Raw genomic sequence first — 47,609 nt, forward strand, 5'->3', positions numbered from 1 at the left:
CGCGGCGCAGCGGGCGGGCGGGGGAGCGGGTGCTGAGGGCGTACCCCCGAAGCGGGGACGGCGCCGGACGGCGCCGGAACCGGTGCCCGCACCGGTCCTGGACGACGCGGAGCTGCGCGGCGCCCTCGAGGCGATCCTGCTCGTGGTGGATCAGCCGGTCAGCGAGCTGGTCCTGGCCGAGATCCTCGAACAGGCCCCCGAGCGGGTCGGCGCGATGCTCGACGAGATCGCCGCCGGATACACCGCCGCAGGGCACGGGTTCGACCTGCGCCGGGCCGCAGGTGGCTGGCGTCTCTACACCCGGCCGGAATACGCGACGTACGTGGAACGGTTCGTACTGGACGGGCAGTCCGTGCGGCTGACCCAGGCCGCGCTGGAGACCCTCGCCGTGGTCGCCTACCGGCAGCCGGTGACCCGCTCGCGCATCTCGGCCATCCGGGGTGTCAACTGCGACGGGGTGCTCCGTACCCTGGTGGGTCGCGGCCTGGTCGAGGAGTGCGGCACCGAAGCGGACAGCGGTGCCTACCTCTACCGGACCACCACCATGTTCCTGGAGAAGCTGGGGCTGAACTCGGTGGACGACCTGCCGCCGCTCGCCCCGTTCCTTCCCGACGACGTAGAAGAGCTTGCCGATGCGACGCGATGACCGTGCCCCGAAGCCCGATGCCCCCGTGTACGAGGGCGCCGAGCGCCTCCAGAAGGTGCTCGCCGCCGCGGGGGTGGGTTCCCGGCGCGCCTGCGAAGACCTGATCTTCCGGCGCCGGGTCACCGTGAACGGACGGGTGGCGCAGCTCGGCGACAAGGCCGACCCGGCCCGCGACGTGATCGTCGTCGACGGGGAGCGGCTGCAGGCCGACGTCCGCCTGGTCTACGTGGCGATGAACAAGCCGCGCGGGGTGGTCACCACCATGGCTGACGAGAAGGGCCGCACCGAGCTCGCCGACTTCATCGGCGCGCGGCTCGAGCAGCGGGTCTACCACGTCGGGCGACTGGACGCCGACAGCGAGGGCCTGCTCCTGCTCACCAACGACGGCACCCTCGCCCACAAGCTCATGCACCCGTCGTACGAGGTACTCAAGACCTACCTCGCCGAGGTGGCCGGGCCGATCCCGCGCAACCTCAGCAAGCGGCTGACCTCCGGCGTCGAGCTGGAGGACGGGCCGGTGAAGGTCGACGGGTTCAAGCTGGTCGACACGCTGGGCAAAACCGCCCAGGTGGAGCTGACCCTGCACGAGGGGCGCAAGCACATCGTCCGGCGCCTGATGGCCGAGGTGGGACACCCGGTGTCCCGTCTGATCCGTACCTCGATCGGTCCGATCAAGCTCGGCGACCTGCGCACCGGGCGGATGCGACGGCTCACAAACGCGGAGGTCGCCGCCCTGTTCAAGGCCGTGGGTGACTGACCCCGACGATCGGGGTACGGCTCCCGGTAGGCTTCGACGCGGTCCGCGGGCCGGCACACGCCGGCCCGGCGGGACGCCCGCGCGGCGCGGGCATGATTCAAGACGGAACATCCGCTCAACGGCGCCCGGCACACCGGGCGACCCGCGAGGTACGGGCTGAGGAGGACAACGGTGGAGGAAAACGTACCGGCCGGGCGATGCGTGGTCGCTGTGGACGGGCCGTCCGGTTCGGGGAAGTCCACCGTGTCGCGGCGACTGGCCACGGGCCTCGGCGCCCGCTACCTCGACACCGGCGCCATGTACCGGGCGCTGACCTGGGCGGTCCTGCGCTCCGGCGTGGAACTCACCGACACCGAGTCGGTGGCCAAGGTCGCCGCCGAGGCCGACCTCCGCATCGGCACCGACCCCCAGGGGTACGCCGTGACCGTCGACGGCACCGACGTGTCCACCGCCATCCGCGGCGCCGAGGTGACCAAGGCGGTGTCCGCTGTGTCCGCCGTCGCCGCCGTACGCGAGCTGCTGGTGGACCGGCAGCGGCGGGTGATCGCCGACGCGGGCCGGATCGTGGTCGAAGGCCGGGACATCGGCTCGGTGGTCGCGCCGGACGCGGAGCTGAAGGTGTACCTGACCGCCTCCGAGGCGGCGCGCGCGAAGCGACGCAGCGCCGAGGACGCGGCCGACGTCGCGGCGACAGCCGCCGACCTGGCCCGCCGGGACCGGCTCGACTCGACCCGCAAGGTCAACCCGCTCCAGCAGGCCCCCGACGCGGTGGTGCTGGACACCACCGAGCTGGGCATCGACGAGGTCGTGGCCCGCCTGCGGGACATGCTCACCGAGCGGGGCGTGGCATGAGTGACAATGATTTCGGTGGCTGGGTGGAACTGCGCGAGCCGGAGGCCGACTCCGGTGAGCCGACCGGCCCGCAGCCCGTCGTAGCAGTGGTCGGCCGACCCAACGTCGGCAAGTCCACGCTGGTCAACCGCATCATCGGCCGCCGTCAGGCGGTCGTGGAGGACATCCCCGGCGTGACCCGGGACCGCGTGCCCTACGACGCGCAGTGGAACGGCCGGTCGTTCACCGTCGTGGACACCGGCGGCTGGGAACCCGACGCCAAGGACCGGGCCGCCGCCATCGCCGCCCAGGCCGAGATCGCGGTGGGCACCGCCGACGTGGTGCTGTTCGTGGTGGACGCCATGGTCGGCTCGACCGACGTGGACGAGGCCGCGGTGAAGATGCTGCGCCGCAGCGCCAAGCCGGTGATCCTGGTCGCGAACAAGGCCGACAACACCACCATCGAGATGGAGGCGACCGCGCTGTGGTCGCTCGGCCTCGGTGAACCGTTCCCGGTGTCGGCGCTGCACGGCCGAGGCTCCGGCGACCTGCTCGACGCCATCCTGCACGCGCTGCCCGAGGCGCCGAAGATCGTGGAGAACCGGCCGCGCGGCCCGCGCCGGGTCGCGCTGGTCGGTCGCCCCAACGTCGGCAAGTCCAGCCTGCTCAACCGCTTCTCCGGCGAGGAGCGGGCGGTCGTCGACTCGGTCGCCGGCACCACGGTCGACCCGGTCGACAGCCTGGTCGAGATCGGCGGCGAGACATGGCAGCTGGTCGACACCGCCGGCCTGCGCAAGCGGGTCGGCAAGGCCAGCGGCACCGAGTACTACGCCAGCCTGCGTACCGCCTCGGCGATCGAGGCGGCCGAGGTCGCCGTGGTGCTGATCGACTCCAGCGAGGTGATCAGCGAGCAGGACCAGCGGATCCTCACCATGGTCGTCGAGTCCGGCCGGGCGCTGGTCATCGCGTTCAACAAGTGGGACCTGGTCGACGGCGACCGCCGCTACTACCTGGACAAGGAGATCGACCGGGAGCTGCGGCGCATCCCCTGGGCGATCCGGCTGAACCTGTCCGCGAAGACCGGCCGCGCCGTCGACAAGCTCGCGCCCGCGCTGCGCAAGGCGCTGGCCAGCTGGGAGACGCGCATCCCGACCGCGCAGCTCAACCAGTGGCTCACCGCGCTGGTGCAGGCCACCCCGCACCCGGTACGCGGCGGGCGCGCGCCACGCATCCTGTTCGCCACCCAGGCCGGGGCGGCGCCGCCGCGGTTCGTGCTGTTCACCACCGGGCCGCTCGACGCCGGCTACCAGCGCTTCGTCGAGCGCAAGCTCCGCGAGGAGTTCGGCTACGAGGGCAGCCCGATCGAGATCTCGGTACGCCCGCGCAAGAAGCTGGGCCCCGGCGGCCGGGGCAAGGCCCACGGCTGACCCTCTGCTTGTCGCTCGGTCTTGCCGCGCCCACCCTCCTAGGATGCTCTAGGGGGTGTGGCGCGCGGCGCGGGAGGGGCCTCTGCGCACGGTGCGAAGATCCTGCGCTAAGCTGTACCGGCTGCCGCGGGGGAGACCTGGCGGGGGCATCGGGACGTGGCGCAGCTTGGTAGCGCACTTGACTGGGGGTCAAGGGGTCGTCGGTTCGAATCCGGCCGTCCCGACGCAGGTAGAAGGGCATTTCTCGCGATCATGCGATGCCCCGCTGGGGACCATTTGGGGACCTCAGGCCGGTGAGATGCGAAGACAGCGCCTCACCGGCGGCCCGGATCGACTGCCGATCCGGATGCAGATACCGCTGAGTCGTCATCAGCGAGCCATGACCGGCGATCTTCCGTAGGACGTGCACCGGCACGCCGGCATCCGCCATCCAGGTCAGCCCGGTGTGTCGCAGGTCGTGCCGCCGCAGGTACTCGAAGCCCAGCGAGCCGACCACCTCGTCCCAATGCGTCGCGTCGCGCAGCACCGCCGTGCTGATCCGGCCGCCCCGAGGACCGACGAACAGCCGGCCGTCATCCTCGGCGATCCGATCGAGCTTCGCGGCCACCATCGGCCGCAGCTCCTCGATGATGGGCACCTGCCGCGCCCGCTTGCCCTTGGTGCCCTTGTCGACCAAGCCGCCGGGGCCGGTGGTGGTCTGCCGGCGCACCGTCCACAGCCAGGTGTCACAGTCGATGTCGCCCTTGCGCACGCCGGACACCTCACCGATGCGGGCCGCCGTGCCGGCCGCGAACATCACCACCTCGCCCCAGCCCGGGTAGCGGCCGTGCGAGCGCTCGACCAGCGCCGCCGCCAGGGTGGCGAGGGCGGTCCAGTCCGGCAGCGCCAAGGAACGCGGGTTGTCCAACTCGTCCTCGGCACGCTGGTACTCCCGCTGCCACCCGGTCAGCCGCGCCGGATTCCGGTCGATCAGACCGTCCCGCACCGCCTGCTCCAGGACCCGCACCAGGACGGCAAGGCTGTTCTTCACCGTCGACCGCCCGCAGCCCTCGGCGATCCAGCCGTGCGCGGCCCGATCCACCGCACCATTGGTGATCAGCCGGACCGGCAGGTGGCCGAGCGTCGGCACCACCCGCCTACGCCACCCCGACAGGTACGGGTCGAGCGTCTTGCCCTCCAGGCCGCGCAGCGCCAGGCGCATCACGCTCTCGCCGTACTGCGCCAGCCGCATCGACGCCGCGTCGGGGTCGACGCCGCCCCTCGCCGCGCGCTGCATCGTGTCGAGCCAGGCTTGCGCCTGCTCGGCATCCGCGAACGCCTGCGACTTGGAGCGACGCCGGCCCGACGACGGGTCGACCCACCGGACCCGGGCACGGTACGGGTTCGGCCGGCCGAGACGGTGCTCCACGTCCGTGGAAACGGCCACGCCGATCGGGAGCAGGGGAGTGGTCACCGAGCCGATTCCTCAGGATCGGTGCGGTGCCGCCCCAGCCACGCCCGGACGTCCTCCGGGTCGTACTTCACGACCCGGGCGGACAGCCGGATGAACGCCGGCCCCTGGACAGGGTTGGCAGTGCGCCACCGCCGGACGGTGGACGGGTCGACCTTCACGAGCCGGGCAAGCTCCTCAGTGGTCAGCAGCGCTCCCGACGCTGCCGGTACGTCGATACTCATCGGTTCCCCAATGCTGTTGGTTCTGCTGTCAAGGTGGGCTTGACGCTGGATCGTGCGTCAGGCGACGAGGGTCTGTAGGTACTCGCGCGCGGAGTCCTGGTGCTCTCGGGCCATCGCGGCGGACGCGTTGGCGAGGAGCGCGTCGGCGGTGGTGTGCCAGCCGGCGCCCACGAATTGCAGGAAGTTGACCACCAGCGTGGTCGGCTCAGTCCCGGCCGCGGCTTGCTCCGGCCCGCTGCTCTGGGCGCGGCGGAACACCACGCGTTGGTTGCGCAACAGGGCGAAGGTGACCGAGTAGCGGCGGGACTTGGTGAGGAAGTGGCCGCCGAAGCCGAGCATGTGCGCCCAGCGTCGCAGCCGCCGCCAGTCGCGGGGGATGCCGAGCATCCAGCATGCGTCGATCAGGCGTTCGGTGTGGGTGCCGGCCGGGTCGGCGTAGATGTCGATGCTGTCGGCGGTGAGCCGGTTGGAGGCGTGCCCGGTGACCTCGGTGGACTTGGTGGCGTACTTGGCCAGGTACGCGGCGACCTGGGCGTCGGTCACCTCACCCCGCCCGGCCACGGTGATCACCTTGGTCAGCACCTGCTCGCCCCAGGTGATGCGCCAGCCGCCGGGGTGGGCGGGGTGGTCGGCGGTGGTGAAGCCGACGGTGGCGGCGGCGTGGTCGACGGCGGCGACCAGGTCGGCCGCGTCGAGCTGCGGCGGTGCCGGCACGATGGCGTCCGGGTCGTCGGCGTCGTGGCCGTCGAGCCGGATGATGGCGTGGAAGTGCACGACGCCGCGCCGTTGCATCTCGGCGGCCTTGCCGAACGACAGCCGCACCGGGGACACCCACCGGGTCTTACCGGTGCGCGGCGAGGTCACGGGGATGTCGGGGATGCCACGTGCGGTGGCCAGGCGGTGCATGTAGCGGTTGATCGCGATGGTGGTGCGTCGCCACAGCTCCCCGGCCGACAGGTTCCAGACAGCTTGCGCGTCGTGGTCGTAGCAGTCCAGGCACAGCGGCGTGCCCAACCGGGCGTCGCTGTCCTCGTGGCGGGCGAAGCAGACCAGCCGCACCCCGTGCGGGCACACGGCCGCCTCCCGGCGGGCGTGGCACGGCTCTGGCCGGCAGTCACACGAGCTGCGGCGAGTGCAGGTGTGCCGTTTGACGTAGCGGGTGTGCACCTCGCCGAAGGACGGGGCGGTGAAGGTCGGGAACACCGCCGGGTGGTGGGCGACCTGCTCGGGCACGCCCTTGCCGCCGACGAGGCCGGCGCGGACGACCTGGTAGGCGTCGCGCTGGTAGAGCTTGGAGCAGGTCGGGCACACGGCGGCGCGGCGGTTGCCGCACGGCTTGTAGATGACGCCATCGGGCATGTCGGCCGTCGACCGCTCCGCGAGCAGGCGACCGGTCGCGGCCTCCACGGTGGCGATGGTGCCGAACAGGCGGATCGGGCGGGTGCAGCCGGCGGCCGGGCGGACGTGGCGCAGCCACTCGGGCAGGTCAGGTGACGTGAGGCGGGCGGCGGCCTGGCGGCGGAGGTCGGCGGAGGTCGCGTACCAGGGCGGGGCGGTCGGCTCGGCGCACGGGGCCGTACCCGAAGCAGAAGCTTCGGGTACGACGGTCAGCGTCGAGACGGTCAACGGGTCGCCTTCACAGGGTTGCCGTTGGCGGGTCGGACGGGTCGGTTGCTGGCGTTGGGGTCGAGGTCCAGGACCGCGAGGGCTTGCGTGGCCTCGTCGGAGGTCACCTTGAGGCGGACGGCCAGTTGTCCCGGGGTGATCGGCGTGCCGTGCTCGATGCGGTACTGCTTCGCGACGCGGGTCGCTCGGGCGAGCAGGTCCGGGGCCACGATCGGCAGCGGAAGTTGGGCAGCGTCAGACGCGGTGACAGGAATGTCGGTGGTGGACGGTGCCAACGTCGGTGCCGGGGTGACATCAGGCTTGCTCGGACGGGGACGGGCGGTGCGGGCAGTCGCATCGGGCGCGGACGTCGCCGGCTCCAGGGTCGGGGCCGGTCGCGGTGTGGTGATCCGAGTGGCGAGCTGGGCCGGGGTCGGGATCTCGGGCCGGGCCGGCGTCGGTGCCGGTTCGGCCGTGTCGGTGGTCGGGATGATGGGCAGCTCGGGCCGGCCGGGTGTCGGTGCCGGGACGGCGGGAATGGTCATGGTCGGGGTTGGCGTCTCGGCGGGTGCCGAGAACGTCGGTGCGATGCCGGTGGCGGCGGTCGAGGTTCGGCCGCTTTCCCGGCGGATCAGGGCGCGCATGTGCACAGCCAGGCCGGCGACAGCCGGCGGCAGTGCGCCGACGATCGCGGCCATGGCCACGCGCCAGGTTTCATCGGTGTTGGCGTTGGTCTGGAGCAGGTGGTACGCCGACTGGGCAGCGATGCCGATGCCGGCCGCACCGTAGGTGTTCTTCTTGGCGAACGCGGCGACCCGTGCGGGCACGGGTGCCATCCACAGCACCAGGGCGACGACCACGTAGCCGTCGACCGCGATGGGCATCAGCCAGGCCAGGGCGAGGCTGACCGAGGTGCCGGGGATCGAAATTCGAGCGGTGAAGCCGGCGAGTTCGGCCAGCGCGATCCAGGTGGAGGCGGACAGGCCGAACGACGCGGCCAGCACCGCCCACGAGGCGATCGACGCCAATCGGGGTTCCCCGGCGTTGACAGGTGCATTGTTGGTGCGGGTCACCGGCGTGCCCCCGTTCCGGAGATCAGAACGAGACGCGGCCGACCACCCGGCTGCCCGGGTCGGGCTGCGGGGGCGTCCTCGGCGGCGCAGGCCGCACAGTGACGCTCCTTCAGTCTCACCGTCACGCCGGTCATCAAGCCGGTCACCGTGACACCGCAGATGTGCGGATACGGCTCATCGGTGCTGACCGGCCGCCCGAGGGCGTAGCTCGCACCGATCCACTGACCAGTGCCGGGCGGGTTGGATGCGATGTTCACGCCGTTGCCCTCCCGTCGCTGAGGCCGAGCAGGGTCGGCTCCGGACGAGACGCCGGGGGTGTGGGTTGAGCCGCCCTGCGGGTGGCCGTCCGGTTGGTCCGGGCAGCCTTCGGGTTGTGCAGGTCGGCGAGCTGGTCAGGCGTCAGCACGGTGAGCGCCTGCTTGTCCTCGCCACGTCGCCGGTACAGCAGCGGGCGAACCGTGGCGTTGGTCGGGCAGTCCGTCACCCCGTCGGGGTAACGGAAGCCGCAGCCCGGGCACACCGAAGCGGCCGGGCTACCGGGGTGGTGATCGGCGAACACCTGCGCGAGGGTCGCCACCGTGACGCCGAGGCCGGCGCGGATGAGCCGCTCGTCTAGGGCGACGCGGTCGGCACGGTCGCCGTAGCGCATCTGCACCGCCTGCCGGGACACGCCCAGCCGGTCGGCGATCTCCGACCAGGAGTAGCGGTACGGAGCCTGGCGCAGGCCGGTGACAGCGAGCCGGGTCATGGCGTCCACGTCGGTAGACAGCACCGCGAGCGACCGCAGCGCCTCGATGTCGCCGGCAGCGACCCGACGGGCGTACGCTCGCAGGATGCGGCGTACGAACGCGTCGAACTCGGTGGTTTCCACCGACCGCTTGGCGCGCTTGGTACGGGTGCGCGTCAAGCCGGGCTTGACGGTGTTCTTGTTCATGCCGCACCACCGTTGGTGCGGTCCCAGCCGTCAGCCGCCGCGTTCAGCGCGGCGATGACGTCATCGCAGGTACGGCCCGGCGTGTCGTTGAAGCTGTACACGCCGATGTCGCACGGGTGGATCTCGCGCAGGTAGACGTCGAGAAGGGTCAGCGCCGCGTCGAAGTCAACGAACTCCGGGGCGTCGAACATCTGCGCCGGGGCGTCGGCAGGTCCGCCGTAGCAGACCATGCCGATCGCGCCGACCACGCAGGCCGGGGGAGTGAACGACCCCGACGTGGCGTCGTAGTAGGCGCCCTGCGTCCAGCCGTGGCGGGACAGGTACAGGGCGGCGTCCCGCAGCGTGCGGGCCGGGGTGGTCACCTGCTCGGCGACCGTGTTTTGGGTAGCGTGCATGACGGCAGCTCCTTCCGGGCTGTTGATGGGGCGGGTCGGCGGCCTCGGGGTGCTTTCTCAGGGGCGAATCCCGTTGCTGCCGGCCCGTTTCTATGGGGTTCGGCGCTGAGGGCGGACCATCCGCCGCAGGGCCGCGTCGAACTCGGTGACGATCCGCATCAGGTGCGCCCGAGCGCTGATATCGCCGGGAGCGAGGCTGATGCGGGTGCGGATCTCGGCGTGCTGGCTGCCGTCGGCGGCCAGCACCCGGGTCAGGACCACCACACCCCGGCCGGGAACCCGCAGGGTCACCGGCTGTGCCCGGTGCTCGCCCAGGCCGCAGGCGTGCCCCCGGGCGCACCAGTCCGGGTGCGACAGGTGGTCGTCGGTGCCCGGCCAGGTCGGTGACGTGGCCGGCCTGGGTCGGATACGGATGCTCATGCCGCACGCTCCTTGCGGTCAGCCCGCAGGCGGGCGGCGTGAATGGCGATACGGGCGCAGGCCGCGTCATCCAGGTACGCGGCTTTGATCAGTTGAGGGGTGCCACCCTCGGCGATGAGCAGGCCCACGCCGGGGTTGGTTGGGCTGATCGTGTTGGCCGACCAGCCACGGTCCGCCCACCCGTGCCCAAGGACGATGTCGGAGGACACGTTGGTGGTGCACCGGAACGCGCACCGCCAGGCGAACAGGTCCCGCAGACTCGTCGGGATGATGTCCGACGAGGGTCGTTGCGTCGCCGCGACGACGATGATGCCGACCGCCCGCCCTCGGGCCACCAGGTCACGCAGCAGACCCGCGAAGTCGTCTCGGGTCTTCTTGTCCCCGACGGTGGCCGAGAAGTAGGCGATCTCATCGACGGCGACGAGGATCGGGCTGAACACGTCATCGCGTTGGGTCTTCCGGCGGCCGGCCACTTCCAGGTAGGCGTACCGGTTGTCCATCACGATCTGCATCCGCCGCAACGTGGCCAGGGCATGTGTGATGTCCGGGCCGACGAACACGTCAGCGCAGCTCTTCCACTGGCCCAACTCGACCTGCTTACCGTCGAGCAGGCACAGCCGGCAGTCCAGCGACAAGGCGGCGTGAGCGACGATCAGGTTCAGCAGGGTCGACTTGCCGCCGCCCGGTTCCCCACCGATCAACAAGTTGCGGTAGATCAGCGGGACCCGCACCGGGTGGCCGAACTCGTCCACCCCGACGTGCACCGGGTCGAAGATCGACACGGGCGGGTCGGCAGGCATGCCACCCGGCACGGCGGGAACGGTCAGCGTCGACATCAGCGCACCTCCGCTCAGGCCACCGACGCCGGCGCAGCGGTCGACCACTGGTCATCCGCCGGCATCTCCGGAGTGAACCCGTCCCCATTGCGGGACCGGGCGATCTTCTTCACCGCCGCCGTGGCGAACCGCAGCGACGGGCCGACCTCGTCCACGTCCAGGCCGTAGGCGGAGCGCTTCTCGCCCTGCTCGTTCTCCCACCGCGACAGCCGCAGCCGCCCGGCCACCACCACCCGAGTGCCCTTGGCGAGGGACTCGGCGATGTGCTCGGCCAGGTCCCGCCACGCGGTGCACGTCAGGAACAGCGGGTCACCGTCGCGGTACTCACCCGACGCCCGGTCGAACACCCGAGGCGTGGACGCCACGGTGAACTTCACCAGCGCCACCCCGGCCGGGGTGAACCGCAGTTCCGGGTCGGCAGTCAGGTTGCCGACCACCGTCACGGTCGTGTCGTTTGCCATTACGATCTCCTTCGAGATTTGTTGGAGGTGAACCGCCCTGCTGGGGCTCACCGCACACATCCCGGTCAGGACATGTGAGTCTTGATTTCAGCGGCGCGGGTTGCGCTGCTCCGGTGCCGGCTCCGGCACGTCCAGCAGGTCCAAGCCCAGCGGCGGCATGGCGGGGGACACCGGGGCGTCCTCGTCGCGCAGCCACGTCACCAGCGCCGACAGCGGCGACGCCACCAAGCCGGTAAGCGGGTCACGACGGGTGATGTCCACCCGCACCAACGCGGCGTGCCGAGCCGACGCGCGGACCATCCGCGCCTCACCCGCCCAGCAGGCCACCGCGAGCTTGTCCGCCTTGCCGTCCAAGTCCGTCAAGTCCAGGCCCGGCCGTAGCCACACCCACACCCGCTCCCCGGCCGGTGTCGGCCGCGCCCACAGGATCAGCGGCAGACGACCCGGGTGCAGCCGCGACGCGGACCGGATGAACTCCGCGAAGCACAACCGCAGCCGGTGCCGCACCACCACGCACCACACCCACGCCGACACCCGCCGACGGACCCGGCCGACGCCGAACACCACACCCAGCACCAGGACCAGGAGGACCAGCGGCACCGCCGGATGCGTCGCCCGGGACAGGTACGCCATGCCCACGAAGAGCGTGACCGCAGCGACGATCTCGAACGCCCACCACCACAGCACCCGCAGCGCCGGCCACACCCGAACTACGGCGGCAACCACCAGGCCACACACCGCGCCGGACAACAGCCCGATCACCACCGCGAGCACCAGCGGCACCATCACTGACGCGGTCGCGGCCACCACCAGGGCGACGGACGCCGCCACGACGAGGAACGCCACCCGAGCCTTCTGCGCGTACGACCGCGACACCGGAGTCTCCACCAGCGTCACCGCGCCCACCGGGCGCTCACCGAACATTCTTCCGGTCATGCTTCGACTCCCCTCGGTGCCCAATTACTAACCGAGTTAGTATTTCGGACGCTACGACACCGCGCCGATGATCGCCAGCCCCATCGAGCAAGTGATCTTCGAGCAACGGAACTTGTAGATATGACGATCGCCCGGCCGGGCACCGAACGACAGGTGTCACTGCGGTGTCAGGCCGCTGTCCCCTTCCCTGTCACCCCCCGTAACGGGGCCATACTGGGCTCATGGGAGACACGGGCAGCGCAGGCGAGAGCCGGCCTCTGTGGGCTCGGCGCATCCGAAACGAGCGGGCCGCCCGAGGGTGGTCGCAGGCCGAGGCGGTCGAAGCCCTCCGGGCGCACGCCTCGTCAGAGCTGCCGTCGCCCGGCAGCCTGCTCCGCAACTGGAAGCGCTGGGAGGCGGGCGACGCCGAGCCGGACGACTTCTACAAGTCCCTCATCGCCGCCACGTTCGGCACCGTCACCGCCGCCTTCTTCCCCCGCCGTGGCCGCGACGAGATCGACAAGGCCCTGATGGCCGGCGCCGGCCTGGACACCCTCGAAATCGTTACCCGCATGCGCGCGTCGGACGTATCCCAAGCGACCCTTGAAGGGCTACGGATCACCGCCGACAGACTATGCAGCGAGTACCCCTACGCCGACTCGGCAGACCTGCGGGTCGAGGGACACGCATGGCTGCGGCGCATGACGGCACTCCTCGATGCCCGTCTGACCCTCGCCCAGCACCGGGAACTCCTGACCCTGGCGGGAACGGTCGCCCTCCTGGTCGGTTGCGTCGAGTACGACATGGGTCGGCACACCGAAGCGGAGGCGACCCGCAAGGCCGCGTTGCAGCTCGGAGAAGAGTCCGGGGACGTGAGCGTCGTCGGCTGGGCGCAGGAGATGCGTGCCTGGTACGCGCTCACCGCAGGCGATTTCCGTGGCGTCATTGCCGCCGCCGAAGCGGGCGAAGCAGCCGCACCACGTCAAAGCGTGGCGGTTCAGCTAGCCGCCCAGCGGGCCAAGGCGTGGGCACGCATGGGGGACAGGCGTCAAGTTGAGCTTGCCCTAGACCACGGCCGCCGCATCCTCGAAGGGCTGCCGTACCCGGAGAACCTTGACCACCACTTCGTGGTCGACCCGGCCAAGTTCGACTTCTACGCGATGGACTGCTACCGGATCGTCGGCGAGAACAGCCTTGCCGAGGTCTACGCCGACGAGGTGATCCGCTCATCCACCGACAGCACCGGCATCGTGCGTAAGCCGATGAGAGTTGCGGAAGCGCGGATCACCCTCGGAGTCGTGGCCGCTCGGTCGGGCGACTTGGATCGCGCTGTCGAACTCGGTCGCCAGGCGCTCAGCGGGAACCGACGCTCGTTGCCATCGCTCGCGATGGTGGCCACGGACCTGTCGACGGTGTTGGCGAAGCAGTATCCGGACGCGCCGGAGACGCGCGAGTTCGCAGACGAGCTACGGGCGGTCAAAGCGGGTCCGAGCGCCTAGCGCTCGGTGTCATCGCCCGACAGTGGTTGAACGTCGGCCCGCGCCCTGCCGCCGACACCGGGCCGCGGTCGCGCCTCATGCCAGCTGACGATGTGCGCCGGCCGCCACACGTGAGTACGCCCGAGAGTCAGATCAGGCGCAGGCATCTGCCCCCGCTTCCGGTACGTCGCCACCGTGCCTACCCGCACCCCGAGGTAGGCGGCGACGTCCGAGGTCGTCCACCACTCGGCGCCGGGGTCAGGGCTCGTCACGTCCGCCATTCTGCCTGCGTTGGGCAATCAACGCATCTACGAACCAGGTTAGCCCGTTGGGCGCTTGCCGCCGGCCGTACTGCGTGGGATGATCCACCCCGAACGAGACTCAGTCGCCCACCCCCGGCTACCTTTCCACCCACACTCCCGCCCTAGGAGCACCGGCATCCTCGGCGTTCCTTGCTCGCACGCGCCCCGCCAGGGGTTACGCCATGCGCAGGGACTGTGACAAGATGTGCGCATCGCGTGTGAGGTGGGGGGAAGAATTGGTCACCAAAATTGCCCTTTTCAACAATAAGGGCGGCGTTAGCAAGACGACCACGTGCTTCAATCTCGGCTGGATGCTTGCCGAACGTGGTCATCGAGTAATAATGGTGGACGCGGATCCTCAATGCAACCTTACTGGAATGGTCCTCGACCTAAGCGGAGAGGATGCGCTAGAAGCCTTCTACAAAGAGGATCCTGGACGAAATTTAAAAGAGGCCTTGGAGCCAGCTTTCAAATCACGGCCACGACCGCTCCAGCCGATCAACTGTGTTCCGGTTAACGAGCGCGACGGTTTGTATCTTGTTCCGGGCCACGTGGCACTGGCGGAAGACGAGACTTCTCTCGGCATCGCTCAGCAACTTTCCGAGTCGCTGCAAGGATTGCGAAACCTCCCGGGCAGCTTCAGTCACATCTTCCAGCTGACGGCCGAGCAATATGGTGCCGACTTCGTACTTATCGATCTGAGCCCAGGCCTCGGTGCAATCAATCAGAATCTTGTGGCTACGGCCGACAGCTTTATAGTTCCTTGCAGCCCGGATGTTTTCTCGGTCATGGCGATTGACTCGCTCTCGCGAGTGATTCCCCGATGGATCGAGTGGGCTAGGCGAGCGTCTCAACTAGAGGTCTTGGCGACAGCCGACTATCCGTTTATTGCACCGGATCTAAAGTTTCTAGGTGTGGTCGTCCAGCGCTTCCGTCTTCGTAGTGGGAAGCCAACGAAGGCCTTCGCCGCATACTTCGAGAAGTTGAGTGCAGCGATTAATGGAGCGCTGGTGCCGGCTCTGAGTAAGAACGGTGTAATGTTGAAGGACGAATCCTACGGCGCTGCCGGAATGTCGGACTACATACTGTCGGAGATATCAGATTTCAATACGCTTATTGCCATCTCTCAACAGCAACGCAAACCGGTCTTTACCCTCACGCAGGAGGACGTAGGCCGATCAGGAAAGCTGTGGAGCACGCAGCAAGCGAGTATCGCCACTTTCCGGCAGACTTTCGAGGAATTGGCCGCTCGCGTTGAGCTTTTGGCTTCTGCGGATCGGTAGATAGTGCTTCAGCAGAGGCTGCAACAGTTCGAATTCAACTTAGGTCGAGCGACAGAACTGGTGGGACTAGGCGAATCCGTCGCAAGCTTGACCGCTGGCGCCCTCGACGCTACAGACATGTACAGATCTGCCCTCGTGCAGGCGGTGGCCGCACTCGACACCTACATTCATGGAGTCCTGCTCGACTACAGCGTCGACATACTATGCGGGAGCCGTCCCGGCACTTCTGCGGCTCGAATTGGCTTGCCGTTTAATGTAGTAGCAGAGCTAATCGGCGCAAAAGACAAAACCACCCTACACTTGACTGCCATTTCCTATGTGGCGCAGCGGCTTGCCAAGGAAACGTTTCAGAGGCCGGACAGTATAGCTCAAGGCCTGTCGGCTGTTGGCGTAGAGCGGGTGTGGTCCAAGGCGTTCGGTTCTGGAGCAGGTAAGATTACAGAGGCGTTAGGGCTTATTGTCTATCGCCGCAACCAAATCGTTCACGCCTGTGACGTAGACCCGACAAGCCCATTCACGCTTCTTCCGCTGACTTCAGGCGATGCCATCGCGGCGGCCAAAACGGTAGACGCAGTAGTTCGTGGCATTCATGGAATCCTGTAGGCGGATTGTCGCAAAGCGCTGTCCGCTCGACCTTCGCCGTTCCATCTACTGCGGATTCCGCGTTGTGGCGCATGTCTGCCCCCAGCGGGGCTCTGTCTAGATTTTGTCTGTCTAGATTTTTGCCGGTGAGAACTTTCTGTACGTCTTCAAGGCGGGCCGCAAGCGGCCCGCTGCGCGCCGCTCGGGGCACGCCGCGCCTTCGGGCCTGCGGCCACGGCGCGGCGACCCCGGCAGCGCGCGACCTCCGGCGGGCATGACGAAGCCCGGCACCCGCCGAGGTACAGCAGATGCCGGGCTTTGGCCGAAGCGTCGATTCCTACGGTGGCGCGTCACTCAGCCGGGTAGGCCGGCCACGAGGTACCCGCACAGTTCCCCGCCGGCTCTGCCGGGTGGCGTCGGCCAGGCCGTGCCGCTCCCGCCGGTTGCCGCCGCGCCGGTTGGTCGTCGCAAGCCCCGCGCCTCCGGCGGGCAGGGCCTCCGGCCCTACGACTCGGGGGTGGCCTCCGGCGGCCAGGGCTACCCGCCCTGGACCGGGGCGCTCCGGGAAGGCCCGGCACCGTCTGACGGTCACCCGGCGACGCACCACAGGCAGCCAGACCGGGGCTGCCCGGTCCAGCTCGTACGTCCAGTGGGGCGCTCCAACTGGACCGGTCAGCCCCGGCCCGGCAGGGCGAAGCCTGCGCCACCGGGAAGGCCCGTCGAAGTCACACAGCAAGGTCAAAAACCAAGGCTGTCGGAGGTAACGCTTACCGTCTATGTAAGCGACCCACGGAGATCCGGCATGGACGAGAAGGCGAAACGCGCCCGACTGGTGAATGCCACCGCATCGTTGACCCAGTGGCTCGCGCCGCTGTCGTTCGAGAACCTGGCGGCGCGCGAGGTCACCGAGCTCGTGACCGAGGAAGTCGCAGCGTGGGTCGCGCACTGCGGCTTCCGGGTCGCTCACGAATACCGCGTAGAAGGCACCTGGAACCCCCGACTGGCGTCCGAACGCCAAGGCCGAATCGACGTGTTCGGCGTCCATCCGTCGGGAGTGCGCGTGGCGATCGAGATCGACCGGGCCAGTAAGCAGTGGTCGGTCGAGAAGCTGCACCACGAAGCCAACCAGGGTGTCGTCGCCCTGTGGGTGAAATGGGGTGGCCCAAGCCGGATCATCGTGCCGGACAACGTGGGGCTTGTCGAAGTCCGCGCCCGGTACCGCAGCACCACCGAGGGACACCGGATCTCCCGTCCGGCGGCCTGAACCCGATGGCAGCCGGCAAATGGCGAGCAACCCTCGGTCGGGGACCACACGGGGACCGCACGTCCAACCCGGACGGACACGGACAGCGCAACCGCCGACGACGTGCCGTCGGGAGCACCGTTGCTGACGTGCGCAGACGCCTACCGCGACGTCCTGGGGTCAAGGGGCCGTCGGTTCGGATCCGGCCGTCCCGACAAAGAAAAAGCCCTGACCAGCGGGAACCCTGGTCAGGGCTTTGACTTCTTCGATGGAGATTTGAACCGCCCCCCGAAAACCCCCCGTTTACGCGGTGCGGCAACCGACGTTGTCGGGTGAGAGTCAGGTGCCTCGCCGGGAGGCGAAGATCGCATCGTGGGGGTTGTCCGCCGCGGTGAGTTTGCGGGCCATGAGCATGCCGACCGCGAAACGGGGGAGGACGCCCCTCCGGTAGCCGGCATCGCTCTTGGTCCAGGGCTGTCGGAAGAAGCCCTGGCTGCTGAGCCCGACGGTGGTGCCGTATTGCAAGCGGACAACGACGATCGTGGACTGCGGCTGACGAACGACGAGCGGACCCAGTTCGTCGATCACCTGCAGCGGCGGTACTGCCGAGACCGGCACCCGAGCATGCGGGAGTGGGAGCAAGCCCGGCATGCTGACGTCCTTGAAGAAGACCAGTGGCGGTACGGACGGTAATACGCGCTCCCATAGCCCACCAGCGCGGGTAGGCGGTCGGGATGCCGCCGCAACTCCCGTGACGGAGCGGTGCGTGCCTGCAGCACTATGCAGGCCAAGTGATTAGCAAACCGGCCGCACGAGCCGAGCGGCGAGTATGTCGAAGCGAGGGCTACCGGGTCTTCCCGCGGCCGGTACCCCCGCCCGCCGCGGCCAAATCGGCCATGACCAGAGCGAACGCTACCGCCTGCAGACAGGCGCCCCGCCGTAACCCGTGACGCTCAGCGAGTCTTTTTGGTCGCTCGCTTGCGGGGCGGCGTCAACAGCTCGGCGAGCGCCGCGATCGCGGACGGCACCAGGCGGTAATAGGCCCAGACCCCACGCTTCTCCCGCTCGAGCAGCCCAGCCTCAGTGAGGATCCGAAGGTGATGACTGACTGTCGGCTGGGAGAGGCCGAGCGGCGCGGTGAGGTCACTGACGGACGCCTCGCCCTCAGGAGCGGCCTGAATCAAACTGAGCAGTCGCAGCCGAGCCGGGTCGGCGACGGCCTTCAACACTCCCGCGAGCCGTTCGGCATCGGCACGCTTGATCGGCTCGCCGGCAAGCGGCGAGACAGCAGGGGCAGCGGTCTTCGTGGTTCCCACGACATGCATCTTTGCACCAACAGCATCAACAAACTGGCGGAACCCAGTACCAGGTCACCGGCGGCCCGCTGGTAGGGACGGCCAAGTTCAACAAGGAAGCTCTGGGCGCAGGCGAACCTCGACCCCCTGGTCCTGCCTACTTCTGGACAGTGAATGGAGGAAACCAGACCGGGTCATGATGATCATCACGGTCGGCTCGATGCAGATTCGGGGGCGTGGGTGAACCGCCCGTTTGACAGTCCTTCCAGAATTGTGAAGGACACCCGAGGGCCTCGCCTACTTCTTGCAGGGTGCGAGTCGTGAGTTGTCCTTCCAGGACTTGGTTCGGCTGTCGTGCTCGGCTGCGCCAGCGACTCCGCACGGTCGAGTTCGCCGGCCCGGGTCAGCGCGGGCACTTCTGGCGACAGCGCTCGCTCCAGCGGACCGGGAGCACGCGACGAAGGTGATGGACGGGCGCAGCTCTTCCCGGCCCAGTTGGCAGACGCTGCCGCTGCGAACGGCGATCCGCAACGGGCGCTCCGACTGGCCGCGAGGCGGCACAGGCTCGCACATCGGATACCGAGCTCTGACATGACGCGGCGCTCGTCATACACATCGGCGCAATGGTCCGCCTCGTGCTCTTCTTGACCTTCGACGGCCAGTGAGTCGGTCAGCGGCTGAGCGTGATCCAGTAGCGGCGGACCCGGACATGCCCGGTGTCGAGGATGCCCTGGAACACGCCGCCCTGGCTCTCGATGGTGCGAGCCGAGGCGAGGTTGTCCTCCAGGCAGGGAATGAGCACCCGGTGCAAACCCAGCACGGTGCGGGCCTCACGGAGCATCTCACCCAGGGCCCAGCTCGCCAGGCCGCGGCGGCGCGCGGAGGGACGTACGCCGTAGCCGATCTGGCCCAGGTCGTCGTCCTGCCAGTGCCGCATTGCGATAGCCCCGAGCACCTGCCCGTCTTCGACGATCCACCGGCAGGAGGCATGCCGCTCGTCGGGGCATGGCGCTCCGGCGCCGTGGTCGAGCCGGACACGTCGCCGCACCCAGTCGGCGAAGCCTTCGGGCGAGTCCAGGTCGTCTTCGGGGCCGATGCCGAAGCCGTCCTCGTGTAGGCCGGGTCCCCAGTCGGCGCGGCAGTCCTGAAAGGCGGCATACAGGCTGGTGGTGGGCGATATCAGTGTTGGCATGTGGCTCACCGTAGCCACGGTCCGGGCCTCCGGCTATGCCCTGAAATCGACCGTGGATCTTGCCCACAGGTCGTCGCTGCCTTCAGTGAGGGCCGCTTGTTCGGAGGAGTACGTGCGTGCTCCTTCAGGCGGTCCTCGGGGGTCTCAGGGTGGGTAAGTGACTGCTTGCGAGGCAGCGCACCCCGGCCTGCGAGGGCTGAGCACGGGCGAGGTGGGTGATCCGCGTCACAGGTGATCGCGGCACCGTCGACGGATGCCGCGACAACTGCCTTCACCTTGCGTATTCGAGGCTGTCCACCGGGGACCGCCGGCGGAGAGCGGCTGCATCACCGGGCGCGCAGTTCCGCGGCCCGGTTCGGCGAGCCGGGGATGCACAGCAGCAAGAAGGCCGTCGCCGATGACGTGCCGGACGTGGTCGGCGGGGTGCCCGGCGCCGTACCGGCGGCGTTGCACCGACCGCGACACAAAGATCGCAGACTTCTACCTGTACCTGGCAGCCGCCCTCGTCACCGTACGTCTACTTGCGGAGATTCGGTTGCTCGATCACCGGAGGTTCAGCACCGACAAGGTGGAGAAGGTCGCTCAACAGAATCGCGTACGCGGCGACCGATCCACCGTCCGGTGGGGCAGCGACCGGAACAGCACCGGGCCTTCCTCCATTGATGCACCCATGCCCCCCTAGCTACCACGCACAGCGCCGATCGGCAGGCGGAGCCACTGAAGACGTTGGCGCACGCCGAGTCCCAGGTGCGAGTGCTGGGCCTCACGTGTACCGCAGCCGTTGCAACCTTCCTGGGTCGGCTATCTGTCCGTAGGTGAGCGGTTGGATACCTGGGTGGGTCCTGGTGGTGGACTTGTTGGCTGAGTGATCGATGTTGAGATGCGGCTGCGGGGCTGGCGTCAGCGGTTCATGGTGATCACGCCTGCGGCTGCAGGCCGTCTGAGGGATCTGCGCGTCGCCGGCCGGCACCGCACGCAGCGCCGCACTGGCAGTTGCAGGACCTGTCCCTTGCGGAGGCCGTTGAACTAGCCGCCGCCGTACTTGGGCCCGGTCAAGACCATTCAGTCGTCGAGCGTCTTCAACAGTCCAAGCGTGCGCGACTCGATCAGCCGGTAACCGGCTTCGTTCGCCATGCGCAGCGCGGCCTTGGCGTGCTCGCGAGCGACGTCGGGCTGCTCGGTGGCCAGGTACACCGCCGCCAGCCCCACCAGGGCGCTCGCCTCGCACCACACGAACCGGGTCTGCCGGGCCAGGTCGAGCGCCAGGTGGTGTTCCTCGGCTGCCTCTGCCGGCCGTTCAGCGGCCAGCAGCACGCGGCCGTAAGCCTCGCGTGCCCACGCCTCGGTGCCGGCGTCGCCGATCTCCTGCGTCAACGCCACTGCATGTCGCGCGTCGGCGCAGGCGCGTGGTGCGCGGTTGGTCATCGACCACAACAACGCACGTCCGCTGAGCGCCGTCGCCTCGCCGTACCGATAGCCCAGATCGCGGTTGGCGACCAGCGCCCGGTCGTACAACTCCTCGGCGGCTTCCCGGTCTCCACGGTCGCGGCGGATGCCCGCGAGGTCAACCAGAAGTACCGCTTCGTTGTACCGTGAGCCGCTCCGTTCCGCGCAGGCTAGTGCGTCCCGGATGTGCTGGTCCGCCTGTGACAGCGCGCCGAGCTGCCAGTGTGCGAAGCCGAGGTTGGCGAGGGACATGGCCTCGCCGCCCTCGTTGCGGTATTGCCGGTTGAGCTCCAGGGAACGTTGGGCGCAGTCGATTGCGGCTCGGGGGTTGCCGAGGCGCTGGTGCACCGCGCTGAGATTGTTCAACAGGGCCGTGCGTCCCTCCGGCCACCGGTCATGGGCGTTGATGCGGAGGCCGTCGAGGAGGTGATGGCGGGCTTCCTCGTATCGGCCGGCGGTGACGTGGGCGAGGGCGATGCTCAGGTGCATGCTGGCCTGGGCTGTCAGGTCGTTCGCGGCCTGCGCGGCGGCCAGCCCTCCGGTGGCTGCGGACAGCCACTCGGCGCGGCGTCCACGCTGGTGGAACCAGGCGCGTAGGGCGTCGGCGAGCTGCCAGACAAAGCGTGCATGCCCGTGGTCGGCGGCGTGGTTGATCGCCGCGATGACATTGGCTGCCTCTGCGTCCAGCCATGCCGACGCCTCGTCGGCATCGGGAAACGATTGTTGCGGGACCGGCCCGGGGAGCCTGAGGAAGTGGGGGATGAGCTGACGTCCGGCGGCGTCGGCCCTGCTGCGATAGTGCTCAAGCAGACGCTGCCGGGCGTCGTGACGGGTGGCGTCGTCGTCCTCCGTGAGGAGCCGGTCCACGGCGTACTGGCGGAGCAGGTCGTGAAACCGGTATCTGTCGCCGCCCTGATGCTCGATCAGGTGTGCGGACGCGAGGGCGCGGAGTGTTCTCGTCGCGATGGGGGGCGCGACCCCCTCGAGCGCGGCGGCGACGTGGGCGGTGAAGCTGCCACCGGGGACCAGCCCGACGTGACGGAACATTCGTTGCTGAGCGGTGGGCAGGGCCCGATACGACGTCGCGAAGGCCTTCGTGACCGCGCCCTCGTCGGCACCGTCGACGGTCAGGCTGGTGAGAGGACCGCCCTCGTCGAGTTCCTCGGCCAGTCCGGCGATATGGGGATGGCCGCTCGTCTGCAGGTTCGCTGCCGCTATCCGCAGTGCCAGTGGCAGGTGCCCGCAGAGGTGGGCGAGGCGAGCCGCGGCGTCGGCCTCGACCCGAACGGCCTCGTCCCCGAGCATCGCCGCCAGCAGCCGTACGGAGTCCGTCGGGTTGAGCACGCCCAGCAGCAGAGATCGGGCGCCGGCCCGGACGACCAGCTCACCGAGCCGACGACGGCTGGTGATCAGAACGGTGCCGCTGGGCGGGATCAGCGGTATCACCTGGTCAGCGTCACGAGCATTGTCCAGCACCAGCAAAATCCTGCGGCCGGTCATCGTCGAGCGGAACAGCGAGACCCTGCCGTCCTGATCGTCCGGAACGACGCGGGGGTCGACACCAAGCCCACCAAGTAGTTGTCCGAGCGCGGCGGACGGTGTGACGGGTGGGCGCTCGACGTCGAAGCCGCGCAGGTCGATGAACATCTGACCGTCGGGGAAGGCGTCACGTACCCGGTGCGCCCAGCGCACCGCCAGCGCCGTCTTTCCGACTCCGGGGATTCCGCTGAGAACCCAGACCGTCGTGGCGCTGGATCCGCCCGACAGCTGGTCGAGACGGGCCATCTCGTCAGTTCTGCCGATGAAACCTGGTACGTCCTGTGGCAGCTCTTCCGGACGGCGCGGGACGCTCGACAGTGCGTCGTCGCGTTCCGCGGGCAGAACCGGATCACCCCTGAGGATGAGCCGGTGCAGGCGGCTGAGCTCCCGTGACGGTTCCAGGCCGAGATCGTCGTGGAGCCGGGTGCGGAGATTGCGATAGACCTCCGATGCTCGATCGGCCTGGCCTTCGAGATACAGGGCTGTCATGAGCTGACCGACGAGGCGATGCCGATAGGGCTGTCCGGCCACCTGGTCGGACACCTCGCGCACCACTCTCCTCGTGCGACCCAGCCGCAGCAGCGCGTCCGCCCGGTCCTCCGCAGCCGTCCAACGGGCCTCGATGAGACCCGAACAGAGCAGTTGGCGTCCGGAATCGTCGACGACGTCGAGCAGTGGCTCACCTCGCCACAGGTCCAACGCCTGGTCCAGCAACTCCACGGTGGTGAGATCGTCGGAAGAGCCTGCGGCCTGCTGGACGAGGGCGGAGAAGCGGTGTGCGTCGACGGTCGCCGGATCGGTGTGCAGCTGGTAGGCGCCGCGCTCGCTCAGCAGCTGCGCGGATGCACCGATCTGCCGGAAGGTGGCCCGTAGGCGCGAGACCATGGCCTGCACCGTCGCTCGTGCGCTTGGTGGGGGCGCCTGCGCCCAGATCAGGTCGATGAGCCGGTCCGCGGGTACCGGTCGATCGGCCTCCAGGACGAGCACCGCCAGGAGCAACCGGGGCTGTCGTCCTCCGATGGCGACGCGGACACCCTCGGACCAGATCTCCACCGGCCCGAGGACCCGAAACTCCATGTGCACTTCCCTGCCGTCGCTGCGTGTGCGGGCCGGCGCGGCTCCTCTGCAAGCATTTTGCAAGATCGCTGCATGCGCCGGCCCTGATTATGGTCGAGTCCGCTGACAGGGAGCGGGCGGTACGAGCGTGCGCTTCGCGGCGCGGCCAGCACGGGGTGGCCGCGAACGACGAAGGGTGCGCAGAGTCCGGTGCGCTTATCCGGGGGCGACGAGCGACGCATCGACTGGGCGACGGCCTTGGGGGAGAGGCAGTCGCCCGTGACGTGGCGGGCTTCGAAGACCGGTGGACACCGTGTCGGACGACCTCGGCACCGGCCGGTCATCCAATAGAGGGAGTGCGATGAGAGACCCCCTGGCCCTGCTCAGCGCGACAGTTGTGCTGGCAGCGGCCGTGTTGACCAGTGGCGCCGCGCAGGCTGCGCCCGATTCGGCCGCGGCGCCAGCCGCCGTGGGAGCCGTCGCGCCGCCGCACACCGAACCGCGAGTCGCCGCCCCGCCGGTCCCGCAACCGACGCCGTTCAAGGAGGCGCCGCTCAGCACCGCCACCGGCAGGACGGCCGCCCCGCCCGACTTCGGCCCCGGGGAACGCGTGCTCTCGGCGTACCACCGGGGGAAGCTCTCCCGCGACGACGCAGTGCGGTATGGCCTGGGCGCGGTGCGCTCGCCCCGGTCGGTGCCGGCGCACCTTCGGCCGACCGGGGCCATCCACGACCCGCAGCGATATCTGACATACCTGTCGATGTTGGCGGCGAGCGCCGACCCGGAGGCGGCGCGGACGATCGCGCCAGATGTCGCGGCGCCTGCCGGCGCCGCCACGGCCGCCGGCTACGACGACTGCGCCGCCGAACCGTACGACTACCTCGGGGTCACCTATCGCTGCCGGGCGTCGGCCGGGGAGTTCCTCGTCCTCTACAACATCGCCGGTGGAGGCAGACCGGGCATCCCGGCGGACGCCAACCCGAACGGCCGGGCGAAGGCGGTGCAGCATCTGCTGAACGCGCTCTCGATCGCCGTCGACGAGTATCGCGAGATGGGCTACCCGCTGCCCGTGCGGGACGGCAAGCCCTGGGTCCTGGTCTACGGCGTCGACGAGATTCCGCTCGTCGGCGGGGCCGGCCTGCCGATCGACGCGCCGTTCGTCCTGCCGTTCGGCTTGAACCAGCAGGCGACCATGCTGGTGCCCAACGGGCAGGACGACTGGGACTACCTGCCGCGGCATGAGCTGTTCCACGTCATGCAGTACCAGTACTGGGATCGGTCCGACGTCGGCCTGGACTACCTGGCCCTCTTCGTGGGCGGCAAGGAGTTCGGCTCGATGAACTGGTGGATGGAGGCCACCGCGGAGTGGGCGACCCGCCAGACCTACGCCCGGACGCCGTACGTGCCCATCCCCGGCGAGGAGAAGCTGTACGCCCGCAACGTCTACGACGTGCTCAGCAAGCCCGGGGCGGCACTCAACTCCTGGGGCGGGCTGGGCGGCGGTCCGCAGTATGGCGCATTCCTGCTGCCGACCTACCTCACCGAGCAGGTCGATGCCTCCTTCGTGCGACGCACGTGGGAGAGCATCCGGGACCACGACCATCTGCCGATCGAGGCGATCCGGCACACCGCTGAGGGCTACGGCCTGAACTTCGCGGACATGCTCCTCAACTACCACATCGCCAACTATCGACTGGCCAAGGCGAACGCCGCGCCCGCCCCGACCGTGGACGCCTGGCGCATCTACGGCTACGCCGACTCCGACGCGAGCCTGTGGCGCGGCAACCTCACCGGCGCGAGCGGGACGAGCGGCGACACCCTCGGGGGTGCCAGACCAGCCCGCAAGAGTCACTCGACGCCCGCCGGCGCCCAGGCGGAGTACCAGGACATCCCGCGTAAGGGCGGTGCTGTCTACCACGACTTCCGCGCGGTCAAGAACTCCGGCGACGCGAGCTGCGGATACTGCTCGACACTGATGGTGGACACCACCAGGGACGCCAACCGCAGATCTGCCGTCGTCGTCTGGTCGCCGACGGGAAGCACCGGCACGCTGGCGAAGTACCCGAGCATCCACACCGTGCGCCATCCCGACGCGGGTGGACTGATCACGGTGCCGGACTTCGCGTACCCCATGGTGGCCACTCTGGTGACCACCTGGACCGAACTGGACATCCACTCCGCCGACGCGGACAGCAGCCCGAAGACGTTCACCACGAATGTGGAGAGCGTGCTGCCACTCACCGCCCGCTCGTGCGCACTGCGCCCGCTCTCGGTGCGCAGCGTCGAGACCACGGTCGAGCCGGAGGGCGCGTTCAACAGGTACGCCGCCAGCACGCCGGACGGCTGGACCGGTGGCGACTCCACGTACTCGGTGAAGCTGCCCGACGGCCGGATCGTCTGGCTGTTCTCCGACACCTGGATGGGCCCGCTCAACAGCGACGGCACCCGCCCGGTGAGCGCCCCCCTGGTCAACAACACCTTCGTCGTGCAGAACGGCGGCAGCTTCACCACCTACCAGGGCGGCACCGCCGGGGCGCCTCGGGCGTTGATGCCGCCGTCCGGGCCCGGAAAGTGGTACTGGGTCGGTGACGGCCATCTCTCGGGCGGACAACTTCAAGTGGTGTACCAGGAGTACGAGCGTTTCGGCTCCGGCGCCTGGGACTGGCGGTTCAACCGCAACGTCGTCGCCAACTTCGCCCTGTCGAACCTGCGGACCCCGGTCAGCGTCCGGGAGTTGCCCTCTGCCAGCGGGGTCGCCTGGGGCTCGGGGCTGCTGCCGGCCAGCCGCAGCGGCGACGGCTACACCTACGTCTACGGCGTCGACGACTCCCCGATCAACAAGCAGATGCGCATCGCCCGGGTGTACGGCAGCGACCTCGCCAACGGCACCTGGCAGTACCACACGCCGTGGGGTTGGACGCTCCGCGAGCAGAACTCCCGCAACCTGCTGACCGGCATCGCCAACGAATACAGCATCACCCCCTGGGGCGGACAGTTCCTCCTCCTCAGCCAGGACAGCACCGAGGCGTTCAGCGGACAGATCAACGCCTGGACGTCCTGCTCACCGTACGGCCCCTTCACCCAGAAGACCCCGGTCTACCGCATGCCGGAACCCGGCCCCTACGGCAGCTACTGGAACCCCGACGTCATCTCCTACAACGCCCACGTGCACCCCGCGCTCAGCTCCGGTGACACCTTCATCGCCTCCTACAACGTCAACAGCATGGACACCCGCGTCTCCCCGGACGCGGACCACTACCGCGATCCGGGCATCTACCGCCCCCGCTTCTTCCGATTCGTCCTCGGATAACTACTGCGGTTCCGCCGGGCGTAGGACACGCCCGGCGGAACCATCGGGCATCACCGGTACCGGTGTTGTGCCTCCAAGAGCGCGACCGCGACGGGCTGGCTCATTCCCGTGTAGGCGCCCCTTGGGGCAGGGAGGGCTGGTCCCTCGCAGTGGCAGATGCGCCACGGCGGCGGGCGGCCCGTTGCGGGGTCCGCTCGCGGCCGTCGACGCAGCTGGTCAGCCGAGCCGGCCCACCCCGCAGTATGTGGCGAAGCGGCGCGGGTCCTCGTCCGGGTCCACCGGCCAGTCGGGCCGCCACTCGGGCAGCTGCACCAGGCCCGGCGCAACGAGCGTGTAGCCGGTGAAGAGCCGTTCGATCTCCGGCCTGCTGCGCAGGGTCATCCGGGCGGTGTTGGCGTACCCCTGGTTGTAGGTGTCGCGTAGGGCCAGCGCGTCGGCACGCTCGTCGGAGGAGGCGTGCGACAGGGCGAGGTAGCTGCCCGGGGCGAGCCGGTCGCGGTAGCGGGCGATGATCGGGGCCGGGTCGGTCGTGAGCTGGTGCAGCACCCCCACCAGCAGCACCGCGACCGGCCGTTCGAAGTCGAGCACGTCGCGCAGCGTCGGGTCGCCGAGCACAGCGTCCGGCTGGGTGAGGTCGGCGTGCAGCACCACGGTCCGCGGGTCGTCGGCCAGGAGGCGTCGGCTGTGGTTGAACGCCACGGGGTCGATGTCGACGTACGCGACAACGGTGTCCGGGGCGACGCGGCCGGCGACCTCGTGCACGTTGCCCGCCGTGGGGATGCCGGAGCCGAGGTCGAGGAACTGCCGGATGCCTGCGTCGACGAGCGCGCGGACCGCGCGACGCAGGAACGCGCGGTTGGCCCGCATGATGTGCCCGATGTCGGGCATGGCCTTCTCCATGCGGGCTGCCAGCGCACGGTCCGCGGCGAAGTTGTGCGACCCGCCGAGGAAGTAGTCGTAGACCCGCGCAGGGCTGGGCGTGTCGAGATCCGGGGTGAGGTCCATGACACAAGTGTCCGTCGATACGCCTGTTCCGCGCTGCCCGGCGCGATTCGCACGGGAGGTGTAGGCGCGATCTGCTCTTCGCTGCAGCGGGCAGGGGTGCTGGTCTCCTCTTGGAATGGCGCGTGCTGGTGCCAATCGGCGCGCTGACGTTCTGCCCGGGCTTTCGGCGATGTTGCCGGTCGCGTACACGGCGTCCGCCGCCGGTGTCCACCTCAAGGACTGAGCCGCCGCTCCGAGCTACATGAATGTGGCTTCGGAATATCCATTGCCAACCGTGGACGTCGCCCTTACCTTGAATTAAGCAAGGTCATCCGATCAACCCGAGGAGCTCCCCGTGTCGCGGTACGCCTCCACCGAAACCACGCGGTTCATGCCGCGCGGCGGTGCCGTGCTGCCCTCGATCGGGCGAGCCCACGACCACTGTGCGAGCGAGCAGAACTGGAAGCCGGGGTGGCGGCGGGAATAGCGCAGACGCATACGCGAAGCCGCCCCCCCGCCAGGGATAGGGCGGCTTTTTCGTTATCCGACCAGCTCCATAGGAGCGTAGCTCAACTGGTAGAGCATCGGTCTCCAAAACCGAAGGTTGCAGGTTCGAGTCCTGTCGCCCCTGCTTCTCGCCCCGACTGCGGCCGGCGGCGTTGCAGATTCTCAACTCCACAGTGGATGGCATAACAAGACCCCGGCCGGTGCCTGCACGGGCCGGCCGGGGGCTTCACCTCCGGGACGAGGGAGACGGCCGACCCGCTCGCCTTGGGAGCGAGAGAGACGGGGTTCGACACCCCGGTCCCGGACCGAGGACTCCATTCAAGCCAGGGAGGGCGCGTAGGCGGATTCCTGGCGAGCGGCCCGCGATCCCCGCCAGATCCATGGGCCGTTGGAGCAAGCTGGCAGCTCACCTGGTTCTCAGCCAGGAGGTTACGGGTTCGAGCCCCGTACGGCCTACGCACAAAATGCCATGCGGTCGTGGTGAACTCGGCGGACACGTCGGTCTTCCAAACCGAAGAAGCGGGGTCGGTGCCCGCCGACCGCTCAGCCATTCCCGGGTGCTCACGGCATCAGTTGAGCGCGTGGAACTTGACGAGATCATCAACTCGTCGCCACCGCTCTCTGCGGATCACGCCTCGGTAGCCCAACTGGTAGGAGGCAGCGCCTTCAAACCGCGCGCAGTGCGGGTTCGAATCCCGCTCGGGGCACTCACGCCGTCGTAGCTCAGTTGGTAGAGCAGCGCCTTCGTAGGGCGCAGGCCGCCGTTCGATCCCGGCCGACGGCTCCATGCGGACGTAGCGCAGTTGGTAGCGCGGCACCTTGCCAAGGTGCAGGTCGCGGGTTCGATCCCCGTCGTCCGCTCGCACAGATCACCGGCCACGACAGAAAGGAGGGCCCGGTGGACGTCGTTCTCGTCCTCAACGCCGACCTGGGACCGCTGCGCCGGGTCCCGATCAAACACGCGATCCGGAATCCTGCCCCCGCTCCCGCCGCGGTAGCTCAGCGGGAGAGCAACGCCTCGACAAGGCGTAGGGCGCTGGTTCGATCCCAGCTCGCGGCACACAGACGCGCGTTCGGTTATGGGTAGGCCCTCGCCCTTTCAAGGCGATGGAGCGGGTTCGAGTCCCGCACGCGCGTCCATTCCCTCGTAGCTCAAGGGCAGAGCGGCCGACTGTTAATCGGCTGATCTTGGTTCGAGTCCAGGCGGGGGAGCAATGGAGGGCTCCCGGCGGTCACGGGGACGCCGTTGGAAACGGCGTAGGGGGCGGAAGCTTCCTCGTGGGTTTCGAATCCCACCCCTTCCGCTTATGCCCGCGTAGCTCAACGGGAGAGCACCTGGTCCGCACCCAGAGGGCTGGAGGTTCGACACCTTCCGCGGGCACTGGCCTTCGGGCCGAAGTTGTGGCTGTAGCTCAATGGCAGAGCACCGGGTTGTGGCCCCGGAGGTGCCGGGTCAGTACCGGCCAGTCACCCCAGTGGGTGCGCCACCGACGGAGAGGTGGGGCGGCCTGTAAAGCCGTTGCGTTCGCGCTCAGAGGGTTCGAGTCCCTCCACCCGCACCATGCCCAAGTCGGAGGTTCGAGTCCTTCCGTGGGCGCCTTGGTCGTGTGCCCGAGTGGTCAGGGAGCGGTCTGCAAAACCGCGTACGCCGGTTCGAATCCGGCCACGGCCTCGACTGCCATCCACTGCGGATTGTGGGCGGGATGCTGCCCGGGATGCCGTTGCCGCCGGTTGACGCATGGGGATACCGGGCCCGCGCGGTGCAGGTGGTCACATTCTCGGCGGCTACCGCGACCGGTCCACGAGTGGTCGGCTTCCGGCTGAACGTAGGTGTTACCGCCGCGGCCTGCCCCTCGGCCAGAGCCGCCCGCCGCATCGCGATCGCCGCGCAGTGTCAGCGGCATGAACGCGCACCTGATCAAGCGGTCCTGGCGACCGCGCCGCGCCTGGTCGGCGGTAGATGTGCGCACTGTCCCCGACTCTGTGGCCGTGCGTTATGGGTCGAGTGGTTCGATGACCTGTTTTCGGGCGTGTTGGTAGATGACGGAGCTGCGGAACCCGACGATCTCGCGGCGTCCGCTGAACTTGTCCATGAGGAAGGAGTGCAGGCTGTCGACGCTGGGGACGGCGACGTGGACGAGGAAGTCGTCGCCGCCGGCCACGACGTACACCGACAGCACCTCGGGCAGCTCCATCGCATATTTCTTGAAGCCGTCGATGACGGTGCGGCTCAGGGGCCGGACCTGCACGTGCAGCAATGCTTGTACGCCGCGGTTGAGGGCGGCCAGGCTGATCTCGGCGTGATAGCCGGTGATCACGCCGCGTTCCCGCAGTGCGCGCACGCGTTCTAGGCAGGTGGACGGCGCGATGCCGACCGCGCGGGCCAGTTCGCGGTTGGTCTGCCGCGCATGTGTCTGCAGGTGCTCGATGATCGCCGTATCAAGTTCGTCCACGACCGGGATCTTGTCATCTTCTCCGAACGATGTTCGCTTTGAGCTGGTCGGCGCCAACCACCTGCCTACTGTCGAGCCCGTTCCGGCGAGCGCACGACAGGAGCCATCATGGTCGCGACCCACCTCGACACCGAGTCCATGCACGAACACGTCGTCATCAGGCGGGGCGTACGATCCGGCCTGCCGATCGTTGTCGCGGTGCACTCCACCGCGCTCGGTCAGGCCATCGGCGGCTGCCGGATCGCGCACTACCCGCACTGGCGTGACGGGCTCACCGACGCGCTGCGGCTGTCGGCCGCGATGTCGGACAAATGCGCGCTGGCCGGGCTGCCCAACGGCGGCGGCAAGACCGTCGTCGCCCTGCCCCCGGGCAGGACACTCGACGCGGCCGCCCGTCGGGCGGTGCTGCATGACGCGGGCGACGTGATCGCCGGGTTGGACGGCGCCTATGCCACCGGACCGGACGTGGGAACCGGACCGGACGACATGGTCACGATCGCCGAGCGGACCCCGCATGCGTTCTGCCGACCGGTGCACGCCGGTGGCAGCGGCGACTCCTCCGGACACACCGCCGTCGGCGTCCTCGCCGCGCTGCATGCCCTGTGCGCCGAGCGATTCGGGTCAGCCGACCTGTCCGCGCGCAGCTTCGCCGTGCTCGGCCTCGGCCGCGTCGGCGGCCACGTACTGCGCATGCTCGCCGACGTCGGCGCGACCCTGGTGGCCGCCGACATCGACGAGGGTAGACGAATGCTCGCCGACACAGCGGGTGCCGCCTGGACCAGCCCGCAGGACTGCCTGACCGCCGACGTGGACGTCCTCGTCCCCGCCGCCCTCGGCGGTCTGCTCACCCCGCACGCAGTGCCGACACTGCGCTGCGCCGCGATCGCCGGCCCGGCCAACAACCAACTCGACATCCCGGCCACCGCCGACCTGCTGCACCAGCACGACATCCTCTGGGCACCGGACATCATCGTCAGCGCAGGCGGCATCATCCACGCCACTGCCGTCGAACTGCACCAGGAAACCTCCGCCCAGGCCACCGCCCGGGTTCAGGGCATCGCCGACACCCTCGCCGACATCCTGCGCACAGCCCGCGCCACCGGCTCGACCCCGGCCGCCGCCGCCCGCTCCCGCGCCCGCCACCGCATCGAACACGGCCGCCGCTGACCCTGCCGCCACCCGACCGCAAGACAACGGCCGACCGCCACCGTTCTCGACGCAGCCGCACCACCGATACCCGGTCGAAGGCCCTTCCCGTCATGATCAGGTGCACTGTTCTCGGCATGACAGCGCACAATGCCAGGCGCTACCAACACGCGACGGCGGCAGATGAGGGCAGTGCAGAGCGAGCGCTCCACCAGCTAGAGGGCGGAGATGGAGCTGGGAGCTCGTTCCTGCCGAGCTAGCGCGCGTATCACGTTCAAGGAGCCGTGTCGCCAGGTTGCGAGGCTGCTCAGCAGCTGGATTGTCGCTTCAGTCGCTGTCTGCCGAGGGCGGCCAAAACAGGCCCGAGCCCGGTCGACCGCCGCAAGCCAGGCTCGAAACACCACGTCATCACCGACGGGGGCGGCATCCCACCCGCCGCGTCCCTGCCCGGGCGGCAACCTCCACGACGTTGCCCAACTACTGCCCCTGGTCGACAAGATCCCGCCGATCAGAGGCATCCGCGGCCGACCAGACAGCGACCGAAACGCATCTACGCCGACCTTGGCTGACGGTGACTGCGGCGGACGGGTTCGGCCTGAGCTGGCACCAGGTGATGACCCGGGCGCGGTGGTGGCGGGTCGTCGGCTGAGCGCGATAGCCGCTCACCGCGAGCTCCCGCCCGATATACGACCGGGCGGTGGCGTGGCGCGCACAGGGACCTGAGCAAGAATGGGCCAGTTCGAACTCCGCGCAACCCTGGAAGGACCCTCCCTTGGCCAGTGGACTCGTAGCCCTGTTGGATGACGTGGCGGTGCTGGCCCGAGCCGCTGCCGCGTCGATCGATGACATCGGGGCGGGCGCCGCGAAGGCCGGCGCCAAGGCTGCGGGCGTCGTCGTCGACGATGCTGCCGTCACGCCGCAGTACGTGCGGGGCCTGGCGGCCGAGCGTGAGTTGCCGATTATCAAGCGCATTGCCCTGGGGTCGCTGCGCAACAAGTTCCTCATCATCCTGCCGGCGGTGCTGCTGCTCAGTCAGTTCGTGCCCTGGCTGCTCACTCCGATCCTCATGCTCGGCGGCGCCTACCTCTGTTACGAGGGCGCGGAGAAGGTGTGGGCCAAGATCGCCCATCACGATGCCCACCGCGCGGGCGAGGAAGAGGTGCAGGACGAGACGACACTGGTGTCCGGGGCGGTACGAACCGACCTGATCCTCTCGGCGGAGATCATGGTCATCACCCTTAACGAGGTGATCGATGAGGCGTTCTGGTCCCGCCTGGCGATCCTGGCTGTCGTCGCCGTCGTCATAACCGTCCTGGTGTACGGCGTGGTGGCCCTGATCGTGAAGATGGACGACGCCGGGCTGCGCCTGTCGCAACGTTCCGGCGCCGTCGCCACGTTCGGCCGCGGTCTGGTGAGGGCGATGCCGGTAGTCCTCACCGTGCTGACGGTAGTCGGCACCGCGGCGATGCTGTGGGTGGGCGGGCACATCCTGCTGCTGGGCACGAACGAGCTGAACCTGCACTTCCTGTACGAGGCCGTGCACCACGTGGAGGTCGCCGCCCACGACGCCACGGGTGTTCTCGGCGGGCTCGTCGGCTGGCTCGTCAACACGGTGGCCAGCGCGATCCTCGGGCTGATCGTCGGAGCACTGGTCGTGCTGGTCATGACGCTCACGCTCCACCGCCGCAAATCCAAGGCTGCGGCTGCGGCGGCCACGACTCGTACTCACGGCACCATCCCCGTGCCGCCGAGCCGTGCAGCTCAACGTCGCGACGCTCCTGCGGACCGAGCGCCGCGCGGTTGACCGCAAATCATCGCAACTCGACCACGGGGTCAGGCGTTCTGGTGCTGAACCGCGCTTAGTACTCCAGCCGCACCTGGTAGCGGGCCGAAGGCGTCGACCTTCGGGGCTTCGGGCCATCGCCCGGGGATGCACGCCTGCTCATGGCCGATGAGCGGATGCGCGGGGACCGGCACGCAGTGTTTCTGGGAATGGGCGCCTGACCCGCCTGCGAACGCGTCGTACGCGCGGATGGGCATTGCGATTGCGTCGAATGTCGTTATATCGGCGTCTTCGCGGAACTTCATGGCATCCGCGAGACCGTATCGAGCTTCTTCATCTTTCCTCTGGCTCCTGGTAGAAGTGCGACATGCCATCACGGCGTGTCACATCACTGTTGGGTGAGAGCGGATCGCGACGTGCTGGCTCGCGGCTGTTGCACGGGGGCGTGCCTCGCCGGGGCGGGCGGCGCCTCGGGTTTCATGATCGGTCGACTGCTGCTCGCGGTGCTTGGTGCGGGCACCGATTCGGGGGAATGGCGCTTTTCGCAGCTGGTCAGGGCAACTCGTCGTACAGCACTGGAGGTGGCCAGAGGTGTCGGTGATCGAACCAGCGCATTGCGTGAGCCGGCATCTGCCGTTGCCGACGGTGTGACTCCAGACGTGTGATGAGTACCCCTGCCGAGGTTGACCGCCTGCTCAGCGCCGCCGACGAGATCACCGCGCGGGCCGGTCTCGGCCCGGACACCCGGGCGGCCGTTGAGCGGGCCGTTGCCGCTGCCCGTGGTCTCGGCGATCCGGGGCGTCTGCTGCATGCTCTCGGCCGCGCCACGCTGAACCTCTCTCAGGAACGACTCGCCGATGGCGGTGATGTCACTGAGCTGCGGGAACAGGCCGAGGAGATCATCGCGCTCGCCGGCGATCTGCTCTCCGATCCGGACTGGCATGCCGACGCCGTGGTCCGCACCGTGCAGGCGGGCCAGATCCTGGCCGGCAGCGGGCTCGTCGATCGCGGGCACGATGTCGTCGAACGGGTGTGGCGGTTGGTCGCGCCCCGGCCCGCCGACGGCCTCGACGCCCGCCGCGCTCGGACCGCGGCACTGACTGGGCTGGTCACCCTGCGACTCGAGACGGACCCCTCCGTCCTGGGACCGTTGGCCGCCGAGATGGTCGACCTCCAGCGTGGGCTCGCCCGCGACACCGGCGAGGCGGCCGCCGTGATCGACCTGGCGGACGCCCTTGGAATCTTCGCGCGGATAGCCAGCACTCTGGGGCGGCCGGACCTGATGCGGGTGGCGCTGACCGAACAGTACTCGCTGGAACAGATGTTCCAGGGCTACGGAGCGCGGAAGCGACGAGAGCGGATCGAGGCGTCGCTGGCGCAGCTGCAACAAGCCGCGCCGGAAAACCTGGTGGTGCCCGACTCGGGCGCATGGCGGATACGCCGCTCCTACCTGGATCTGCTGGCCCAGCCCTCACCATCCGGCGTTGCCGCCGGCGGGTTCGCGGCGCGGCTGGCGGCGGAGTCGCGGGTGACCGGCCCCGCACCCGGCAACCGCCCGCCCGCTGACCCGTCGGTGATCGCCGATTGTGCCGCCCGGCTCGATGAAGGAATCTCTCTGGCCGACGCGGACCAGATCATCGAGGCCGACCGCGTCCTCGCCGAGCTCGCCGACGAGTTGAGCCTGTACGACGGGGCGACGTCGGACCCGGCCCGGCGGGACGTCCGGCGCCTCTGGTCCGCCGCCCTCTACCAGCGGGCGATGCTCCGGCACCGGATCGGCCACTGCGACGACGCCTGGGACCTTGCCTGGCTGTCCGTGGTCGTTGCCGTCCGGCGGCACGAGGGCCTGCTACGCGGGACCGCCACCGAGCGGGAGGCGCTGGCCGACGCGGTCACCCACATGGTCGACGCCGCGGTGGTCGCGGAAGCCACCGGACGTCACGAAGACCAGGTCATGCTGCTGTCCGAGGTCATCGACCGCTGCGCGGACGCGGACGCGGCCTACCCACGGCTGCGTCGAATCCTCGGCACGGCCCTGCACAATCTCGCCGCCGCGCTGCTCGAACGCCGGCAGACGGCGACCGCGGCGCCCTTGGCCGAACATGCGTACGCCATCCGTCATGAGCTGGCCGTGCTGGACCAGCGCGCAGCCTGGGAGTACGCGAACACACTGCTGCTCACCGCCGCCCTCGCCGTCGACCGTCAGGACTGGCGAGTCGCCGTCGAACGTCTCAGCGCAGTCGGGCGGCTGCTGGTTGCCCTACGGACGTACCCGGAAGCGATGGCCGGATATGCAGGACAGCTCGTCATCGAGGTCACCGCCCAGGCACCCGAGCTGGTGGACCGGGCCCGTGCCGCCGGCACCTGGCCATATCAAACTTGGACCCCTCAGGCTTAGCGTCCACACGTTCGGGGCCTGGCCGGCCACTTTGTGAGCCCGCTCAACATCAGCGGGGCTCTCCGCAGCCCGGCCTGACTCGAACGGTGCTGCGACCAGAGCGGGGCGCATGGGCAAGGTTCGAGCCGAGCAATCCACGCCTCGCTCGCGAGTCTGACCTCCCCGCACCAGCGATCCAGCGTCCGCCCGGTTGTGTCCAGTCTGGCTGCCGGTACCGGGCCTCACGTGACGAGGGAGCCGTCCCGCTATCGCTCACGTGCCTCACTGATGGCCGCCGGTCCGGTGCGCCGCCCACTCACCGGTCTCGTCGCCGAGGGCGACCACGGTCACCTCTTCGTCGGGCGGGGACCCGGCGACCGGCCCAGCGGGCCAGCAGGTTCAACCCCAGGGCGTAAGCGGCGGCGCTCACCAGCAGGGCGGCGCTGCTGCCGCGCCCCCAGTCACCCACCGGCACGGGCGGTACGGCCCAGACATCCGTCGACAGTCCGGCCAGCGCGATCGCCGTGCCGGCCGCGATCGGTGGGACGGCCCACAACAGCGCGTACGGCGCGGCGAACCGGTCGTCCTGCAGCAGCCCGACCAGGGTGGCGGCGAACCAGCCCAGCAGGAGCAGGAACACGAGCGGCCAGCGCGTCGCGGCTCGCCGCAGGTGCCCCAGAAGCAGCGCGCCGAGACCGACGCCGGCAGCGGCATAGAGCGGGAAGGCGGCCAGCTCGAACAGGAGGACCCGCACCAGGATCGGGTCATCGAGTGCCGGGGTCGTGAAGTAGACGCCCTCGCGTGCGCGGGCGAGCGGGTAGGCGACCGCGACGGCCACGCCGGCCAGGAGCAGCGCGAGCGGGACCGCCACGACCAGCGCCCTCGCCTGTGTGTTGCGGCTGGCAAGGGCGGCCCCGGCCAGCAGCGCCAACACTTGTCCGCAGAGGACGCCGGAGGTGTACTGGAAGATGCGCGTGGTGTGGAGCAGCTCGTCCTGCTGTGCGTCACCCTGCGCGTCGTAGTTGACCCAGAAACCGTAGAACGCGTCGTTGAACGGCATGGCCACGAGCACCAGCAGCGCCATCGCCGGCACCGACCAGACAGCCGGGTGCGTCACGGCACGCGGAGCCGCTGGTAGACGGCCGTCTGCCATCCCCGGGCGCATCCGCCAAGTCTGCGCGTCCCGGCTGCGGTCGGGCAAGCCTGCGCGTCATCGGTATGGTGCGGGTTCGCCATCCGGCTGCAGGTCGTGATCAACGCCCGGGTAGCAGCACAGGTGCTCGGCTTCCACCACCGACCGCGACGAGGAGTTGCCATGACCGAGGTCGTCACCTACCGGCCCGAGCCGGCGGAGATGTCGTACACCTTCGGCGGCCGGGAGCCGGTCCTGCGGGTCCGGCCCGGCACCGTCGTGCAGCTGTACACCGAGGACTGCTACGGCGGCCGGGTGCGTGGCATCGACGACCTGCCCTCGCGGGTGTGTGAGTTCCCCTATCTCAACCCGGTGACCGGGCCGATCCACGTCGAGGGCGCCGAACCGGGGGACACGCTTGCGGTGCACGTGGTGGCCGTCGAACCGGCCCGGGACTGGGCGGTCTCCAGCACCTTTCCGCACTTCGGCGCGTTGACCGGGACGCACGCCACGGCCATGCTGCACCCGCCGCTCGACGAGCTGGTCTGGATGTACGACGTCGACGTCGCCGCCGGCACCGTGACGTACCGGGCCCGGCGCGGCGACTACACGGTGGCGCTGCCGTTGGACCCGATGCACGGGACCATGGGGGTGGCGCCGGCGGCGTTCGAGTCGCGGATGACGATCGTGCCGGACGCCCACGGCGGCAACATGGACTCGCCCGAGCTGCGGGCCGGCGTGACCGCGTACTTCGGGGTGAACGTGCCGGGTGCGCTGTTCGCGGTGGGTGACGGTCACTGCCGGCAGGGCCACGGCGAGGTGTGCGGCACCGGGGTCGAGGCGGCGATGAACACCACTCTGATTCTCGACCTGGTGAAGGGCGTGTCGACGCCGTGGCCGCGGCTGGAGTCCGACGACGCGCTGATGAGCACCGGCTCGGCCCAGCCGCTGGAGGACGCGTACCGGATCAGCCAGCACGACCTGGTCACCTGGACGGCCGAGCTGATGGGGTTGGACCAGCTCGACGCGTACCAGCTGGTCAGCCAGGCCGGTGAAGCGCCGGTGGGCAACGTCTGCGACCCGAACTACACGATGCTGGCTCGGGTGGCCCGCCGCTACCTGGGCGGGGTGACCGCGTACGACGGCGTGCACGCGCGGCTGCGCGAGACGGGCCGGGCCCACCTGGCCCACCGTTGACCGCCGACGCGGCCTCCTCGCTCACACCTGTCTATCCGTTCCTCAAGGCGTCGCACCTGCCGGTGCCCGCTCCTGCGGCCAGCTCAAGCGTCGTCATCCCACTCGGTGTAGCCCTGTGCGAGTAACGCGGCCAGGAGTTCCGCGTCCGGCCGTCCCGACGCAGGTCAGAGGGTGATCCGGATATCGGGCCGGGCCGGCCGGCCACACTGATGGACGACAAGAACCATGAAGACCTCGCGGCTCTGCCCCGAACCCCCGGCCCTCAGAGATCGGCCGGGGTGAATCGCCTCGTCGGGCACCACAAGGGCTACCGGCCTTTCCGGACGGGAACAAGGTGGAGCACCCTACCGGACGATCGGCCTTCGCCCCGTCCGGGAAGGCTGGACGGTGTACCACTGCCCGACGAGGAGATCCCCCAACATCTGCGGGCAATGGCAGACGGCAGGACAGGGCATGATGCTCGGATGACATTGGCCGAGATCTGGCCCGTGCGCCGTCTGCGGGTGACGACGTCGGTGCTTGAGCTGGCTGTGCCGGGTGAGGATGAGCTTGCCGAACTGGCGATCCATGCGGCAGCCGGCATCTACGATCCGCAGAACCGCTTTCTGGCGCGTTCGCCCGTAGCGGGGTGGGAGTCGGGACCGTCTCCCCAGGCCGAGTGGTCGTTCTTGCGGTACTACTGGGCGTCCCTGGCGGACTGGCGGCCGAGCAGATGGAACCTGGTAATGGCTGTGAAGGTCGATGGCGCGTGCGTCGGGGTGCAGGAGATCGGCGCGCAGGACTTCGGGATCACCAAGACCGTCTCGACGGGGTCATGGATCGCGCGGCGGTTCCAGCGGCGTGGGTATGGCAAGGAGATGCGGGGCGCCATCCTGCATCTCGCGTTCGCGGGGCTTGGAGCGGATCGCGCCGAGTCCGCCGCCTGGTCCACCAACGCGCCGTCGCTGGGAGTCTCGTGGTCGCTCGGCTATCAGTCGAACGGCACCACGATCCGGGCTTTCGACGGTGCCCGCCAGGAGCAGATCAACCTGGTGCTCGACCGCGAACGGTGGGAGAGCCAGCGTGACGACATCGCGATCCACGGACTCAGCGACGAGGTGCTTGAGCTGATGGACGTAAAGCGGGCCGCATCCCGGTGATGGCCGAGACGTCGGGCCGGCCTTTCCGGCTTGCTGGAGACCAGGCCGGTCGCTCCGGCCGGCATCGGCCCGGCCAGCCGGCCACGCTGACAGACGACAAGACCTTGAAACCTTTGGCGTTCGTCCCGAACCCCGATCCTCAGAGATGCCGCCGAGAATCACCTCGCCGGGCATCACAAGGGCTACCAGGCTCCCGGGACGGGGCCAATATGGAGCTACAGGGCGAGCAGAAGGTTCAGTAATCGGCATTCGGTTGGTGGCCGGATTCACCTTGTCCGATCACACGGCGACGCCTTCTTCCCGGGCGGCGGGGACAGTGGCTCGCCGGAGCAGGACGTGGCAGATCGGGTACAGCAGGGCGCCGTCGAGGTAGTGACAGAACATCGCGCCGAGGTATGACGGGCCGCCCCAGGCGTTGCGGGGGAAGTTAGGGTCCAGCCCGGCGAAGACCTGCAGTCCGATGCGCCACGCCATGTACACCTCCAGCAGTACGAGGAAGGCGACGGCCAGGCAGCGCAGCAAAACCGGAACGCCGGCCCCGGACCGGAATGTGGCTCCGATCCGTGCTGCCATCGGACGTCCGAGCGGCACGAAGATCACTTTCCAGCCGAGCGAGCTACGGCGGGATGCCACCGCGAACCAGACGGTCACGACCGCGAGGACGCCGAGATGCGGCAGCCACGCCTCAGTGCCCGCGATCTGTGGTTCGAGCGTGTCGGATCGGTGGAGGTACCTCGCGACTCCGCTGGCCAGTCCGGCTATCACGGAAACGGTCGCGGTGACGACGGCGGGACGGGACAGCTGCAGCCGGTGGTTTGTCATGACTGGAACAGTGCGCCACACCGACCGGCCCGGGCGTCGCTCGCCAGCATGATCCGGGGCCTCCCTCGGAGGCGGCACCGTCATTCTCGCGCATGACGCCTTCGTCGATACGTTTCGCTAACGTGATCCACATGCGACTGGGCCGGAGCGATCTGCCATGGCCCGATCTGCTGGACATCGCTCTGGCCGTCGGGTCGTTCGGACTGTTCACTCTCCCGGTCCTGCTCCGCGGTTCCGGACATGGGCCGACGGCGGCGATCCTGGTCCTCGGCACCGCCGCGGCCGTGCCGCTGGCGGCGCGCCGGGCCGTCCCGGTACCGGTACTCGTGACGGTGTCGCTGGTCCTCGCCGTGGCAGCGCTGGCCGATGTCGGCTTCACGGTGTTCCACAGCAACGCGGGCCCAGCCTTGGGGATCGCGGTGCTGACCGTGGCCGATCGGCTTCCGCGCGAGGTGTCGCTGCGGGCCAGCGTGGCGGCGGTCGGGCTGGTCACCATGGCGGAATTGACCGCGATGCAGTTGCACCCGGCCACCGGGCAGAACGCGATCCAACTGGTTCTCGCCATTCCAGCCTGGTTGGTGGGGTACGCGTTCGGTACCCGTCGACAGGCGGAGCGTCGGCTGCGCGCGGAGACGGCGGAGCGAGCCCGGGAGGCGGAGCGCCGGGTCCGCGCCGAGGAACGGGTCCGGGTGTCGGCGGACGTCCACGACATCGTGTCGCACACGCTGAGCATGATCGCAGTCCGATCGGGCGTGGCACGGGTGGTGCTCGAACAGCGGCCGGAGGAGGCGCTGGCCGCGCTGTCGGCGATTGAGACGGCCAGCCGCAGCGCTTTGGACGAGTTACGAGCGGTGTTGCACTCGTTGCGGGACGCTTCGGGGGATCCGTTGGGCACGGCGGGTGCGCTGACGGCCGGCCCGGCCGTCGAACGACCGACACTCGCACACATCCGGTCGCTCGTCGACAATCTCCGCGATGACGGCTACCCGATCACGCTCACACTGTCCGAGACGGCCGGCGCACCACCACCGGTCGAGGAGTCGGCCTACCGGGTCGTGCAGGAGGCGCTGACGAATGTGGTCCGCCACGCCGGCCGGGTGACAACATCCGTCGACGTCACCAGCGGCCCGGACGGAATCAGCATCTCGGTGCTCAACGCCGCCCCCGTCGCCGGCCCGTCCGGGGCCGGGCCGGGCAGCGGACACGGCCTGGCCGGGATGCGGGACCGTGTCGCGTTGTACGAGGGCACCGTCACGGCCGACCCATGTCCGGACGGTGGTTACGCAGTGCGCGTTCAGTTCCCACTTCGATGGACGACGGCACACGCTGACCGCAGCGAGGGGAAGCGCCATGGCTGAACCGGCGGTCGGCGCTGACGGCACTACCGAGCCGATCCGTGTCCTGGTCGTGGACGACGAGGCGCTGGTACGAGCCGGATTCCGGGTGCTTTTGGAAACCTCACCGGGGCTCACGGTGGTCGGCGAGGCATCGGACGGTGCCGCGGCGGTCCGGCAGAGCCGTGCACTTCGCCCGGACGTCCTGCTCATGGACATCCGCATGCCGGTCATGGACGGCCTCGAAGCCACCCGGCACATCGCCGACGACGACAGCATCGACGCCCGTGTACTGATAGTCACGACCTTCGGCGAGGACGAGCACGTCTTCGCCGCGCTGCGTGCCGGAGCAAGCGGTTTCGTACTCAAGGACACCCCTCCGGAAGACCTGCTCAGCGCCATCCGCATCATCGCCGGTGGTGAGGCGCTGTTGACCCCACGGCTGACCACCCGACTGGTCGCGGAGTTCGTGCGAAGCACGTCCGGCCACGCCTTGGCAACCGCACCGGGGGCGCTCGACGAACTGACCGAGCGCGAACGGGAAGTGCTGGTTCAGGTTGCGGCCGGCCGGTCGAACGCGGAGATCGCCGAACACTTCACCGTCAGCCTCAACACGGTCAAGACCCACGTGAGCCGACTGCTGCTCAAATTGTCGGCCCGTGATCGAGCCCAGCTCGTCGTGTGCGCCTACGAGGCCGGTTTAGTGGTGCCGGGAAGGTGAGAGAATGCCGTCGTAATGTGGCCGACCGGCACCGTCACTTGAACGGACTTCAGTTACCGGCGTTGACTGTCCGGCCGATAGTGGTCACTTCAGCTGACGCGGTCGGTACGACGACTACAGCTCTCGCGGCCGGTCCGTGGACGCTGCCCTGCTTACAAGAAGCGCTCAGGGTCGAAGTTTTCGAGGTCGATGATGCGAACCCGAGGAAGGATGTTGGTGAAGCAGCCCGCATCCTCCTCGATGTCGAATACATGCAGGCCCGGCAGATCGGCGAAGCCGGCGTTGAGAAACTCCTTGAACCCGACGACCGCGACCTGATGATCACTTCGTAGGAGCTCGTCGACCTGCGGCAGGAAGTCGCCGTCGTGGCTGGCGAGCATCACATTGCCCGGGCGCCGGGCGATGGCCTCCAACGTCCGCTGGATGCCGATGTCCACTACCTTCTGATCCGATGATCCAGCGAGCGGAATAGGCCGGTATTCCATGCTCAGGAGGGCCCGGACGAAGGGCATCGGCAGACCGCCGCCCGAGGCGTTGAGGAAGAACAGCGCCTTCACTGGCTGCTGCCACGTGTCCCGCGCGAAGTCCCGCAGACGCTCCCACCGGGGTCGCTCCGCAGGGGCCGGCCGGCGTTCCAGAACACTGTTGCCGAGAGTGGCATCGATGTTCTCCCCGTCCACGATGAGGTACGTGACGGGGTCGGTCGTGCCGGACATAGGCGTGCCTCTCGAGTCGAGCAGTGCACGGACCGGTCGAGCCCGAGCGTGTGACGTGTCGGAGGAAGCTGCGCTCACGGTCAGGGGCATCGCCTGCCAGCCCTGCCGGCACAGAGTATCCGATTCTCATCTGCCGCTCCGGGCGGGCCGGTGTTCATTACCGCTGGTGACGCACGGTGTCATCTGACTATCTGGTCCATATCGATTCCGAACTGCGAGTCTTCCTGTGCTGCTGCCCGACCACGGCCAGGTCCGCGTACTCCGCCCACCTTCGGGCCGACGGGACGGCCGGTCAGTGGGATCCGGACCGGCGTGGAGACGGTAGGATTTCGGCTCCTGCACGGAACGGGGTCGTGCTCGGCCGATCGCGCCGCTTCGGCCTCGCCGGGCGCCGTGGCGTCCGGGACGAAGGGTGGACACCCCGGATGCACCAGCGGATCCTGCTGCGAGCCCGCAAGGGCCCGTTCGACGTCGTCACCGCCGAGGAGACCTACGAACGGGACTGGATCGGCAAGAACAGCGGTAACCTGGTCTTCAGCCACGCCGCGCACAAGCTTCTGGCCACCTCGGCGGCGGAGATCACCCCATCGCGGTTCCGGGCGGACCCGCGCGATGCCGACGAGATCAACGAGAAGTACGACGTCTTTGTGATCCCGCTGGCCAACGCCTTTCGCCACGACTACGCGAACCGGCTGATGTCGATGACCCGGCTGATCGAGCGGCTCAAGATCCCGGTGGTGGTGCTGGGGGTCGGAGCGCAGACCGACGTGGACGGCGACCTGGAGTACCTGCGCCCGATCGACGAGCCGGTGAAGGCGTTCTGCCGGGCGGTGCTGGACCGATCGCACAGCATCGGCGTACGCGGCGAGATCAGCGAGACCTACCTGCGTACGCTGGGTTTCTCCGCCGTCGAGCAGATCGGCTGCCCGTCGATGTTCCTGCACGGCGACAGCTTCCGGGTCGAGAAGGCGAAGGCGACCCTGGGCACCGAGGATCGGCTCGCGTTCGTCATCTCGCCATACGTCCGCGCGTTGGCCCCGATCGTCCGCCACCACCACGAGCGCTACCCGAACCTGCGCTACCTGGCGCAGGGCCTGTACACCCTCGGCACCCTGCTCTACGGCGACGCACCGAATTTGCGCGGCAAGACCGACGACATGCCGATCCACACCTCACACCCGCTCTTCGTCGAGGACAAGGTGCGGATGTTCGTGGACCCGTGGCCGTGGATGGAGTATCTCTCCGGCTTCGACTTCGCCTTCGGCACCCGGATCCACGGCACCATCACGGCGCTGGTCTCCGGCACTCCCGGGTATCTCCTCGCACACGACTCGCGCACCCTGGAACTGGCCCGCTACTTCGACATCCCGCACCGGTTGATGCGCGACGCACCGGCCGACGTCGATGCCGCCCAACTCTACGAGGAGGCCGACTACACGGCCCTGAACGAGGGCCACAAGGAGCGTTTCGCGCGGATCACCGCGTTCCTCGCCAAGCACGACCTCGGCCTTTCGTTCGCCGACGGGGACAGCGCCGCCCGCTTCGACATGCAGGTCCGCCAAACCGCCTACCCGGAGGCGGTCCGGCCGGCCTCCGCCTACACCACCGACGAACTGCTGGCGCGCATGCAGTGGCTGCGCGACGAGAACCGGACGCTGCAGCAGAAACTCAAGGCACACCGCGCGCAGCCACTGCGCGAGCAGGTCAAGCAGGCGGTGGGCGGCCGGGTCCGCCGGATGCTGTCGCGCTGACCGTCGTACGCCTGTTCGGCAGCGGGGAGCCGGCGTCGGCGCCGCGACGGTGCCCGGCCCGGTGCCGACGACGACAAGTCAGCTGGCCGTTCGGCCGCCGACCAACAACAGTGACTTGCCCACCGTTGTGCGGGCGGCAAGTGCACGGTGGGCATCAGCGGCCTGCTCCAACGCGTAGGCGGCGCCGATCGCCGGCCGCAGCCGTCCCTCCGCAGCACGTTCCAGTGCACGGCCCAGCAGCTCGCGCACGGTTTCCTGGTTCGGGGGACCGTCCAGTAGCGGAGCGAGCACCCGTATACCGCGGCGCGCGGCCGACTCTGGGTCCGGTGCGGCGAACCCGTCGGCGGTGCCGTAGGTGACGAACCGGCCGCCGTCGGCCACCGCGCCCAAGGTGGCCGTGCCGAGCGGGCCACCCGCCCCGTCGTAGACCAACGCCGCACCGCCACCGGTCGCCTGCCGCACCCGGCGGATCCAGTCCGATCGCGTGTAATCGACGGCAGCCTCCGCGCCCAGCTCGCGGGCCAGTGCCAGTTTGACGTCGCTGGATGCGGCGGCGACCACCCGGGCGCCGGCATCGACGGCCAACTGCACCAGCAGCGAGCCGGCTCCACCGGCAGCCGCTGAGACCAGCACCCATTCTCCCTTCTCCGGCCTGCCCAGCCGGTCCAGGCTGAGCGCGGTCACGCCGTCGTGCACCAGCGCGGCCGCCACCTCGATGGCCAGTCCGTCGGGCACCGGCATGGTCTCCTCGACGTCCGCGACGATCCGTTCGGCGTAACCGGTGCTGGTCCGTACGACCACACGGCGACCGATCCATGCCCGGTTCACCCCTTCGCCGGTCTCCACCACCGTGCCCGCTCCTCCGCCACCCGGCACGTACGGCAACGTCCGCGGGAAGAAGTCCTGGCCCCAGCCGCTGCGCAGCAGGGTGTCGAGGAGAATGACGTCTACCGCAGCCATACCGACGACGACCTGGCCGGGTCCGGGTACCGGGTCGGGCAGTTCCGCGGGACGCAGCACCTCCGGGCCACCGAACACGGCCACCTGGATTGCGCGCATGTGTAGCACCCCTTGCATGAGACGGCGTCCCGGCCAGTGTTCAAGCTGAAGCTTGGTTGAGGTCAAGGACGTGCTGAGGGCAGCGCGCCTTTGCTCGTTGCGGTGCCATCCGCTTCCTCCGCTACGACTGGCGTGCTGGCGTTCATCACCGCTGGTTACGCACGGTAATGTATGACTGCCTCTCCTGCCCCCGCTTCCAGCGCCGTGCCGGCCGGCCGACCAACGCGTTTCTGCGAGCCGCAGTTCCGCCTTTCTCGGCCGCTACCGTTGGCGTCCACGGCGCTGCGGCCTACGCGGTGATGTGCTGCCGCGGCAACGAGACGCTGGTGCAAGCCGAGATGGTCCCGGCGGCACCGGCGAAATGCAGCACGAGTCGTTGAGGGGTCAAGATCGGATGCACGGATCTGCCGCGAGTTCCTTGCCGTGGCCTGCCGCTGCCGGACCTCGGCATTACCGTGAGTATTCGGCATGCAGTTCGGCGTACGGCCGGCGTCGGTCGGGGTGGCGGCGCGTTCTGCCCATGCCGATCTCGGCGCAGCAGTGCGTGCCGGGGACGCGAGCGCGATGGGCGGGGCACTCCTCGGCCAAGGCGCGGACCTGGTCGGCTTCCAACTCGAACGCTTCGCGGCTGCCGGTGAGCACCAACGTGTCGGCGGCGATGTCCCACCGCAGATGATCGCGGAACTCTTGATGCCGGACTCGCCGGTGATCATCGATCGACCGCGCCGGCCACGCCTGACCGGGTAGGACGACGGTGTGTGGCCGACCGGTCCCCAACCGGGAACGGACCTGCTTCCACCGCGACGGCGGGAACGCGAGGCGGTGATGCAGCAACACCAGGTCGAGCGGGCGCCCCCAACTGTGATGGTGGGGAAGTGCCGCGCGACGTAGGGGAAGATAGATGATCGTGTGCGGCGACCGGGCAGCCAGCCCCCACGCCAGAGCGAACAGCATCGCTGTTTCCGCGTCGAGGCAGAACTGGGCTCCAAGAGGGCCCTCGTACAGACCGGCGAACCCCGGCGGCCTTGCCGGCCGCATGACCCGGTACCGATGGCGGCCGAGGTGAACGGTACTGACCATCACCGGCCATTCGTGTCCGCCCAACCGTCGACCCACTCCAGCAACACCCTTCGACTCTCGTCGTATCGCAGTACGGTGAGCATTGTCGGCGGAGCCGGCACGACACGGCGACAGAGTTACCTGACGGCGGGGAGCCCGACTCAAGACCGAGCACGCTCTCATGTCGCTTCGCCACCCTCAAGGCCGAACTGGTCCACACCCGGGCATGGCCATCCCGTCACGAACTGGAGATGGAGGTCTTCTCCTGTGTCGAAGGCTTTTACAACCCTCGCGACGGCACAGCCGTCTGGGAACGTCAGCCTCGACACCTACGAGAAGATCCACCGAAAGTCCTGACAGGCATCGATGTGTCCGCCGAGGCGCCGCTCAGGACGGCGCGGCCGCCGAGCAGGTCAGCCCGAGACGCGCCGCGGCGACCGGAGTCAGGCCGCTGTCCGGGCGCGGACGAGAGAGCCGCCGGTGGCTCCTTCCGGCAGAGTCACGTCACCTGCTCCGAAACTTTCGGCACTCGTCCGGTCGAAAATCCACCCTGCCGTCCGGCGCTCCTGCTGGCAGCGAGGTCATTGACGGATGGCGGGGCAGTTAGTAGCCTCAGCGCACAAAATCATGGCATGTAAATATCTCGATAAGTTTCGGAGGCGACAAGCTCACCGTCGGCGGGACAACGACTGACCGGTCGGTGAGGCCACTCGCCGGATTCTGCCTGCG

37 protein-coding genes, 15 tRNA genes and 2 pseudogenes are annotated in these 47,609 nt (G+C 69.0%); 33 read left to right on the plus strand and 21 right to left on the minus strand.

What is annotated here, in order from left to right:
• The 5 genes from scpB to F8279_RS12270 form a co-directional block, all read left to right on the plus strand.
• A partial coding sequence (gene scpB / locus F8279_RS12250; protein ID WP_151499981.1) for an SMC-Scp complex subunit ScpB occupies nucleotides 1-646 on the plus strand: 646 nt, incomplete at its 5' end.
• Nucleotides 633-1,403 (plus strand): pseudouridine synthase, encoded by a 771-nt coding sequence (locus F8279_RS12255; protein WP_091424673.1) that lies wholly within the window; start codon nucleotides 633-635, stop codon nucleotides 1,401-1,403. The genes scpB and F8279_RS12255, both read left to right, overlap by 14 nt.
• 171 nt (nucleotides 1,404-1,574) lie before the next feature.
• The gene (gene cmk, locus F8279_RS12260; RefSeq protein WP_091424677.1) at nucleotides 1,575-2,255 is read left to right on the plus strand and encodes a (d)CMP kinase; all 681 of its coding nucleotides are present in this window, start codon (nucleotides 1,575-1,577) and stop codon (nucleotides 2,253-2,255) included.
• Nucleotides 2,252-3,661, plus strand: coding sequence for a ribosome biogenesis GTPase Der (der, locus tag F8279_RS12265; RefSeq protein ID WP_091424681.1), 1,410 nt, complete (start codon nucleotides 2,252-2,254; stop codon nucleotides 3,659-3,661). Before cmk ends, der begins: the two co-directional genes overlap by 4 nt.
• Before the next feature lie 150 nt (nucleotides 3,662-3,811).
• Nucleotides 3,812-3,885: transfer RNA gene (locus F8279_RS12270), tRNA-Pro, on the plus strand.
• Between the two features lie 26 nt (nucleotides 3,886-3,911).
• Here the strand turns inward: F8279_RS12270 and F8279_RS12275 are convergent.
• From F8279_RS12275 to F8279_RS12325, 10 genes are all read right to left on the minus strand, one after another.
• Nucleotides 3,912-5,069: a site-specific integrase gene (locus F8279_RS12275; RefSeq protein WP_151500004.1), complete on the minus strand. Its 1,158-nt coding sequence runs from the start codon at nucleotides 5,067-5,069 to the stop codon at nucleotides 3,912-3,914.
• A 41-nt stretch (nucleotides 5,070-5,110) separates the two neighbouring features.
• On the minus strand, nucleotides 5,111-5,335 hold the full coding sequence (locus F8279_RS12280) for an AlpA family transcriptional regulator (protein ID WP_192580679.1): 225 nt from the start codon (nucleotides 5,333-5,335) through the stop codon (nucleotides 5,111-5,113).
• A 57-nt stretch (nucleotides 5,336-5,392) separates the two neighbouring features.
• Entirely contained in the window at nucleotides 5,393-6,961 is a 1,569-nt protein-coding gene (locus F8279_RS12285; protein WP_192580680.1) for a replication initiator, read from the minus strand.
• Nucleotides 6,958-7,968: a hypothetical protein gene (locus F8279_RS12290; protein WP_225853243.1), complete on the minus strand. Its 1,011-nt coding sequence runs from the start codon at nucleotides 7,966-7,968 to the stop codon at nucleotides 6,958-6,960. Before F8279_RS12290 ends, F8279_RS12285 begins: the two co-directional genes overlap by 4 nt.
• 298 nt (nucleotides 7,969-8,266) lie before the next feature.
• Nucleotides 8,267-8,947, minus strand: coding sequence for a hypothetical protein (locus F8279_RS30955; RefSeq protein WP_368668812.1), 681 nt, complete (start codon nucleotides 8,945-8,947; stop codon nucleotides 8,267-8,269).
• Nucleotides 8,944-9,342, minus strand: a complete 399-nt coding sequence (locus tag F8279_RS12305) for a hypothetical protein (protein WP_151499984.1) — start codon at nucleotides 9,340-9,342, stop codon at nucleotides 8,944-8,946. The genes F8279_RS30955 and F8279_RS12305 overlap by 4 nt, the downstream gene beginning before the upstream one ends.
• 90 nt (nucleotides 9,343-9,432) lie before the next feature.
• Complete coding sequence (locus tag F8279_RS12310; protein WP_151499985.1) at nucleotides 9,433-9,762, minus strand: hypothetical protein; 330 nt, start codon at nucleotides 9,760-9,762, stop codon at nucleotides 9,433-9,435.
• Nucleotides 9,759-10,598, minus strand: a complete 840-nt coding sequence (locus F8279_RS12315) for an FtsK/SpoIIIE domain-containing protein (RefSeq protein ID WP_225853244.1) — start codon at nucleotides 10,596-10,598, stop codon at nucleotides 9,759-9,761. Before F8279_RS12315 ends, F8279_RS12310 begins: the two co-directional genes overlap by 4 nt.
• A 14-nt stretch (nucleotides 10,599-10,612) precedes the next feature.
• Entirely contained in the window at nucleotides 10,613-11,077 is a 465-nt protein-coding gene (locus F8279_RS12320) for a single-stranded DNA-binding protein (protein WP_225853249.1), read from the minus strand.
• A 69-nt stretch (nucleotides 11,078-11,146) separates the two neighbouring features.
• Nucleotides 11,147-11,995, minus strand: a complete 849-nt coding sequence (locus F8279_RS12325) for a hypothetical protein (protein ID WP_151499987.1) — start codon at nucleotides 11,993-11,995, stop codon at nucleotides 11,147-11,149.
• A gap of 221 nt (nucleotides 11,996-12,216) precedes the next feature.
• On the opposite strand from F8279_RS12325, the gene F8279_RS12330 reads away from it, so the two are divergent.
• The 4 genes from F8279_RS12330 to F8279_RS12345 all read left to right on the plus strand — a co-directional run bounded on the left by F8279_RS12330 (nucleotide 12,217) and on the right by F8279_RS12345 (nucleotide 16,883).
• A complete protein-coding gene (locus tag F8279_RS12330) occupies nucleotides 12,217-13,473 on the plus strand; it encodes an XRE family transcriptional regulator (protein ID WP_225853245.1) in 1,257 nt (418 codons plus the stop codon).
• Nucleotides 13,474-13,990: 517 nt separating this feature from the next.
• Nucleotides 13,991-15,037, plus strand: a complete 1,047-nt coding sequence (locus tag F8279_RS12335) for a ParA family protein (RefSeq protein ID WP_151499988.1) — start codon at nucleotides 13,991-13,993, stop codon at nucleotides 15,035-15,037.
• Between the two features lie 144 nt (nucleotides 15,038-15,181).
• Nucleotides 15,182-15,640 (plus strand): hypothetical protein, encoded by a 459-nt coding sequence (locus tag F8279_RS12340; protein ID WP_192580681.1) that lies wholly within the window; start codon nucleotides 15,182-15,184, stop codon nucleotides 15,638-15,640.
• Between the two features lie 781 nt (nucleotides 15,641-16,421).
• Nucleotides 16,422-16,883, plus strand: a complete 462-nt coding sequence (locus F8279_RS12345; protein WP_151499990.1) for a hypothetical protein — start codon at nucleotides 16,422-16,424, stop codon at nucleotides 16,881-16,883.
• 321 nt (nucleotides 16,884-17,204) lie between these two features.
• Here the strand turns inward: F8279_RS12345 and F8279_RS12350 are convergent.
• The 4 genes and pseudogenes from F8279_RS12350 to F8279_RS12370 all read right to left on the minus strand — a co-directional run.
• A pseudogene (locus F8279_RS12350) lies at nucleotides 17,205-17,354 on the minus strand (site-specific integrase); the annotation flags it as partial.
• Between the two features lie 461 nt (nucleotides 17,355-17,815).
• Nucleotides 17,816-18,187: a helix-turn-helix transcriptional regulator gene (locus tag F8279_RS12355; protein WP_091424893.1), complete on the minus strand. Its 372-nt coding sequence runs from the start codon at nucleotides 18,185-18,187 to the stop codon at nucleotides 17,816-17,818.
• A 640-nt stretch (nucleotides 18,188-18,827) separates the two neighbouring features.
• On the minus strand, nucleotides 18,828-19,349 hold the full coding sequence (locus F8279_RS12360; protein ID WP_151499991.1) for a GNAT family N-acetyltransferase: 522 nt from the start codon (nucleotides 19,347-19,349) through the stop codon (nucleotides 18,828-18,830).
• 1,062 nt (nucleotides 19,350-20,411) lie between these two features.
• Nucleotides 20,412-23,411 (minus strand): BTAD domain-containing putative transcriptional regulator, encoded by a 3,000-nt coding sequence (locus F8279_RS12370; RefSeq protein WP_151499993.1) that lies wholly within the window; start codon nucleotides 23,409-23,411, stop codon nucleotides 20,412-20,414.
• A 340-nt stretch (nucleotides 23,412-23,751) separates the two neighbouring features.
• Here F8279_RS12370 and F8279_RS12375 point away from each other — a divergent pair, with 340 nt between their 5' ends.
• Nucleotides 23,752-26,700: a hypothetical protein gene (locus F8279_RS12375; RefSeq protein ID WP_151499994.1), complete on the plus strand. Its 2,949-nt coding sequence runs from the start codon at nucleotides 23,752-23,754 to the stop codon at nucleotides 26,698-26,700.
• Between the two features lie 216 nt (nucleotides 26,701-26,916).
• Here F8279_RS12375 and F8279_RS12380 read toward each other — a convergent pair whose 3' ends face one another.
• Complete coding sequence (locus F8279_RS12380) at nucleotides 26,917-27,705, minus strand: SAM-dependent methyltransferase (RefSeq protein WP_091424896.1); 789 nt, start codon at nucleotides 27,703-27,705, stop codon at nucleotides 26,917-26,919.
• A gap of 537 nt (nucleotides 27,706-28,242) precedes the next feature.
• On the opposite strand from F8279_RS12380, the gene F8279_RS12385 reads away from it, so the two are divergent.
• The 14 genes from F8279_RS12385 (at nucleotide 28,243) to F8279_RS12455 (ending at nucleotide 29,863) form a co-directional block, all read left to right on the plus strand.
• Nucleotides 28,243-28,315: transfer RNA gene (locus F8279_RS12385), tRNA-Trp, on the plus strand.
• 258 nt (nucleotides 28,316-28,573) lie between these two features.
• A tRNA-Glu gene (locus tag F8279_RS12390) sits at nucleotides 28,574-28,647 on the plus strand.
• A gap of 15 nt (nucleotides 28,648-28,662) precedes the next feature.
• Nucleotides 28,663-28,735 (plus strand) — tRNA-Gly (locus F8279_RS12395).
• Between the two features lie 88 nt (nucleotides 28,736-28,823).
• A tRNA-Leu gene (locus F8279_RS12400) sits at nucleotides 28,824-28,898 on the plus strand.
• A 5-nt stretch (nucleotides 28,899-28,903) separates the two neighbouring features.
• Nucleotides 28,904-28,978: transfer RNA gene (locus F8279_RS12405), tRNA-Thr, on the plus strand.
• A 1-nt stretch (nucleotide 28,979) separates the two neighbouring features.
• Nucleotides 28,980-29,052, plus strand: a tRNA-Gly gene (locus tag F8279_RS12410).
• A 127-nt stretch (nucleotides 29,053-29,179) separates the two neighbouring features.
• A tRNA-Val gene (locus F8279_RS12420) sits at nucleotides 29,180-29,251 on the plus strand.
• Between the two features lie 6 nt (nucleotides 29,252-29,257).
• Nucleotides 29,258-29,331: transfer RNA gene (locus F8279_RS12425), tRNA-Glu, on the plus strand.
• 1 nt (nucleotide 29,332) lies between these two features.
• Nucleotides 29,333-29,403: transfer RNA gene (locus F8279_RS12430), tRNA-Asn, on the plus strand.
• A gap of 4 nt (nucleotides 29,404-29,407) precedes the next feature.
• Nucleotides 29,408-29,495: transfer RNA gene (locus F8279_RS12435), tRNA-Ser, on the plus strand.
• Between the two features lie 5 nt (nucleotides 29,496-29,500).
• Nucleotides 29,501-29,572 (plus strand) — tRNA-Ala (locus tag F8279_RS12440).
• 20 nt (nucleotides 29,573-29,592) lie between these two features.
• Nucleotides 29,593-29,666: transfer RNA gene (locus F8279_RS12445), tRNA-His, on the plus strand.
• A tRNA-Tyr gene (locus F8279_RS12450) sits at nucleotides 29,667-29,753 on the plus strand. It begins immediately after the preceding tRNA gene.
• 39 nt (nucleotides 29,754-29,792) lie between these two features.
• Nucleotides 29,793-29,863 (plus strand) — tRNA-Cys (locus tag F8279_RS12455).
• A 322-nt stretch (nucleotides 29,864-30,185) separates the two neighbouring features.
• Here F8279_RS12455 and F8279_RS12460 read toward each other — a convergent pair.
• Nucleotides 30,186-30,644: an Lrp/AsnC family transcriptional regulator gene (locus F8279_RS12460; RefSeq protein ID WP_091424898.1), complete on the minus strand. Its 459-nt coding sequence runs from the start codon at nucleotides 30,642-30,644 to the stop codon at nucleotides 30,186-30,188.
• Between the two features lie 108 nt (nucleotides 30,645-30,752).
• Here F8279_RS12460 and F8279_RS12465 point away from each other — a divergent pair, with 108 nt between their 5' ends.
• The 4 genes and pseudogenes from F8279_RS12465 to F8279_RS12480 all read left to right on the plus strand — a co-directional run bounded on the left by F8279_RS12465 (nucleotide 30,753) and on the right by F8279_RS12480 (nucleotide 35,971).
• Nucleotides 30,753-31,811 (plus strand): Glu/Leu/Phe/Val dehydrogenase dimerization domain-containing protein, encoded by a 1,059-nt coding sequence (locus tag F8279_RS12465; protein WP_225853246.1) that lies wholly within the window; start codon nucleotides 30,753-30,755, stop codon nucleotides 31,809-31,811.
• A 332-nt stretch (nucleotides 31,812-32,143) separates the two neighbouring features.
• A pseudogene (locus F8279_RS30585) lies at nucleotides 32,144-32,350 on the plus strand (transposase); the annotation flags it as partial.
• Between the two features lie 212 nt (nucleotides 32,351-32,562).
• The gene (locus tag F8279_RS12475) at nucleotides 32,563-33,594 is read left to right on the plus strand and encodes a DUF808 domain-containing protein (protein WP_151499995.1); all 1,032 of its coding nucleotides are present in this window, start codon (nucleotides 32,563-32,565) and stop codon (nucleotides 33,592-33,594) included.
• 643 nt (nucleotides 33,595-34,237) lie between these two features.
• Complete coding sequence (locus F8279_RS12480) at nucleotides 34,238-35,971, plus strand: hypothetical protein (protein WP_151499996.1); 1,734 nt, start codon at nucleotides 34,238-34,240, stop codon at nucleotides 35,969-35,971.
• Nucleotides 35,972-36,266: 295 nt separating this feature from the next.
• On the opposite strand, the gene F8279_RS12485 is transcribed toward F8279_RS12480, so the two are convergent.
• Complete coding sequence (locus F8279_RS12485) at nucleotides 36,267-37,067, minus strand: hypothetical protein (RefSeq protein ID WP_151499997.1); 801 nt, start codon at nucleotides 37,065-37,067, stop codon at nucleotides 36,267-36,269.
• Nucleotides 37,068-37,265: 198 nt separating this feature from the next.
• On the opposite strand from F8279_RS12485, the gene F8279_RS12490 reads away from it, so the two are divergent.
• Both F8279_RS12490 and F8279_RS12495 read left to right on the plus strand, forming a co-directional pair.
• Nucleotides 37,266-38,279 (plus strand): acetamidase/formamidase family protein, encoded by a 1,014-nt coding sequence (locus tag F8279_RS12490; RefSeq protein WP_151499998.1) that lies wholly within the window; start codon nucleotides 37,266-37,268, stop codon nucleotides 38,277-38,279.
• A 464-nt stretch (nucleotides 38,280-38,743) separates the two neighbouring features.
• Nucleotides 38,744-39,418, plus strand: a complete 675-nt coding sequence (locus F8279_RS12495) for a GNAT family N-acetyltransferase (protein ID WP_192580682.1) — start codon at nucleotides 38,744-38,746, stop codon at nucleotides 39,416-39,418.
• 279 nt (nucleotides 39,419-39,697) lie between these two features.
• On the opposite strand, the gene F8279_RS12500 is transcribed toward F8279_RS12495, so the two are convergent.
• Nucleotides 39,698-40,240, minus strand: coding sequence for a hypothetical protein (locus tag F8279_RS12500; protein ID WP_225853247.1), 543 nt, complete (start codon nucleotides 40,238-40,240; stop codon nucleotides 39,698-39,700).
• A 131-nt stretch (nucleotides 40,241-40,371) separates the two neighbouring features.
• Between F8279_RS12500 and F8279_RS12505 the strand changes: the two genes are divergently transcribed.
• Both F8279_RS12505 and F8279_RS12510 read left to right on the plus strand, forming a co-directional pair.
• Nucleotides 40,372-41,598: a sensor histidine kinase gene (locus tag F8279_RS12505; protein ID WP_225853250.1), complete on the plus strand. Its 1,227-nt coding sequence runs from the start codon at nucleotides 40,372-40,374 to the stop codon at nucleotides 41,596-41,598.
• Complete coding sequence (locus F8279_RS12510; RefSeq protein WP_151500001.1) at nucleotides 41,591-42,295, plus strand: response regulator transcription factor; 705 nt, start codon at nucleotides 41,591-41,593, stop codon at nucleotides 42,293-42,295. Before F8279_RS12505 ends, F8279_RS12510 begins: the two co-directional genes overlap by 8 nt.
• Nucleotides 42,296-42,447: 152 nt before the next feature.
• Here the strand turns inward: F8279_RS12510 and F8279_RS12515 are convergent, their stop codons facing one another.
• On the minus strand, nucleotides 42,448-43,011 hold the full coding sequence (locus tag F8279_RS12515; RefSeq protein WP_151500002.1) for an NYN domain-containing protein: 564 nt from the start codon (nucleotides 43,009-43,011) through the stop codon (nucleotides 42,448-42,450).
• Between the two features lie 425 nt (nucleotides 43,012-43,436).
• Between F8279_RS12515 and F8279_RS12520 the strand changes: the two genes are divergently transcribed.
• Nucleotides 43,437-44,762, plus strand: coding sequence for a polysaccharide pyruvyl transferase family protein (locus F8279_RS12520; protein ID WP_091424918.1), 1,326 nt, complete (start codon nucleotides 43,437-43,439; stop codon nucleotides 44,760-44,762).
• A gap of 78 nt (nucleotides 44,763-44,840) precedes the next feature.
• Here the strand turns inward: F8279_RS12520 and F8279_RS12525 are convergent, their stop codons facing one another.
• Nucleotides 44,841-45,821: a zinc-binding dehydrogenase gene (locus F8279_RS12525; RefSeq protein WP_151500003.1), complete on the minus strand. Its 981-nt coding sequence runs from the start codon at nucleotides 45,819-45,821 to the stop codon at nucleotides 44,841-44,843.
• 450 nt (nucleotides 45,822-46,271) lie between these two features.
• Nucleotides 46,272-46,775 carry a hypothetical protein gene (locus tag F8279_RS12530; RefSeq protein ID WP_225853248.1) on the minus strand — a complete coding sequence of 168 codons (504 nt, stop codon included), beginning with the start codon at nucleotides 46,773-46,775 and terminating at the stop codon, nucleotides 46,272-46,274.
• Between the last annotated feature and the right edge of the window lie 834 nt (nucleotides 46,776-47,609).

This window comes from Micromonospora sp. AMSO1212t, from assembly GCF_008868145.1.
GTDB lineage: Bacteria > Actinomycetota > Actinomycetes > Mycobacteriales > Micromonosporaceae > Micromonospora > Micromonospora tulbaghiae.

What these genes read in the sequence shown, in the direction of transcription:
- F8279_RS12315 (WP_225853244.1), bottom strand. Translation starts at nt 10,598, where the DNA reads ATGTCGACGCTGACCGTTCCCGCCGTGCCGGGTGGCATGCCTGCCGAC.
- F8279_RS12490 (WP_151499998.1), top strand. Translation starts at nt 37,266, where the DNA reads ATGACCGAGGTCGTCACCTACCGGCCCGAGCCGGCGGAGATGTCGTAC.
- F8279_RS12525 (WP_151500003.1), bottom strand. Translation starts at nt 45,821, where the DNA reads ATGCGCGCAATCCAGGTGGCCGTGTTCGGTGGCCCGGAGGTGCTGCGT.
- F8279_RS12305 (WP_151499984.1), bottom strand. Translation starts at nt 9,342, where the DNA reads ATGCACGCTACCCAAAACACGGTCGCCGAGCAGGTGACCACCCCGGCC.
- F8279_RS12310 (WP_151499985.1), bottom strand. Translation starts at nt 9,762, where the DNA reads ATGAGCATCCGTATCCGACCCAGGCCGGCCACGTCACCGACCTGGCCG.
- F8279_RS12370 (WP_151499993.1), bottom strand. Translation starts at nt 23,411, where the DNA reads ATGGAGTTTCGGGTCCTCGGGCCGGTGGAGATCTGGTCCGAGGGTGTC.
- F8279_RS12330 (WP_225853245.1), top strand. Translation starts at nt 12,217, where the DNA reads ATGGGAGACACGGGCAGCGCAGGCGAGAGCCGGCCTCTGTGGGCTCGG.
- F8279_RS12355 (WP_091424893.1), bottom strand. Translation starts at nt 18,187, where the DNA reads ATGCATGTCGTGGGAACCACGAAGACCGCTGCCCCTGCTGTCTCGCCG.
- F8279_RS12255 (WP_091424673.1), top strand. Translation starts at nt 633, where the DNA reads ATGCGACGCGATGACCGTGCCCCGAAGCCCGATGCCCCCGTGTACGAG.
- F8279_RS30955 (WP_368668812.1), bottom strand. Translation starts at nt 8,947, where the DNA reads ATGAACAAGAACACCGTCAAGCCCGGCTTGACGCGCACCCGTACCAAG.
- F8279_RS12345 (WP_151499990.1), top strand. Translation starts at nt 16,422, where the DNA reads ATGGACGAGAAGGCGAAACGCGCCCGACTGGTGAATGCCACCGCATCG.
- der (WP_091424681.1), top strand. Translation starts at nt 2,252, where the DNA reads ATGAGTGACAATGATTTCGGTGGCTGGGTGGAACTGCGCGAGCCGGAG.
- F8279_RS12510 (WP_151500001.1), top strand. Translation starts at nt 41,591, where the DNA reads ATGGCTGAACCGGCGGTCGGCGCTGACGGCACTACCGAGCCGATCCGT.
- F8279_RS12530 (WP_225853248.1), bottom strand. Translation starts at nt 46,775, where the DNA reads ATGCTGTTCGCTCTGGCGTGGGGGCTGGCTGCCCGGTCGCCGCACACG.
- F8279_RS12500 (WP_225853247.1), bottom strand. Translation starts at nt 40,240, where the DNA reads ATGACAAACCACCGGCTGCAGCTGTCCCGTCCCGCCGTCGTCACCGCG.
- F8279_RS12465 (WP_225853246.1), top strand. Translation starts at nt 30,753, where the DNA reads ATGGTCGCGACCCACCTCGACACCGAGTCCATGCACGAACACGTCGTC.
- F8279_RS12375 (WP_151499994.1), top strand. Translation starts at nt 23,752, where the DNA reads ATGAGAGACCCCCTGGCCCTGCTCAGCGCGACAGTTGTGCTGGCAGCG.
- F8279_RS12495 (WP_192580682.1), top strand. Translation starts at nt 38,744, where the DNA reads ATGACATTGGCCGAGATCTGGCCCGTGCGCCGTCTGCGGGTGACGACG.
- F8279_RS12520 (WP_091424918.1), top strand. Translation starts at nt 43,437, where the DNA reads ATGCACCAGCGGATCCTGCTGCGAGCCCGCAAGGGCCCGTTCGACGTC.
- F8279_RS12515 (WP_151500002.1), bottom strand. Translation starts at nt 43,011, where the DNA reads ATGTCCGGCACGACCGACCCCGTCACGTACCTCATCGTGGACGGGGAG.
- F8279_RS12280 (WP_192580679.1), bottom strand. Translation starts at nt 5,335, where the DNA reads ATGAGTATCGACGTACCGGCAGCGTCGGGAGCGCTGCTGACCACTGAG.
- F8279_RS12480 (WP_151499996.1), top strand. Translation starts at nt 34,238, where the DNA reads ATGAGTACCCCTGCCGAGGTTGACCGCCTGCTCAGCGCCGCCGACGAG.
- F8279_RS12325 (WP_151499987.1), bottom strand. Translation starts at nt 11,995, where the DNA reads ATGACCGGAAGAATGTTCGGTGAGCGCCCGGTGGGCGCGGTGACGCTG.
- F8279_RS12505 (WP_225853250.1), top strand. Translation starts at nt 40,372, where the DNA reads ATGCGACTGGGCCGGAGCGATCTGCCATGGCCCGATCTGCTGGACATC.
- F8279_RS12360 (WP_151499991.1), bottom strand. Translation starts at nt 19,349, where the DNA reads ATGCCAACACTGATATCGCCCACCACCAGCCTGTATGCCGCCTTTCAG.
- F8279_RS12380 (WP_091424896.1), bottom strand. Translation starts at nt 27,705, where the DNA reads ATGGACCTCACCCCGGATCTCGACACGCCCAGCCCTGCGCGGGTCTAC.